Origin of the sequence: Pantoea eucalypti (assembly GCF_009646115.1) — a bacterium.
Taxonomy (GTDB): Bacteria; Pseudomonadota; Gammaproteobacteria; order Enterobacterales; family Enterobacteriaceae; genus Pantoea; species Pantoea eucalypti.
The window spans coordinates 1-57,671 of sequence record NZ_CP045720.1 but is presented as its reverse complement, the minus strand read 5'-3'; the positions used below and the strand labels follow the sequence as shown (position 1 = coordinate 57,671).

At 55.6% G+C, this 57,671-nt stretch carries 51 protein-coding genes (1 of these 51 running past the window's edge); 30 read left to right on the top strand and 21 right to left on the bottom strand.

Annotation, left to right across the window (positions count from 1 at the left end; genetic code table 11):
- The 10 genes from atpD to EE896_RS00210 all read left to right on the top strand — a co-directional run.
- A protein-coding gene (atpD, locus tag EE896_RS00255) for a F0F1 ATP synthase subunit beta (protein ID WP_008926373.1) crosses the window boundary here: on the top strand, window positions 1-1,152 show its 3' portion. It extends 246 nt beyond the left edge of the window; the window shows 1,152 of its 1,398 coding nt (coding positions 247-1,398); its start codon lies off the left edge, out of view; it ends in the stop codon at window positions 1,150-1,152.
- Window positions 1,153-1,176: 24 nt separating this feature from the next.
- Entirely contained in the window at window positions 1,177-1,596 is a 420-nt protein-coding gene (locus tag EE896_RS00250) for a F0F1 ATP synthase subunit epsilon (RefSeq protein WP_008926374.1), read from the top strand.
- Window positions 1,597-1,756: 160 nt separating this feature from the next.
- The gene (gene glmU, locus EE896_RS00245; protein ID WP_003849541.1) at window positions 1,757-3,127 is read left to right on the top strand and encodes a bifunctional UDP-N-acetylglucosamine diphosphorylase/glucosamine-1-phosphate N-acetyltransferase GlmU; all 1,371 of its coding nucleotides are present in this window, start codon (window positions 1,757-1,759) and stop codon (window positions 3,125-3,127) included.
- Between the two features lie 154 nt (window positions 3,128-3,281).
- Window positions 3,282-5,111 carry a glutamine--fructose-6-phosphate transaminase (isomerizing) gene (gene glmS / locus EE896_RS00240; RefSeq protein ID WP_003849542.1) on the top strand — a complete coding sequence of 610 codons (1,830 nt, stop codon included), beginning with the start codon at window positions 3,282-3,284 and terminating at the stop codon, window positions 5,109-5,111.
- Between the two features lie 165 nt (window positions 5,112-5,276).
- Complete coding sequence (gene pstS / locus EE896_RS00235) at window positions 5,277-6,320, top strand: phosphate ABC transporter substrate-binding protein PstS (RefSeq protein WP_003849544.1); 1,044 nt, start codon at window positions 5,277-5,279, stop codon at window positions 6,318-6,320.
- Between the two features lie 86 nt (window positions 6,321-6,406).
- On the top strand, window positions 6,407-7,369 hold the full coding sequence (gene pstC, locus EE896_RS00230) for a phosphate ABC transporter permease PstC (RefSeq protein ID WP_003849546.1): 963 nt from the start codon (window positions 6,407-6,409) through the stop codon (window positions 7,367-7,369).
- The gene (pstA, locus tag EE896_RS00225; RefSeq protein ID WP_003849548.1) at window positions 7,366-8,256 is read left to right on the top strand and encodes a phosphate ABC transporter permease PstA; all 891 of its coding nucleotides are present in this window, start codon (window positions 7,366-7,368) and stop codon (window positions 8,254-8,256) included. Before pstC ends, pstA begins: the two co-directional genes overlap by 4 nt.
- A 44-nt stretch (window positions 8,257-8,300) precedes the next feature.
- Window positions 8,301-9,074 (top strand): phosphate ABC transporter ATP-binding protein PstB, encoded by a 774-nt coding sequence (gene pstB / locus EE896_RS00220; protein ID WP_003849550.1) that lies wholly within the window; start codon window positions 8,301-8,303, stop codon window positions 9,072-9,074.
- Between the two features lie 17 nt (window positions 9,075-9,091).
- Window positions 9,092-9,826 (top strand): phosphate signaling complex protein PhoU, encoded by a 735-nt coding sequence (phoU, locus tag EE896_RS00215; RefSeq protein WP_003849553.1) that lies wholly within the window; start codon window positions 9,092-9,094, stop codon window positions 9,824-9,826.
- 104 nt (window positions 9,827-9,930) lie between these two features.
- A complete protein-coding gene (locus EE896_RS00210; RefSeq protein ID WP_140916041.1) occupies window positions 9,931-11,172 on the top strand; it encodes an MFS transporter in 1,242 nt (413 codons plus the stop codon).
- A gap of 1,216 nt (window positions 11,173-12,388) precedes the next feature.
- On the opposite strand, the gene EE896_RS00205 is transcribed toward EE896_RS00210, so the two are convergent.
- From EE896_RS00205 to xylA, 3 genes are all read right to left on the bottom strand, one after another.
- The gene (locus EE896_RS00205; RefSeq protein ID WP_008926378.1) at window positions 12,389-12,874 is read right to left on the bottom strand and encodes a hypothetical protein; all 486 of its coding nucleotides are present in this window, start codon (window positions 12,872-12,874) and stop codon (window positions 12,389-12,391) included.
- Between the two features lie 539 nt (window positions 12,875-13,413).
- A complete protein-coding gene (xylB, locus tag EE896_RS00200) occupies window positions 13,414-14,856 on the bottom strand; it encodes a xylulokinase (protein WP_003849566.1) in 1,443 nt (480 codons plus the stop codon).
- A 17-nt stretch (window positions 14,857-14,873) separates the two neighbouring features.
- On the bottom strand, window positions 14,874-16,196 hold the full coding sequence (gene xylA / locus EE896_RS00195) for a xylose isomerase (protein ID WP_003849568.1): 1,323 nt from the start codon (window positions 16,194-16,196) through the stop codon (window positions 14,874-14,876).
- A 344-nt stretch (window positions 16,197-16,540) separates the two neighbouring features.
- On the opposite strand from xylA, the gene xylF reads away from it, so the two are divergent.
- The 4 genes from xylF to xylR all read left to right on the top strand — a co-directional run bounded on the left by xylF (window position 16,541) and on the right by xylR (window position 21,531).
- A complete protein-coding gene (gene xylF / locus EE896_RS00190) occupies window positions 16,541-17,533 on the top strand; it encodes a D-xylose ABC transporter substrate-binding protein (RefSeq protein WP_003849571.1) in 993 nt (330 codons plus the stop codon).
- A 28-nt stretch (window positions 17,534-17,561) separates the two neighbouring features.
- Entirely contained in the window at window positions 17,562-19,082 is a 1,521-nt protein-coding gene (locus tag EE896_RS00185) for a xylose ABC transporter ATP-binding protein (protein WP_003849573.1), read from the top strand.
- Window positions 19,075-20,259 (top strand): xylose ABC transporter permease XylH, encoded by a 1,185-nt coding sequence (gene xylH, locus EE896_RS00180; RefSeq protein WP_003849574.1) that lies wholly within the window; start codon window positions 19,075-19,077, stop codon window positions 20,257-20,259. Before EE896_RS00185 ends, xylH begins: the two co-directional genes overlap by 8 nt.
- 93 nt (window positions 20,260-20,352) lie before the next feature.
- On the top strand, window positions 20,353-21,531 hold the full coding sequence (gene xylR, locus EE896_RS00175; RefSeq protein WP_140916043.1) for a D-xylose utilization transcriptional activator XylR: 1,179 nt from the start codon (window positions 20,353-20,355) through the stop codon (window positions 21,529-21,531).
- Window positions 21,532-21,589: 58 nt separating this feature from the next.
- On the opposite strand, the gene EE896_RS00170 is transcribed toward xylR, so the two are convergent.
- From EE896_RS00170 to EE896_RS00150, 5 genes are all read right to left on the bottom strand, one after another.
- Window positions 21,590-22,723 (bottom strand): ROK family protein, encoded by a 1,134-nt coding sequence (locus tag EE896_RS00170; protein ID WP_003849580.1) that lies wholly within the window; start codon window positions 22,721-22,723, stop codon window positions 21,590-21,592.
- 298 nt (window positions 22,724-23,021) lie between these two features.
- Window positions 23,022-23,762 (bottom strand): replicative helicase loader DnaC, encoded by a 741-nt coding sequence (gene dnaC, locus EE896_RS00165; RefSeq protein WP_003849584.1) that lies wholly within the window; start codon window positions 23,760-23,762, stop codon window positions 23,022-23,024.
- Window positions 23,762-24,298 carry a primosomal protein DnaT gene (gene dnaT, locus EE896_RS00160; protein ID WP_008926380.1) on the bottom strand — a complete coding sequence of 179 codons (537 nt, stop codon included), beginning with the start codon at window positions 24,296-24,298 and terminating at the stop codon, window positions 23,762-23,764. The genes dnaC and dnaT overlap by 1 nt, the downstream gene beginning before the upstream one ends.
- A gap of 111 nt (window positions 24,299-24,409) precedes the next feature.
- Window positions 24,410-25,090 (bottom strand): hypothetical protein, encoded by a 681-nt coding sequence (locus tag EE896_RS00155; protein ID WP_033743345.1) that lies wholly within the window; start codon window positions 25,088-25,090, stop codon window positions 24,410-24,412.
- A gap of 74 nt (window positions 25,091-25,164) precedes the next feature.
- Complete coding sequence (locus EE896_RS00150; RefSeq protein ID WP_003849591.1) at window positions 25,165-25,851, bottom strand: hypothetical protein; 687 nt, start codon at window positions 25,849-25,851, stop codon at window positions 25,165-25,167.
- A gap of 155 nt (window positions 25,852-26,006) precedes the next feature.
- On the opposite strand from EE896_RS00150, the gene EE896_RS00145 reads away from it, so the two are divergent.
- From EE896_RS00145 to EE896_RS00105, 9 genes are all read left to right on the top strand, one after another.
- Window positions 26,007-26,573, top strand: coding sequence for a DNA-3-methyladenine glycosylase I (locus EE896_RS00145; RefSeq protein ID WP_003849593.1), 567 nt, complete (start codon window positions 26,007-26,009; stop codon window positions 26,571-26,573).
- 110 nt (window positions 26,574-26,683) lie between these two features.
- Entirely contained in the window at window positions 26,684-27,343 is a 660-nt protein-coding gene (locus tag EE896_RS00140) for an OmpA family lipoprotein (RefSeq protein ID WP_003849594.1), read from the top strand.
- 139 nt (window positions 27,344-27,482) lie between these two features.
- Complete coding sequence (locus EE896_RS00135; RefSeq protein WP_140916044.1) at window positions 27,483-28,463, top strand: LacI family DNA-binding transcriptional regulator; 981 nt, start codon at window positions 27,483-27,485, stop codon at window positions 28,461-28,463.
- Window positions 28,464-28,528: 65 nt separating this feature from the next.
- Window positions 28,529-29,554 carry a LacI family DNA-binding transcriptional regulator gene (locus EE896_RS00130; protein ID WP_003849597.1) on the top strand — a complete coding sequence of 342 codons (1,026 nt, stop codon included), beginning with the start codon at window positions 28,529-28,531 and terminating at the stop codon, window positions 29,552-29,554.
- Window positions 29,555-29,693: 139 nt separating this feature from the next.
- Window positions 29,694-30,443: a sugar phosphate isomerase/epimerase family protein gene (locus EE896_RS00125; protein ID WP_003849598.1), complete on the top strand. Its 750-nt coding sequence runs from the start codon at window positions 29,694-29,696 to the stop codon at window positions 30,441-30,443.
- Window positions 30,444-30,452: 9 nt separating this feature from the next.
- Entirely contained in the window at window positions 30,453-31,412 is a 960-nt protein-coding gene (locus EE896_RS00120) for a sugar kinase (RefSeq protein ID WP_140916046.1), read from the top strand.
- A gap of 32 nt (window positions 31,413-31,444) precedes the next feature.
- Window positions 31,445-32,725 carry an MFS transporter gene (locus tag EE896_RS00115; RefSeq protein WP_003849602.1) on the top strand — a complete coding sequence of 427 codons (1,281 nt, stop codon included), beginning with the start codon at window positions 31,445-31,447 and terminating at the stop codon, window positions 32,723-32,725.
- 74 nt (window positions 32,726-32,799) lie between these two features.
- Window positions 32,800-33,774: a glyoxylate/hydroxypyruvate reductase GhrB gene (ghrB, locus tag EE896_RS00110; protein ID WP_008926385.1), complete on the top strand. Its 975-nt coding sequence runs from the start codon at window positions 32,800-32,802 to the stop codon at window positions 33,772-33,774.
- An 81-nt stretch (window positions 33,775-33,855) separates the two neighbouring features.
- The gene (locus tag EE896_RS00105; protein ID WP_078805074.1) at window positions 33,856-35,106 is read left to right on the top strand and encodes a valine--pyruvate transaminase; all 1,251 of its coding nucleotides are present in this window, start codon (window positions 33,856-33,858) and stop codon (window positions 35,104-35,106) included.
- On the opposite strand, the gene EE896_RS00100 is transcribed toward EE896_RS00105, so the two are convergent.
- Window positions 35,103-36,563: an aminotransferase-like domain-containing protein gene (locus EE896_RS00100; RefSeq protein WP_140916047.1), complete on the bottom strand. Its 1,461-nt coding sequence runs from the start codon at window positions 36,561-36,563 to the stop codon at window positions 35,103-35,105. The genes EE896_RS00105 and EE896_RS00100 overlap by 4 nt on opposite strands.
- A gap of 166 nt (window positions 36,564-36,729) precedes the next feature.
- On the opposite strand from EE896_RS00100, the gene EE896_RS00095 reads away from it, so the two are divergent.
- From EE896_RS00095 to EE896_RS00070, 6 genes are read left to right on the top strand one after another with little or no spacing between them, the layout of a single operon-like run.
- A complete protein-coding gene (locus EE896_RS00095; protein WP_140916048.1) occupies window positions 36,730-38,196 on the top strand; it encodes a hypothetical protein in 1,467 nt (488 codons plus the stop codon).
- A 17-nt stretch (window positions 38,197-38,213) separates the two neighbouring features.
- Window positions 38,214-39,488 carry an ATP-grasp domain-containing protein gene (locus EE896_RS00090; protein WP_008926388.1) on the top strand — a complete coding sequence of 425 codons (1,275 nt, stop codon included), beginning with the start codon at window positions 38,214-38,216 and terminating at the stop codon, window positions 39,486-39,488.
- Entirely contained in the window at window positions 39,476-40,183 is a 708-nt protein-coding gene (locus tag EE896_RS00085) for a class II glutamine amidotransferase (RefSeq protein WP_008926389.1), read from the top strand. The genes EE896_RS00090 and EE896_RS00085 overlap by 13 nt, the downstream gene beginning before the upstream one ends.
- 5 nt (window positions 40,184-40,188) lie before the next feature.
- Window positions 40,189-40,989 (top strand): 2OG-Fe(II)-dependent halogenase WelO5 family protein, encoded by an 801-nt coding sequence (locus EE896_RS00080; protein ID WP_008926390.1) that lies wholly within the window; start codon window positions 40,189-40,191, stop codon window positions 40,987-40,989.
- 42 nt (window positions 40,990-41,031) lie between these two features.
- Entirely contained in the window at window positions 41,032-41,532 is a 501-nt protein-coding gene (locus EE896_RS00075) for a YbaK/EbsC family protein (RefSeq protein WP_003849620.1), read from the top strand.
- 21 nt (window positions 41,533-41,553) lie between these two features.
- The gene (locus EE896_RS00070; RefSeq protein ID WP_003849621.1) at window positions 41,554-42,465 is read left to right on the top strand and encodes an O-acetylserine/cysteine exporter; all 912 of its coding nucleotides are present in this window, start codon (window positions 41,554-41,556) and stop codon (window positions 42,463-42,465) included.
- 431 nt (window positions 42,466-42,896) lie between these two features.
- Here EE896_RS00070 and ibpA read toward each other — a convergent pair whose 3' ends face one another.
- Complete coding sequence (gene ibpA, locus EE896_RS00065) at window positions 42,897-43,313, bottom strand: small heat shock chaperone IbpA (RefSeq protein ID WP_003849623.1); 417 nt, start codon at window positions 43,311-43,313, stop codon at window positions 42,897-42,899.
- A 287-nt stretch (window positions 43,314-43,600) separates the two neighbouring features.
- On the opposite strand from ibpA, the gene EE896_RS00060 reads away from it, so the two are divergent.
- Window positions 43,601-43,969: a YceK/YidQ family lipoprotein gene (locus EE896_RS00060; protein ID WP_283543753.1), complete on the top strand. Its 369-nt coding sequence runs from the start codon at window positions 43,601-43,603 to the stop codon at window positions 43,967-43,969.
- On the opposite strand, the gene EE896_RS00055 is transcribed toward EE896_RS00060, so the two are convergent.
- The 11 genes from EE896_RS00055 to dnaA all read right to left on the bottom strand — a co-directional run bounded on the left by EE896_RS00055 (window position 43,935) and on the right by dnaA (window position 57,671).
- Window positions 43,935-45,203, bottom strand: coding sequence for a YidR family protein (locus tag EE896_RS00055; RefSeq protein WP_140916050.1), 1,269 nt, complete (start codon window positions 45,201-45,203; stop codon window positions 43,935-43,937). The two genes, EE896_RS00060 and EE896_RS00055, sit on opposite strands and share 35 nt — an antisense overlap.
- Window positions 45,204-45,329: 126 nt before the next feature.
- The gene (locus EE896_RS00050; RefSeq protein WP_140916051.1) at window positions 45,330-46,622 is read right to left on the bottom strand and encodes an MFS transporter; all 1,293 of its coding nucleotides are present in this window, start codon (window positions 46,620-46,622) and stop codon (window positions 45,330-45,332) included.
- Between the two features lie 236 nt (window positions 46,623-46,858).
- On the bottom strand, window positions 46,859-48,007 hold the full coding sequence (gene dgoD / locus EE896_RS00045) for a galactonate dehydratase (RefSeq protein ID WP_140916053.1): 1,149 nt from the start codon (window positions 48,005-48,007) through the stop codon (window positions 46,859-46,861).
- On the bottom strand, window positions 48,004-48,621 hold the full coding sequence (locus tag EE896_RS00040) for a 2-dehydro-3-deoxy-6-phosphogalactonate aldolase (protein WP_003849633.1): 618 nt from the start codon (window positions 48,619-48,621) through the stop codon (window positions 48,004-48,006). Before EE896_RS00040 ends, dgoD begins: the two co-directional genes overlap by 4 nt.
- Window positions 48,605-49,486 (bottom strand): 2-dehydro-3-deoxygalactonokinase, encoded by an 882-nt coding sequence (locus EE896_RS00035; RefSeq protein ID WP_140916055.1) that lies wholly within the window; start codon window positions 49,484-49,486, stop codon window positions 48,605-48,607. Before EE896_RS00035 ends, EE896_RS00040 begins: the two co-directional genes overlap by 17 nt.
- Entirely contained in the window at window positions 49,483-50,181 is a 699-nt protein-coding gene (locus tag EE896_RS00030; protein ID WP_003849638.1) for a FadR/GntR family transcriptional regulator, read from the bottom strand. The genes EE896_RS00035 and EE896_RS00030 overlap by 4 nt, the downstream gene beginning before the upstream one ends.
- Window positions 50,182-50,393: 212 nt before the next feature.
- Window positions 50,394-51,203, bottom strand: coding sequence for a sugar-phosphatase (gene yidA, locus EE896_RS00025; RefSeq protein ID WP_039658658.1), 810 nt, complete (start codon window positions 51,201-51,203; stop codon window positions 50,394-50,396).
- A 258-nt stretch (window positions 51,204-51,461) separates the two neighbouring features.
- Window positions 51,462-53,870: a DNA topoisomerase (ATP-hydrolyzing) subunit B gene (gene gyrB, locus EE896_RS00020; RefSeq protein WP_140034180.1), complete on the bottom strand. Its 2,409-nt coding sequence runs from the start codon at window positions 53,868-53,870 to the stop codon at window positions 51,462-51,464.
- 18 nt (window positions 53,871-53,888) lie between these two features.
- A complete protein-coding gene (gene recF / locus EE896_RS00015) occupies window positions 53,889-54,974 on the bottom strand; it encodes a DNA replication/repair protein RecF (RefSeq protein ID WP_003849644.1) in 1,086 nt (361 codons plus the stop codon).
- A gap of 176 nt (window positions 54,975-55,150) precedes the next feature.
- Window positions 55,151-56,251: a DNA polymerase III subunit beta gene (gene dnaN, locus EE896_RS00010; RefSeq protein ID WP_003849646.1), complete on the bottom strand. Its 1,101-nt coding sequence runs from the start codon at window positions 56,249-56,251 to the stop codon at window positions 55,151-55,153.
- A gap of 4 nt (window positions 56,252-56,255) precedes the next feature.
- Window positions 56,256-57,671 carry a chromosomal replication initiator protein DnaA gene (dnaA, locus tag EE896_RS00005; protein ID WP_003849649.1) on the bottom strand — a complete coding sequence of 472 codons (1,416 nt, stop codon included), beginning with the start codon at window positions 57,669-57,671 and terminating at the stop codon, window positions 56,256-56,258.

Sequence of the window (57,671 nt, the reverse complement as noted above, 5' to 3'; positions counted from 1 at the left end):
GCGACTCTGGGCCGTATCATGAACGTTCTCGGCGAGCCAATCGATATGAAAGGCGAGCTGAAAGAAGAAGATGGCAGCGCAGTAGAGATCGCCTCTATTCACCGCGCAGCGCCTTCTTATGAAGATCAGTCTAACTCGCAGGAACTGCTGGAAACCGGCATCAAGGTTATCGACCTGATGTGTCCGTTTGCCAAAGGCGGTAAAGTGGGTCTGTTCGGTGGTGCGGGTGTAGGTAAAACCGTCAACATGATGGAACTGATCCGTAACATCGCAGCTGAACACTCAGGTTACTCAGTGTTTGCTGGTGTGGGTGAGCGTACTCGTGAGGGTAACGACTTCTACCACGAAATGACTGACTCAAACGTTATCGACAAAGTTGCTCTGGTCTATGGCCAGATGAACGAGCCGCCGGGTAACCGTCTGCGCGTAGCCCTGACCGGTCTGACCATGGCGGAAAAATTCCGTGATGAAGGCCGCGACGTTCTGCTGTTCATCGATAACATCTACCGTTATACCCTGGCCGGTACAGAAGTCTCTGCACTGCTGGGTCGTATGCCATCTGCGGTAGGTTACCAGCCAACGCTCGCAGAAGAGATGGGTGTGTTGCAGGAGCGTATTACCTCCACCAAGACCGGTTCAATCACTTCCGTACAGGCCGTTTACGTCCCTGCGGATGACCTGACTGACCCGTCACCAGCAACCACCTTTGCGCACTTAGACTCAACGGTAACGCTGAGCCGTCAGATCGCATCTCTGGGTATCTACCCGGCCGTTGACCCACTGGACTCTACCAGCCGTCAGCTGGATCCGCTGGTTGTTGGTCAGGAACACTATGATGTTGCGCGTGGCGTTCAGTCACTGCTGCAGCGTTATCAGGAACTGAAAGACATCATCGCCATCCTCGGTATGGATGAGCTGTCTGAAGAAGACAAACTGCTGGTGGCACGTGCGCGTAAGATTCAGCGCTTCCTGTCTCAGCCGTTCTTCGTTGCGGAAGTATTCACCGGTTCACCGGGTAAATACGTTACGCTGAAAGACACTATCCGTGGCTTTAAAGGCATCATGGAAGGTGAGTTTGACCACCTGCCAGAGCAGGCCTTCTACATGGTTGGCGCCATCGAAGAAGCCGTGGAAAAAGCGAAGAAACTGTAATAACGGTTTCCCGGGAGGAAGATTATGGCTATGACTTATCACCTGGATGTGGTCAGCGCAGAGGAGCAGTTGTTCTCTGGTCTGGTACAGAAGATTCAGGTGTCAGGTAGCGAAGGTGAACTGGGGATTTTCCCTGGCCATGCGCCGCTGCTGACTGCCATTAAGCCTGGAATGATCCGTATCGTGAAACAGCACGGCGAAGAGGAGTATATCTACCTCTCTGGCGGCGTGCTGGAAGTGCAACCAGGCAGCAGCACCGTTCTGGCCGATACCGCGATTCGCGGTACCGATCTGGACGAAGCGCGCGCGCTGGAAGCAAAACGCAAAGCAGAAGAGCACATGAACAGCAGCCATGGTGACGTGGACTATGCTCAGGCCTCTGCCGAGCTGGCGAAAGCCATTGCTAAACTGCGCGTGATCGAACTGACCAAAAAAGCGATGTAATCCAGCTTTATGCGTCACGAAATGCCAGCCCTCGGGCTGGCATTTTTTTTGCCTGCGGCGCCCGATCTGCCTGTCCGCCTAATTTCGGCCTGAGAAAAATGTAGTAATCTCAACCTCAAACCGTTTTACTTTCACCCGTAAAAATTCACTCAGGATAGTTATGTCTAACAGTGCGATGAGTGTGGTGATCCTTGCAGCTGGCAAGGGCACCCGTATGTATTCCGATCTGCCTAAAGTTCTGCATACGCTGGCAGGCAAACCGATGGTTCAGCACGTCATTGATGCCGCCAAAGGGCTGGGCGCACAGCATGTGCATCTGGTTTATGGTCATGGCGGCGATCGCCTGAAAGCGACCCTCACTGACAGCACGCTTAACTGGGTGCTGCAGGCCGAGCAGCTCGGCACCGGCCATGCCATGCAGCAGGCTGCCCCTGCTTTTGCAGATGATGAAGATATCATGATGCTCTATGGCGACGTGCCGCTGATCACGCAGGCGACATTGCAGCGTCTTCGCGAAGCAAAACCGCAGGGCGGCATCGGCTTACTCACCGTGGTACTGGATGACCCTACCGGCTATGGCCGCATTGTGCGTGAAAACGACACCATCACTAGCATTATCGAACAGAAAGATGCCAGCCCGGCGCAGCTCACTATTAAAGAGATCAACACCGGCATTCTGATCGCCAATGGGGGCGACTTAAAACGCTGGCTGGCGCAGCTGACCAACAACAATGCGCAGGGTGAGTATTACATCACCGATATTATCGCGCTGGCGCATCAGGAAGGCCGGGTGATCAACGCGGTCCATCCGGCACGCATCAGTGAAACGGATGGTGTCAATAACCGGCTGCAGCTGGCGACATTAGAACGCACTTACCAGGCTGAACAGGCGGAAAAACTGCTGCTGGCCGGCGTAATGCTGCGCGATCCGGCCCGTTTTGATCTGCGTGGAACGCTGACCCATGGACGGGATGTTGAAATCGACACCAACGTCATTATTGAAGGCCAGGTCACGCTGGGCTCGCGCGTCAAAATTGGCGCGGGCTGCATTATCAAAAACAGCGTGATTGGCGATGACTGTGAAATCAGCCCCTATACGGTGATCGAGGATGCTAATCTCGCCACCGCCTGTACCGTTGGGCCTTTTGCCCGTCTGCGTCCTGGCAGCGAGCTGGCGCAGGCCGCCCACGTGGGTAACTTCGTCGAAATGAAGAAAGCGCGTCTGGGTAAGGGTTCGAAAGCGGGTCACCTCTCCTACCTGGGTGATGCAGAGATTGGCGACAACGTGAATATCGGTGCAGGCACGATCACCTGTAACTACGATGGCGCGAATAAATTTAAAACTGTGATTGGCGATGACGTGTTTGTCGGCTCGGATACGCAGCTGGTGGCACCAGTCAATGTCGCGCCAGGCACCACCATCGCGGCAGGTACTACCGTTATGAGGGATGTGCCTCAGGCTGGTCTGGTTTACAACCGCAAAGAGCAGAATCACAAAGCGGACTGGCAGCGTCCGGTGAAGAAAAAATAAATTTTTTAACGGCCCGCTTTATGCGGGCCGATGCAGTGCAGTGCCAAAACTATAATCCCCACTCTCTACAAGGCTCGGGGAACCGGCAAAGCCGGATATCAGGTCGCATGACAACAGAAGTGGCGAAAAGCCATGTAGTCAGGAAAACATCATTATGTGTGGAATTGTTGGTGCAGTAGCACAACGCGATATCGCAGAAATTCTGCTGGAAGGTCTGCGTCGTCTTGAATATCGCGGATATGATTCGGCCGGTCTGGCCGTGGTCGATCGTCAGGGGCACGTCACGCGCCTGAGACGTTTAGGGAAAGTGCAGAAGCTGGCAGAAGCCGCTGAACAGCAACCGCTGATTGGTGGCACCGGCATCGCGCACACGCGCTGGGCAACCCATGGCGAGCCGTCGGAAGCGAATGCGCATCCGCACATCTCAGAGCACATTATCATTGTGCACAACGGCATCATTGAAAACCATGAGCCGCTGCGCGCTGAGCTGATCGCGCGCGGCTACGTCTTTGCCTCTGAAACCGACACCGAAGTGGTGGCGCATCTGGTTCACTGGGAGCAGAAGCAGGGCGGTTCACTGCGCGAAGTGGTGCTGCGTGTGATTCCACAGCTGCGCGGTGCCTATGGCATGGTGATCATGGACAGCCGCGATCCCTCACTGCTGGTGGCGGCCCGCTCCGGCAGCCCGCTGGTGATTGGCCGTGGGATGGGTGAAAACTTTATCGCTTCAGATCAGCTGGCCCTGCTGCCAGTGACCCGCCGCTTTATCTATCTGGAAGAGGGTGATATCGCCGAGATCAGTCGTCGTGATGTCACGATTATTGACCGCGAAGGCAACACCGTGACGCGTGCCGAGATCGAATCTAATCTGCAATATGATGCCGGTGACAAAGGTATTTACCGTCACTACATGCAGAAAGAGATCTACGAACAGCCGATGGCGCTGAAAAGCACCCTGAGCGGTCGGTTCAGCCAGGGTCAGGTTGATCTCAGCGAACTGGGCGCGGGCGCAGAAGCGCTGCTGAGCCAGGTAGAGCATATCCAGATTATCGCCTGCGGCACCTCCTACAACTCTGGCATGGTGTCACGCTACTGGTTTGAGTCGCTGGCTAACCTGCCCTGTGATGTGGAGATCGCTTCTGAGTTCCGCTATCGCAAGTCAGCGGTGCGCAAAAACAGCCTGCTGATCACCCTGTCGCAGTCGGGTGAAACGGCAGATACCCTGGCAGCACTGCGTCTCTCTAAAGAGCTGGGCTACCTGGGGTCACTGGCGGTCTGTAACGTAGCCGGTTCGTCACTGGTGCGGGAATCTGACCTGGCGCTGATGACCAAAGCGGGCACCGAAATTGGCGTCGCCTCCACCAAAGCATTCACTACCCAGTTAGCGGTGCTGCTGATGCTGGTGGCGAAACTGGGCCGTCTGAAAGGCATGTCTGCCGAGACTGAGCATGAGATCGTTCATGCACTGCAGGCATTGCCGAACCGGATTGAGCAGATGCTGGCGCAGGATAAGCTGATTGAGAATCTGGCAGAAGGCTTCTCTGACAAGCATCACGCGCTGTTCCTGGGGCGTGGCGATCAATACCCGATTGCCATGGAAGGGGCGCTGAAGCTCAAGGAGATCTCCTACATTCATGCGGAAGCCTACGCGGCAGGCGAGCTGAAACATGGCCCGCTGGCGCTGATTGATGCGGACATGCCGGTGATCGTGGTGGCACCTAACAATGAACTGCTGGAGAAGCTCAAATCCAACATCGAAGAGGTACGCGCTCGCGGCGGCCTGCTCTATGTGTTTGCGGATCAGGATGCGGGCTTCAGCGACAGTGAAGGCATGAAGATTATTCCGTTACCGCACGTTGAAGAGGTGATTGCCCCCATCTTCTACACCGTGCCGTTGCAGTTACTCTCCTATCACGTTGCCCTGATCAAAGGGACCGACGTCGATCAGCCTCGTAACCTGGCAAAATCGGTTACCGTGGAATAACCTGGTGGGCCCCGTCGCGGGCCCACTTCATTCCGGCTCTCTGTCATATAACTGTCATATTTCGTACATTTCACTGTCATCAAACTGTCCTATTTTCCCTCCTGCAGCAATCACAGACTCTTACTAAAACGGCCCCAAGCCTGACTTTTCTCCCCTGGAGGGAACATGACACTGATGCGTAGCACCGTAGCCCGAATCCTCGCCACCACCTTCGCCGTAAGCGCGGTATCTGCTTTTGCGGCCACCGATCTCACTGGCGCAGGCGGGACGTTCCCGGCGCCGGTTTATGCCAAGTGGGCAGCAGAATATCAGCAAGCCACCGGTAGCAAAATTAACTACCAGGGCATCGGTTCATCTGGCGGCGTTAAACAGATCATCGCCAAAACCGTTGATTTCGGTGCGTCCGATGCGCCAATGAAAGATGAAGATCTGCAGAAAAATGGCCTGTTCCAGTTCCCTACCGTGATCGGTGGTGTGGTACTGGCAGTTAACCTGCCCGGTATCAAGTCAGGCCAGCTGACGCTGGATGGCAAGACCGTTGGCGATATTTATCTCGGCACCATCAAAAAGTGGAACGACCCGGCGATCGCCAAACTTAACCCGGGCGTGAAACTGCCGGAAACCAACATCAACGTGGTGCGTCGCGCTGATGGTTCAGGCACCTCATTCGTCTTCACCAGCTATCTGGCGAAAGTGAACCAGGACTGGAACAGCAAAATTGGTAAAGGCAACACCGTTAACTGGCCAGTGGGTCTGGGCGGTAAAGGCAACGACGGCGTCGCCGCGTTTGTTCAGCGTCTGCCGGGTTCAATCGGTTATGTTGAATATGCCTACGCTAAACAGAACAACCTGACCTACACCAAACTGATGGATGCTGATGGTAAAGCGGTGGCACCAAGCGAAACCAGCTTCAGCAATGCCGCGAAAGGCGCAGACTGGAGCAAATCGTTCGCACAGGATCTGACCTTCCAGAAGGGCGCTGATGCCTGGCCAATCTCCTCAACCACCTTCATTCTGATCTACAAAGACCAGGCGAATGCGGCCAAAGGCGCTGAAGTACTGAAGTTCTTCGACTGGGCTTACAAGAAAGGCAGCAAAACCGCCACTGCGCTGGATTATGCTGCGCTGCCAGAGAGCGTGACCGAGCAGATTCGCGCCGCCTGGAAAGCCAACATCAAAGACAGTTCTGGTAAAGCGCTTTATCAGTAATTGACCGACCCTGACCGGGCAGCGGTCCGGTCAGACCCAACGGGCGGCTCATGCCGCCCTGATAACTTCTGAAGACTGAGACTTCTATGGCTGCAACGAAGCCGGCATTCAAAGCCCCGGGTAAACAAGGTGATAAGATTTTTGGCGCGCTGGTCAGACTGGCTGCGCTGATTGTACTGTTACTGATGGGCGGCATTATTGTTTCCCTGATCATCTCCTCGTGGCCCAGCATCCAGAAGTTTGGTTTCGCCTTTTTGTGGACCAAAACCTGGGATGCGCCCAACGAACAATTTGGTGCACTGGTACCGATCTACGGCACCCTTGTAACCTCCATCATTGCCCTGATTATTGCCGTGCCGGTGAGTTTCGGTATCGCGCTGTTCCTGACTGAACTCTCACCCGCCTGGCTGCGTCGCCCGCTGGGCACGGCTATTGAGCTGCTGGCGGCTATCCCGAGTATCGTTTACGGCATGTGGGGCCTGTTTGTTTTCGCGCCGCTGTTCGCCGAATATTTTCAGACGCCGGTTAATGACGTGATGTCGGGCATTCCGATTGTCGGCGAACTCTTCTCCGGCCCCGCTTTTGGTATCGGTATTCTTGCGGCAGGGGTGATTCTGGCAATCATGATCATCCCTTACATCGCTTCGGTGATGCGCGACGTGTTTGAACAGACCCCGGTGATGATGAAAGAGTCTGCTTACGGTATCGGCTGCACCACCTGGGAAGTGATCTGGCGCGTCGTACTGCCCTTTACCAAAAATGGCGTGATTGGTGGTGTGATGCTGGGACTGGGTCGTGCGCTGGGCGAGACCATGGCGGTCACCTTTATTATCGGCAACACCTACCAGCTCGACAGCCCGTCGCTGTTTATGCCGGGTAACAGCATTACCTCAGCACTGGCTAACGAGTTTGCAGAAGCGGAGTCGGGCGTGCATGTTGCCGCGCTGATGGAGCTGGGACTGATCCTGTTTGTGATTACCTTTATCGTGCTGGCGATTTCAAAGCTGATGATTATGCGACTGCAGAAAAGTGAAGGAGCGCGCTCATGACCACGATTGAAATTCAGGCGCGTGCCGAACTGGACGCATCGCGCCGTAAAATGCAGTCCTGGCGCAGTACTAAAAATAAAATTGCGCTGACGCTGTCGCTGCTGACCATGGCATTTGGTCTGTTCTGGCTGGTGTGGATCCTGTTTACCACCGTAACGCGCGGCGTAGATGGGCTTTCCTGGTCCCTTTTCACTGAATCAACGCCACCGCCGAATACCGCGGGCGGCGGTCTGGCGAACGCCCTGGCGGGCAGTGGATTGCTGATTTTCTGGTCTACATTTTTTGGTACGCCGCTGGGCATCATGGCGGGTATTTACCTGGCTGAATATGGTCGCAAATCGGCGCTGTCAGAAGTGATTCGCTTTATTAACGACATTCTGCTTTCAGCACCCTCCATTGTGGTCGGCCTGTTCGTCTACACCCTGGTGGTGGCGAAGATGCAGCACTTCTCCGGCTGGGCCGGGGTGATTGCACTGGCTCTGCTGCAGGTGCCCATTGTGATTCGTACCACTGAAAACATGCTGCGTCTGGTGCCAGACAGCATGCGTGAAGCCGCTTATGCGCTCGGCACGCCCAAGTGGAAGATGATCTCGGCCATCACCCTGAAAGCCTCGGTCTCCGGCATCATTACTGGCGTGCTGCTGGCGATTGCCCGCATCGCAGGTGAAACAGCCCCGCTGCTGTTTACGGCACTGTCGAACCAGTTCTGGAGCACCGACATGATGCAGCCGCTGGCGAACCTGCCGGTCACCATCTTTAAATTCGCCATGAGCCCGTTTGCCGAATGGCAGAGCCTGGCCTGGGCGGGTGTGCTGATCATTACCCTTTGCGTGCTGTTGCTGAACATTGTCGCGCGGGTCATTTTCGCCAAAGGTAAACACGGTTAACTTCCGGCGCGGCCCTGAGCGGCGCCGTATAAGAGAGATGAATTATGAGTATCGCGACAGCATCAGCCGATAAAATTCAGGTCCGTAATCTGAACTTCTATTACGGCAAGTTTCATGCGCTGAAGAACATCAATCTGGATATCGCTAAGAATGAGGTGACCGCGTTTATCGGGCCCTCGGGCTGTGGTAAGTCTACCCTGCTGCGTACCTTCAATAAGATGTACTCACTCTATCCGGAGCAGCGGGCCGAAGGGGACATTCTGCTGGATGGCGAAAATATTCTGGCGACACAGCAGGATATCGCGCTGCTGCGCGCCCGCGTCGGCATGGTGTTTCAGAAGCCGACACCGTTCCCGATGTCGATCTATGACAACATCGCTTTCGGCGTGCGTCTGTTTGAAAAGCTGTCACGTGCCGATATGGATGAGCGCGTACAGTGGGCGCTGACCAAAGCGGCGCTGTGGAATGAAACCAAAGACAAGCTGCATCAGAGCGGTTACAGTCTTTCCGGCGGCCAGCAGCAGCGTCTGTGTATTGCCCGCGGCATCGCGATTCGTCCGGAAGTCCTGCTACTGGATGAACCCTGCTCCGCGCTGGACCCCATCTCCACCGGCCGTATCGAGGAGCTGATCACCGAGCTGAAGCAGGATTACACTGTGGTGATCGTGACGCACAACATGCAGCAGGCAGCACGCTGCTCTGACCATACCGCTTTCATGTACCTGGGCGAACTGATTGAGTTCAGCGACACCGACACGCTGTTCACCAAGCCCGCGCAGAAGCAAACCGAAGACTACATTACTGGCCGCTACGGCTGATCTGACAGGAGAACGACATGGATAATCTGAATCTGAATAAGCACATCTCCGGTCAGTTCAATGCCGAACTGGAGCATATCCGTACCCAGGTGATGATCATGGGCGGCATGGTCGAGCAGCAGCTGACTGATGCTATTACCGCGATGCATAATCTGGATGGCGAACTGGCGCAGCGGGTGATCGACGGCGACCAGAAGGTCAACATGATGGAAGTGGAGATTGATGAAGCCTGCGTGCGCATCATCGCCAAACGTCAGCCAACCGCGATCGATTTGCGTCTGGTGATGGCGATCATCAAAACGATCTCCGAGCTGGAGCGCATTGGCGATGTGGCGGAGAAGATCAGCCGCACGGCGCTGGAGAAGTTTGGTCAACAGCATCTTCCGCTGCTGGTGAGCCTTGAGTCGCTGGGACGTCACACCGTGCAGATGCTGCATGATGTGCTCGACGCCTTTGCACGTATGGATCTCAATGAAGCGATTACCATCTACCGCGAAGATAAGAAGGTGGATAAAGAGTATGAAGGCATTGTTCGTCAGCTGATGACCTACATGATGGAAGATCCGCGCACGATTCCCAGCGTGCTGACGGCACTGTTCTGCGCCCGCGCCATTGAGCGCATCGGTGATCGTTGCCAGAACATCTGCGAAATCATCTTCTATTTCGTCAAAGGTCAGGATTTTCGTCATGTGGGCGGGGATCGGCTCGATGAATTACTGTCGGGTGACGATGGCAGCAACAAACCTTCCTGATACACCTTATCCCTGTGCCAGACAGGCGCAGGGATAAGCCTTTCTGATTGGTCACCTCCTGAACTCTCTTTATAATTGCGGCACTTTACTCTCTGAGGTGCGCAATGATGTCTCCTTCTCCCCAATCAAAACCGGGCGTAACGCCGGGCAAAGCGATGCTGGCTGCGGTCAGCGGTTATGCCATGGATGGATTTGACCTGCTGATACTCGGGTTTATGCTGCCGGCTATCAGTGTTTCGCTGGCGCTCAATCCATCACAGGCAGGATCGCTGGTGACCTGGACGCTGATCGGCGCGGTCATCGGTGGCATCGTCTTTGGTCATCTCAGCGACCGTTATGGTCGCATCCGCATGCTGACCGTCACGATTCTGGTCTTCTCTATCTTTACCGGCCTGTGCGCGGTGGCGCAGGGCTACTGGGATCTGCTCGCCTGGCGAACGCTGGCAGGTGTGGGGCTGGGCGGCGAGTTTGGGATCGGTATGGCGCTGATTGCCGAAGCCTGGCCTGCGGAGAAGCGTAATCGTGCCTCAGCCTGGGTCGGTATCGGCTGGCAGCTGGGCGTGCTGATGGCGGCCTTTATCACGCCACCGCTACTGAATATTATCGGCTGGCGTGGCATGTTCCTGGTTGGTTTGTTGCCTGCGCTGGTCTCGTTCGCCATTCGTCGCGGGATGGGAGAACCTGAGGCGTATCAGCGACAGGTTAAACATGTGCCGTCACTCTCGTTTCCGGCACGCCTGAAGCTGCTGGTCCGCGATCGCGCTACCGCTAAAGCCAGCCTGGGCATTTTTATCCTCTGCTCCGTCCAGAATTTTGGCTACTACGGGCTGATGATCTGGATGCCGAGCTACCTCTCCTCCAGCTTTGGTTTCAGCCTGACAAAATCGGGCCTCTGGACCGCCGTGACCGTCGTCGGCATGACCTTTGGCATCTGGCTGTTTGGCGTGCTGGCCGATCGCTTTACACGCTGGAAAATTTTCCTGCTCTATCAGTTTGGCGCTGTCGTGATGGTGGTGGTCTATGCGCAGCTGCGTGACCCGAACATCATGCTCTTTACCGGCGCCATCATGGGAATGTTTGTTAACGGCATGATTGGCGGCTATGGGGCGCTGATTTCAGATACCTTCCCGCCACAGGTACGTGCCACCGCGCAGAACGTCCTGTTCAACCTTGGGCGTGGCGTAGGCGGTTTTGGTCCGGTCGTGATTGGCCTGCTGGCGAGCCAGTTCTCGTTCACAGCGGCGATTACCCTGCTGGCGCTGATTTATCTGCTGGATATTGTGGCAACGCTGTTCCTGCTGCCGAAGAAACAGAGTCAGGAAGATACGCTGGGGGCCATTGGCTGATGCTCACCTGAAGCAGGAGCTGTGACTGTCATCTCAGCTATTCGGGTTCAGCAACAGGATTCACAATCGTCATCTCAGTAGATGATCAGCAAGATGAGAAAAAAATCCGCACTCTATTTCAGGATAGAGTGCGGTTGATAACATATATCAAGCGGATACAGAGGGATTTATTCAGAGAGCTTACACACTCAATTAATCTCACTGGCAATAAAATTGTCAGATTCCGATGAGATCAATTTTTGATCAGATTAATTTCTTTCTGGGTCTTGTCGCTTTTTTTAACACCAAATTTGCTTCTGACTTAACGGATTTTATATCAGACTTACTGGCACAGAATGGACATGCCATCACACCCGTATAGCTTATCCTGGCTACGCTAAGTGCCTGATTGATAGTATAGCAACTTCCTATAAACGCCCGCCTTGTCTCTGAAGGCAGCTGCGGACAATCCATCCGATGCAGCAGCAATCCTCCGGTTGAATGATCGCTGACGTAGAATTTCATGGCCTTATACATGCCATATCCTTTTGCTGTGTGTAACAAACGAAAATTTAAAAATGCGCTTTTTAAGGTTAGCCATAACCTGTAAAAGCAGCGTCTGAATCCATGTGAAATTAATATGATTGCGGTTTTCACATTAGCTCGTTTGCGTTAAATAAATTTAGCATTTAATTTTAAAGTTAAAAAACATTTTTATTTGGGCTAAATAAATACCTTGTACAGATAAATCTTTTTTTGCTTTAGAATCTAAGAAGGATAGTTCTGCTAAGTTACTGATTTATTGTTTCGTAAACACTAGTCCGTTTCATAAAACATTACGATGAGTAAGAATAAGGGCATAGAAAAAAAGCCATAAGAACCTGAGTTAAAAGAGTTCTTATTTTATACGCACTGAGGTTTGATTCAATAATTGTGATCTTAAATCGAAAATAAGATCAAAATATTTGATCAATATAACTTTGGCTGAGCCTGTAAATGTTACATTAAGGGTATGATTGATAAGCGTTATTATTACCTGTGGCAGTAAATCATTAAACAATTTTATCCAGGTCTTTTTTTTATCGTCAGATGAGCGTGGGTAATATCGTCATGCAGGGTGTGGATGTAATGCGCCGTTACCGCACAGCGTAATACCAAAAAAAAGCCGCAGGCGGAGTAATCTGCTTGCGGCATAAGTCAGCGACTTGCTTCAGGTACTTTATTCTGTTGTCAGGTGCTACTCACTCTGCCAGTGAAAGGGGGAATGTTGCACCGCAACAACCTGCAGGCCATTCTTTATCTTCACCACCCGTTGTGGACCCAATATCTGCTGGGGCTCAGGGTTTTTATTCAGCATCACCCTAGCATGTGTGATGCCAGATCTTTCAGCTAGCTGGCACGTATGGCCTGCTATCGCAGGCCTCTTCTTTGCTTTGGCCGCAGTCCTTTGAACCAGGGTGGTAGCTGGCTTCGTGAAAGATTTGATACTTCCTTCTTCTATTGCGTCAGCCTGACCATTATTGGGTTGTTTCAGGCATACCAGACATCGGCCAACTTCGTGGTGATGCTGTAAAGCTACGGTCATTGCCTGCAGCGCTGTATAAAGGGTGCCAATAAATGTCCGATCGTCGAGAGACTTCGGAATTAAATTACACCCTTCCCGATGTAACAACGTTCCGCTCTCATAATGATTGCTGATGTAGTATTTCATTGCTTTTAACATGCTAATTCCTTAAGCATTACTGGACCTGAATATATCAGGTGAAAGATAATGATATTGATTCTTATTATTATAGTTTCTATTGTCGGGCAGATAATGATTGCATAACTCGCCTGGAACTAAATGCGCGCGCCCAAAAAATCGTTTTAATTTGCGTTAAGGTATTTAACCGGTTTAACCCGCGCAATCTGAATCAACGCTGAATTTCACGTTACGTAAAACAGAAGCATTTTAGTGTAGCAGCGAAATAAGCTGGCAGTTAGCTGAGATACACTTTTCTGGTGTTGACTGATTAAGCGTCAGTGCAAAGAATAGTGGGGCAAGGTGGTAAACAGTATCCGCCTGCTTCGCACACCGGCAGACAACATCGCCAGCCTGGCTTATCGGCATACGCCAGCATTAAACCTTATTATCGACGGGGGCCATTAATTGATACTGCGCCAGGAGACGCGTTAATACGGCAGCGGCTGAACAGTAAGAGGCAGTAGCAATAAGGAAGGATGCCAGGCCAAACGGTTGCTAAACCGGGCATCCTGGACGGATTACTTCATGAGCGGCAGAAGTTGCTGATACAGAATTGAAAAGGTCTCCCGACGTGACTGGTAATGTACCCTTTTGTCCGGATCCGGTTGATGCCGCTGCACCAGAGTCGGCGTCGGGACGGTGACTTCCGGATTCAGCGCCTGCTGCGCCAGCCTTGCGGCGCCCAGAGCCGGACCCACTTCACCTCCGTGGCAATAGTCCAGCGTCTGGCCACTGATATCCGCCAGCATCTGACGCCACAGGGTGCTGCGTGCGCCGCCGCCGATCAACATAATACTCTTTGGCTGCACGCCACACTCATGCAGCACATCCATGCCCTGCGCCAGAGCAAATCCCACCCCTTCCAGCACCGATCGTGCCAGCTCAGGCCGGCCATGCTGGTGGGTAAAGCCAAAGAAGGCGCCCAGTGCATTCGGGTTGTTATGCGGCGTACGCTCACCGGAAAGATAGGGCAAAAACCATAACCCGGGTACGTCATCGCGTGCGCGCTCCGCTTCAGCCAGCAGCTCAGGAACATCTTTGCATCCGGTCAGCGTTGCTGCCCAGTCCAGACAGGAGGCTGCGCTGAGCATCACCGACATCAGATGCCAGCGCTGCGGTAACGCATGGCAGAAGCTGTGTACCGCGCGCGCCGGATTGCTGAGATAGCCGTCGCTTACCACAAAGTAGACGCCCGATGTCCCCAGCGACAGCATTCCCTGACCGGGTTCGGTCATGCCGACACCTATCGCACCTGCAGCATTGTCGCCACCGCCCGCAGCCAGCGGCACCGCGTTCATCTTCCACCGTGTTGCCAGTTCAGCATGCAGAGTGCCCGTCAGGGCATTGCCTTCATAGAGCGTCGGCATCTGCTCCCGGCAGAGATCGCAGGCGTGCAGCATCACATCGCTCCAGTCACGCTGCGCCACATCCAGCCACATTGTCCCTGCGGCATCGGACATATCAGTGGCGAAGTCGCCACTTAATCGCCAGCGCAGATAATCTTTGGGCAACAGCACGTGAGCAATCTGACTGAAGATGGCCGGTTCATGCTGCTGCACCCACAGCAGCTTGGGAGCTGTGAAGCCGGGCATCATCAGGTTGCCGGTGATAGCCCGTGAATCCGGCACCTTCCGTTCCAGCTCACGACACTGCGCCTCGCTGCGTCCGTCATTCCAGAGCATGGCCGGACGTAATACCTGGTTAGCGCTGTCGAGCAGCGTGGCACCATGCATCTGTCCGCTCAGCCCGATGGCCTGCACTGCACGCAGGTCCTGCTTCGCGCTCAGCGCCTGCATAGCCAGCTCCAGCGCCTGCCACCAGCTTTCGGGATCCTGTTCACTCCACAAGGGCTGTGGACGCGAAACCTGCAGGGGCGACGTTTCTGTCGCCACCACGTTGCCCTGTGCATCCATCAGCACCACTTTGACGCCAGAGGTGCCTAAATCGATCCCGATAAACATGCTCTGCTCCTGAAGGGTTAGAAATCAAACAGGTAGTGATTCACCAGATTTTCCAGCTGCTCCTGACGTCCGCTCTGATGCTGCGGATTGAGTTGCTGCTGCTGAGCATGCGCCGCCAGTGCCTCCAGTGAAAACTCACCTTTCAAAATTTGCTGACCGAACTCACCATTCCAGCCGCTGTAGCGCTGTGCCACACGCTTATCAAGTTCACCATCGCTGATCATGCGAGCCGCCACTTTCAGCGCCAGCGCCATGGTATCCATCGCGCCAATATGACCGTAGAAGAGATCATATTTATCGGTGCTCTGACGACGCACTTTGGCATCAAAGTTTAAGCCGCCAGTGGTAAAGCCGCCCGCTTTAAGGATCTCATACATCACCAGTGCATTCTCTTCCACGCTGACCGGGAACTGATCGGTATCCCAGCCGCACTGCGGATCGCCGCGGTTGGCATCGACTGAACCAAAAATACCCAGCGCAATAGCGGTAGCGATTTCATGATGGAAAGAGTGGCCCGCCAGCGTGGCGTGGTTGGCCTCCACGTTAACCTTGATCTCTTTCTCCAGGCCGAACTGTTTCAGGAAGCCATACACCGTCGCGACATCATAATCATACTGATGCTTAGTCGGCTCCTGCGGTTTCGGTTCAATCAGCAGCGTGCCCTGGAAGCCAATTTTATGTTTGTGTTCGACCACCATTTGCATAAAGCGGCCAATCTGCTCGCGCTCCTGGCGCAGATCGGTATTCAGCAGCGTTTCATAGCCTTCCCGTCCGCCCCACAACACATAGTTTTCGCCGCCCAGGGTTTTGGTCGCCTGCATAGCACTGCAGACCTGCGTCGCGGCCCAGGCAAAGACTTCCGGATCGGGATTAGTGGCAGCGCCAGCCCCGTATCGCGGATGGGTAAAGCAGTTGGCCGTGCCCCACAACAGTTTCACGCCAGTCTCTTGCTGTTTCTCCAGCAGTTTATCGGTCATAGCGGCAAAGTTTTCTTTGTAGCTGTGCAGCGAATCACCTTCAGGTGAGACATCAACGTCATGGAAGCAGTACCACGGCACATTCAGTTTATGGAAAAACTCAAAGGCCACATCCGCCTTTAGTTTTGCCTGCTGTAGCGCATCCCCGCTTTTCTGCCATGGGCGATCAAAAGCCCCCACGCCAAACATATCTGCACCATTCCAGCAGAAGGTGTGCCAGTAACAGGCAGCAAAGCGCAGATGCTCCGCCATGGTCTTGCCGAGGATGACCTCATCGGGATTGTAGTGGCGGAAAGCAAGAGGATGCGTCGACTGGGTGCCTTCATAACGAACCCGATCGATCTGATCGAAATAAGCGTGCATGGTGTGCTCCTTAGCATCAGTACCCGAATGGTCTGCGTTGAAGCAATATTCAATAGGGGCTGTGGCTTCAGCTCAATTACGATATTTCATAACGGGCATCAGATAATTATTATTTGTGCGCTGTCTCGCAAAATAATGTTATTAACGGGATGATTTAACCTGTTCACTCTCTTGTCTTAAAAAGATGAAACCTCGATCGCGCTCATAAAAAATGAAATAAACCAAAAAACGTAATAGCCGGATAAAAATCAGTAATTGCTGTAACCGGAGAAGAAGGGCAACAATTCATCCGCCTGGTTTATAGGCCTGAAACGACAATAGCCTCAACCTACAGGATGATCACAATGAAGATGAAACATGCACTGCTCGCCGCCTGCGCGGCGCTGGCGCTGTTCAGCCAGACCAGCGTGGCAAAAGAAGTGAAGATCGGCATGGCGATTGACGATTTGCGCCTTGAGCGCTGGCAGAAAGACCGCAATATTTTCGTTAAACAGGCGGAAACACTGGGTGCTAAGGTGTTTGTTCAGTCAGCCAACGGCAACGAAGAGACACAGATGTCGCAGATTGAAAATATGATCAATCGCGGTGTCGATGTGCTGGTGATTATTCCCTACAACGGTCAGGTATTGAGTAACGTTGTCGCTGAAGCGAAACGGGAAGGCATTAAAGTGCTGGCCTATGACCGAATGATAAATAATGCCGATATCGATTTTTATATCTCTTTCGATAATGAAAAAGTGGGCGAGTTGCAGGCCGAAAGCATTGTGAAACAGGTGCCTAAGGGCAACTATTTTTTAATGGGCGGTTCGCCAGTGGATAATAACGCCCGCCTGTTCCGTGCCGGACAGATGAAAGTGTTAAAACCTTATATTGATAACGGCAGCATTAAAATTGTCGGCGATCAGTGGGTCGATGCCTGGCTGCCGGAAAACGCCCTGAAAATTATGGAAAATGCCCTGACCGCCAACAGTAACCACATTGATGCGGTCGTTGCCTCAAATGATGCCACCGCAGGCGGTGCCATTCAGGCCCTTAGCGCGCAGGGGCTGGCCGGAAAAGTGGCGATCTCCGGACAGGATGCCGATCTGGCCGCGATTAAACGTATCAAAGCGGGTACGCAGACCATGACGGTTTACAAACCGATCACGGAGCTGGCCACCGAAGCGGCGAAAATAGCCGTCGAACTGGGTGAGGGCAAAACACCCGCCAGCAACAGCACGCTGAACAATGGCCTGAAAGATGTGCCGTCACGGCTGCTGAAGCCGATTCCGGTTAACAAAGACAATATCGAAAGCACCGTGGTGAAAGACGGTTTCCACAAACAGAGCGAACTCTGACCGCGCATAGCGTGAGGGAGAACAGTCGATGCTGCTGGAAATGAAAAACATCACCAAACGTTTCGGTGCTGTTAAGGCGCTGAATGATGTCAGCCTGCAACTTGAGGCGGGTGAAGTGATGTCGTTGTGCGGTGAGAATGGATCGGGCAAATCGACGCTGATGAAAATCCTGTGCGGACTCTATCCGCACGGCGATTTTGAGGGACAGATTCACTTCTCTGGCGACGACATTCAGGCACAGACCATTCGCGATACCGAACGTAAAGGCATTGTGATTATCCATCAGGAGCTGGCGCTGGTGCGGCAACTGACGGTGATGGAGAACATCTTCCTCGGCGCCGAACTGAGTCGTTTCGGCATGGTGGATGATGAAACCATGACCCTGCGCTGCCAGCAACTGCTGGCGCGGGTCGGGCTGAACGTCTCGCCTGCAACCCGCGTGGGCGAGTTAGGCCTGGGTCAGCAGCAGCTGGTGGAGATTGCCCGCGCCCTTAACAAACAGGTCCGGCTGCTGATTCTGGATGAGCCGACCTCTTCTCTGACGGAGCAGGAGACGGATGTGCTGCTGAGCATCATTCGTAATCTGCGTGAACACGGTATCGCCTGCATCTACATCTCGCACAAGCTGAACGAGGTCAAGGCGATCTCCGACACCATCTGCGTAATCCGTGACGGCCAGCATATTGCCACCCGTCCTGCGGCAGGCCTGAGCGAAGATGACATCATCACCATGATGGTCGGACGCGAGCTGACCGCGCTCTATCCCCATGCGCCGCATCAGATTGGCGATGTGATACTCAAAGTGGACAATCTCACCGCCTGGCATCCGGTTAACCGCCACATCCGCCGCGTCAACAACGTCTCGTTCACACTCAGACGCGGTGAAATCCTTGGCATTGCCGGGCTGGTCGGCGCAGGCAGGACTGAAACGGTGCAGTGCCTGTTTGGTGTCTGGCCTGGGCGCTGGCAGGGTGATATCTGGATCAACGACAAACAGGTCAACATCACTGATTGCCGTGCCGCGATTGCGCACGGCATTGCGATGGTGCCGGAAGATCGCAAAAAGGATGGCATCGTGCCGCTGATGGCGGTGGGCAAAAATATTACCCTGGCGGCACTGGATCAGTTCAGTCACCGACTCTCGACGCTGGATGAAGCGCAGGAGCAGCAAGCGATCAACGACGCGATCAGTCGGCTGCGCGTAAAAACCTCCTCATCGGAACTGCCGATTGGCCGTTTAAGCGGCGGCAACCAGCAGAAAGCGATTCTGGCGAAGTGCCTGCTGCTCAATCCAAAAATCCTGATCCTGGATGAACCGACACGCGGCATTGATGTGGGTGCCCGTCAGGAGATCTACCTGCTGATCAATGCGCTGGTTCAGCAGGGTATCGCGGTGATTGTGATTTCCTCTGAGCTGCCGGAAGTACTGGGCCTGAGCGATCGGGTTCTGGTGATGCATGAAGGGCAGATCAAAGCCGATTTGATTAACGATAATCTGACTCAGGAGCAGGTGATGGAAGCTGCCCTGCGGAGTGAACATTATGCTTAAAAGTGAAAGTACCCAAAGCCGCCTCTCAGGTACGCCGGGCAAACCGTCACCGGGCAGGTTCACGCTGCCCAACCTGCAGGTTCTGGTGATGCTGGGCGCGATTGTGCTGATTGCGCTGTTCTTTACCTGGACTACCGACGGCTCGTGGCTCAGTGCGCGTAACGTCTCCAACCTGCTGCGACAGACCGCTATCACCGGCATTCTGGCGGTCGGCATGGTGTTCGTGATTATCTCGGCGGAGATCGACCTGTCAGTGGGTTCTATGATGGGTCTGCTGGGCGGCGCGGCGGCAATCTTTGACGTCTGGCTCGGCTGGCCGCTGCCGCTGACCATCGTGGTCACACTGGTGATGGGACTGCTGCTCGGCACCTGGAATGGCTGGTGGGTGGCGTATCGCAAAGTGCCGTCGTTTATTGTGACACTGGCGGGGATGCTGGCGTTCCGCGGTATTCTGGTCGGCATTACCGATGGCACCACCGTTGCGCCGATTACACCGGGCATGTCGCAGATTGGACAGAGTTATCTGCCGGGCGGTGTCGGTTTCGGCTTTGGTGTTGCAGGTCTGGCGCTGTTTACACTCTGGCAATGGCGGCTGCGGCTGCGTCGTCAGCAACTCGGCCTGCCACAGGGCGCAGCAAGCGGCACCGTGGGGCGTCAGGCGATCACGGCTATCTTAGTGCTGGGTGCCATCTGGTTACTCAATGATTATCGTGGCGTACCTACGCCGGTGTTGTTGCTGGCTGTGCTGCTGCTGGCGGGCATGTTTATGGCAACCCGCACCGCATTCGGCCGTCGTATCTACGCTATCGGCGGCAACATAGATGCAGCCCGCCTCTCTGGCATTAACGTGGCGCGCACCAAGCTGGCGGTGTTTGCCATCAACGGTGTGATGGTGGCGATTGCCGGGCTGATCCTCAGCTCGCGGCTGGGTGCAGGCTCACCATCGGCGGGTAATATTGCGGAACTCGACGCGATTGCCGCCTGCGTCATTGGCGGCACCAGCCTGGCGGGCGGCGTGGGGTCGGTTGCGGGCGCGGTCATGGGGGCCTTTATCATGGCCTCGCTGGATAACGGCATGAGCATGATGGATGTGCCGACTTTCTGGCAGTACATCGTCAAAGGCGCGATTCTGCTGCTGGCGGTGTGGATGGATACCGCAACGCGGCGTCGGGTGTAATCGCGCGGGCGATCACATTGTGGCGCAAACAATTTTTTTGCCCCTTTCAGCCGTGTTATGCAATGCGCTAAGGATTTAAGGGAACGCGCCATCATGCATGATAAACGTTATCGCATTACGCTGTTGTTTAACGCCAATAAAGTGTATGACCGTCAGGTGGTTGAGGGCGTCGGTGAGTATTTACAGGCGTCGCAGACAGACTGGGATATCTTCATCGAAGAAGATTTTCGCTGCCGCATCGACAACATCCGTGAGTGGCTGGGTGATGGGGTGATCGCCGATTACGACGATCGCTCTATCGAAGCTCTGCTGTCGAATGTCTCTGTCCCCATTGTCGGCGTGGGTGGCTCTTATCATCGCCAGGAAGATTATCCTCCGGTGCATTACATCGCCACTGACAACGCCGCGCTGGTGGAGAAAGCTTTTCTGCATCTGAAAGAGAAGGGCATCAACCGCTTTGCCTTTTATGGTTTACCGGCCTCCAGTGGCAAGCGCTGGGCGCAGGAGCGGGAACAGGCATTTCGTAAGCTGGTAGGGCGTGAGCGTTACCAGGGCGTGGTCTATCAGGGCATGGAGACCGCGCCGGAAAACTGGCAGCACGCGCAGAACCGGCTCGCCGACTGGCTGCAGACACTGCCGCCGCAAACCGGCATTATCGCCGTGACTGACTCCCGGGCGCGACATCTGCTGCAAGCCTGTGAACACCTGAAAATACCTGTACCGGAAAAGTTAACGGTGATCGGGATTGATAATGAGGAGCTGACCCGCTATCTGTCACGCGTCGCGCTCTCGTCCGTGGCGCAGGGTTCACGGCAGATGGGTTATCAGGCGGCCAAACTGCTGCACCGGTTGCTGGATAATCAGCCTCTGCCCCTTCAGCGCATTCTGGTGCCGCCGGTGAAAGTCATCGCAAGGCGCTCAACCGACTTCCGCTCACTGCGCGATCCGGCGGTGATTCAGGCAATGCACTACATCCGCTTTAACGCCTGTAAGGGCATTAAGGTGGAACAGGTGCTGGATGCGGTCGGGCTGTCGCGATCTAATCTGGAAAAACGCTTTCGTGATGAGACCGGCGACACCATTCATGCCATGATTCATCGCGAAAAACTGGAAAAAGCGCGCGAACTGCTGGCTTCTTCATCGCTCAATATCAATGAGATCTCGCAAATGTGCGGTTACCCTTCGCTGCAATACTTCTATTCAGTGTTCCGCAAAAGCTACGACACCACTCCAAAAGAGTATCGCCAGCATTTTGGTGAGAATGTGTTGTAGCAGGAAAGGGTGAGTCTGGCGGGGATGGATATCGGGTAAAAAAGCACGGACCGGGGCACTAAAACACCCGCTGCTCCCTCTCCTCCAGCACCGCCAGTGCCAGCCCGTTAGCCGGGTCAATCCGGTTCTCCGGGAACTGCAGCTGAGTATGCGCGGCGGTAAAAGCCAGCGCGTTACCGTGTGCGGTATCGCGTACCGCCTTACAGAAGCGCTCACTGGCGTTCCACGGACAATCAATGATGATTGTGGCGGGATTGAGCAGCAGCATAATCTGACTCAGTGCCGCACCCAGATAGCCACCTGCCAGCGCCATCACCTCATCCACCACGCGTGGCGCGCTGTCGCGGTTCTGCCAGCTCAGCCCGGGCTGACGCTGTGCCAGCTGTTGTTTAATCGCAGGCTGACTGACCAGCGCTTCAAGGCAACCCCGACGACCACAACTGCAACGCGGCCCTTCGGGCTGGACAACCAGATGGCCGGCCTCGCCCGCCGTCCAGCTGTGGCCGGTAAAGACTTCGCCATGCTGTACCAGTGCGCCGCCAATCCCCTCTGAAATACGCAGATAAAAATGGCTGCTCTCCACCGATAATCCACGCTGATCAACAGCCAGCAGCGCGGCGGCTTTAACATTGTTCATAATGCGAATCGGCAGACGAACGTGCTTGCGTAGCGCGCTCAGCAGGTCAACATCCTGCCATTCAAGCGGCAATGAAATGTGCATCCAGCCGCGTCGCGGATCAACGATGCCGGGAAAGCCCAGGCCAATGCCGAGCAAATCGGGATAGTGCTCAGTCAGTTCACGGCACAGCATGGCCAGCTCAGCCAGCAGGCGGGTCGGATTACTGGTATCAGTACGTAGTGTCGCTTCAGCCAGTACCTGGGAAAAATAGTCGCAGACCCGCCAGTGGACCACGTTGCGTTCCACCATAATGCCTGCGCTCTTAAGTTTTTCTGGCCTGAGGGTAATCCCGATTTTAGGCCGTCCGGCGGCCGCCACGCTGACCGGGCCCAGCTCTTCGATCAGGCCTTGTTCAAGCAGGTCATCAATGATTAATGAGACGGTATTTTTGCTGAGTGTCAGCACCTCCGCCAGATCCTGACGCGACGTCACGCGCAGCTTACGCAGCTGACTCATCACCCGTTTCTGGTTATTCAGTCTCAGTAGTGCAGGGCCTTTGCCATTCGTTTTCATCACGGGTTCACTCAACAGAGGAGTAACAATTGAGTGTATCAGCCCATGCGGATTCTTCATCCCACACTTTGCGTGCTGTTTCACACAACCCAATCGACGGTGGCGGAGATCGTGATGATGATCGGATTGCCGGATTAACACGGGTGTTCTGTGGTACCGGCGGAGCGGGCGAGACTGCGGGTGCAGCACCGTTGTCTGCGCCGGGTAGGGGAGAAAGACAAAGCAAGGGTGGTGAATGGCAAGGATGCGGAACATCAGGCCCGATTAACGCAGTGACCCGGCACAGCCGGGTCACTGATTAATATTCGTCGCCGCGCACCCGACTGCGATAGCTTTCCCAGTCGAAACGCACCCACAGGCTGTTACCGAGCCGCATACGATCCATGACGCGTTCACCCAGCAGTGCATTCATACCTGCATGGTCGAGGTTAGATAACATGCCGGTCGGTCGTTTCGACGAAGAACGGCGATCAACTATCTGGTTGATGATCACTTTTTCGTAGCGCGATTCGCTCTGCATACCAATTTCATCAATCACCAGCAGATCAACGCTGCTGAGATCCTGAATCAGCCGTTCTTCGGTAATGCCGCTACTGCCGCTGAAGGTGCCCTTCATACTCGACATTAGATCGGCCACCGTCACGATCAGCACGCTTTTACCGCGCAGAATCAGGTCATTGCCAATCGCGGCAGCCAGATGGTTCTTACCGGTGCCGGGACGTCCTGAAAAGACAAAGCTGGCGATGCTGCCATCAAATTCGGCAGCGTACTGACGTGCCAGCTCCAGCGCTTTGCGCTGTCCCTCGTTCTCTACCCGGTAATTATCAAATGAGCAGTTCATGTGCAGCTCACGAATACCGGATCGGCCCATCACGCGCTGCATTTTCATTGCGCGGTTTTCACGCACAATCGCCTCTGAACGCAGGCGACCCTGCTCCTGATTCCACGCCAGCAGCTCTTCACCATTGGCAAATTTCGGCCGGGTGCCCTCAGGCATCATTCTTTTCAGACGGTTAAAGAGATCGTTGGGCGTTTTCATCATTCACCTCGGAAACCATCGGGAATGGTACGGTCAGGATCAGGCAACTGCGTAATATCACGCTTCGGTTGCCCGCCGTTTGCGGCGCGGTTCATCTGAATGCTGCGCGCCAGCTTTTGTTGCCACTGCACATGATGGAACATCCGGCCTTCGGCCTGCCAGTAGGCCACAAAGGCCGCCAGCTCGCTGGGCGTCACCGGTTCACTTAGCGCCACGCCCCAGATGGCGGCCTGACGGGTAAAGTCGGCATCCGGCTGCCAGCCCTGATACATGGCGAACTTGCCTGCCGGCGTATGAATCGCGGCGGGCGCGTCGTCATACAGGCTGTCATCCAGCGCCACATCATTTGGCTGCCGGGCGGCGGTTTCCAGCGCCAGCAGCTCAGCCAGACGCGTCGGTGTGATGGCGTACATCACCGGCGCATAGTTATCTAACACCGCCAGCGTGCCCTTTTCCGCCTGCTGCAGGGCAGTCAGCGGATCCTGTCGGAAGGCATCCAGGCCAATAAGCGTTGAAGTTAAGATTTTAGCTGACATGAAAAGACCTGAGGTTAACGAACACCTTGCGTCGGGAACCCATCACCGACGCAGAAGTGTTTATTGTACCTGTTTTAAGGGTGCGGATCGCTTAAAAAGCAACGCTGCGGATCAGTGTGAGGTGACCGTGGAGGTCGCGTGGCGGGCCGGTGCAGATTCGGTGATTTGTACCCGGACACCCGCAGCAGCCGGACGGGTCTGCCACAAATAGCGCACTGAGGCGAGCCAGCAGAGGCTGTATCCCAGAAGCTCGGTACCCTCTTCGGCCATGTTTTTCACCACGCGGTTGTAATCTCCCAGCATCAGATGCTGCCACAGCGCATGCACACCAAACAGGCGGGAGAAGACCAGCACCACTAAGAAGCCAGAGGCCATCACCGGCCAGCTGCGATGCAGCAGCAGATTCGCCAGCGCATGCACGGTTTTTTTTGGCGTCCGCAGCGCGACAGCCAGCGAACCCGCCGTAACGGCCAGAGCAAACCAGACCCAGCTGCCGTGCTGAAAAGTATCAAAAACAAAGTCGAGTTCGCGGATGAGCATGCAGCTGTAAAAGCCCGCCACTAAGGTCAGCGCCCCGCGCTGAGCGGGACGACGGCGAGCCGCAATAAAGAACAGTGCGGCGATCATCGCCAGCATGCATTCCTGGGTGGTTTCAGTAAAAGAGGTTTCGTGGAGCGCGTCGTTCATCCAGGCCACATCAATGTAGACAGGGACGATAGTCAACGCGAGAACCAGAGCTGCCAGAAGGAAAACCGCTATTTCGCGGCCAATAATTGTCAAATCGTTGCGCATAAGGTTACCGGTATAATGATTAGCGGACTCATTATATTTTAAACGCCCGATTCCCTTTCTCATTTTATGCCCCGCTAGAAGCTGGCACTGAATCCAAAGGTATAAAGTTGCTGCTCCTGATTATTCAGCGCCTCACTTTGTGAAAACGCAGCAAAAGCCGCCAGATTCGCGTTGAGTGGCATTTGTGCACCGATGCTCACATCAATGCCATCGGATTGATCAGAGCCGTTGGTTGCCTCGCGCCGGGGATTCTGCGATGTATCGGCCATCAGATAGTGATAACTCAGCTGCGCCCAGGGCGATATCCATCCCTGTTTCGAATCAATGCGCCAGCCGACGCTGGCGCTCTGCTCACGGCTCTGCTGATCGCTGTAATCGCATTGCAGACAGTTCATCTGCTGCGGATCGACCGCATACTGCGCCACGGGTCCGGTGGTGAGTGACGGGGCAATAGGCAGGTCAACGCCCGCCCGATAGCGTTTTCCCAGCGGCGTAGTGCCTACGCTGCCGGTTTCACTGTGCAGGGCAATGGGGGATGCGGTAGGCGAGTTAATGGCGGCTTCAAACAGGGCGCGGCTTTCATCGCTGAAGGCGAGTGGGTTCAGGGCGATCTTCTCCGCCAGGATCGTGTCGTAGTCGGGAGAGAAGACGGGATGTTGAGGCGCAGAGGTGCCACCGCGGGCAAAAGTCGGTTGCGTTAAGAGTAACAGGCATACAGCACAGCAGGTCCGCAGACCTTTCCAACCGCTTCTCGGCACCATCGCTTCTCCGGGCAAAACTGAAGTTATTATCCGGCGTCTTAATTAAATTTTCGGCCCGTCTCTGTTATTTAACCGGTGGTTGTTTAACTATCAACCGATAAATTCTAAGATCAAGCGGACCGCCAGAATTTTCACGTCATTAAAGGAAAAAAGTGATGCAACGATGTGGTTGGGTAACGCAGGATCCCCTCTATCTGGCCTATCACGACCGTGAATGGGGTGTGGTGCAAAGAGACAAGCGCGCGCTGTTTGAGATGCTTTGTCTGGAAGGGCAGCAGGCGGGATTATCCTGGATCACCGTGCTGAAAAAGCGGGAAAACTATCGGGCGGCCTTTCACCAGTTTGATCCGCAGGCCATAGCATTGATGGATTCCACAGATATTGACGCGCTGATGCTCAACAGCGGCATTATCCGCCACGCGGGTAAAATCGCGGCCATTATCGCTAACGCGCGTGCTTATCTTGAAATGGAGACGAAAGGCGAGGATTTCAGCCACTTCGTCTGGCAATTTGTCGATAACGTGCAAATCGTTCACGATTATCCTGATTACAGCCAGGCACCCACGACGTCAGAGCACGCCATTGCGCTCTCTAAGGCGTTAAAGCAGCGTGGTTTTAAATTCATCGGCCCCACAATTTGCTACTCCTTTATGCAGGCCTGTGGGCTGATAAATGATCATCAGAGCAACTGTTTTTGTCATCCTGACAATCAAAAGACGTGATTCCCGTTAAATCAGGATTTTTCCGCACTACATTCCCTGGCATCAGGCGGCATAATCGTGCCACTTATGGGAAAGGTTTTTCCCTGTGTGTCGAATGTAAGGGAACAAAAATGCAGAAAAAATTAATCGCCATCACTTTGTTATTAAGCGGCACCCTGGCCCTGCCAGGGTGTACGACCAATCCTTACACCGGCGAATCTCAGGCGGGTAAGTCAGGCGTGGGCGCGGGCCTGGGCGCACTCGTGGGTGCCGGTGTCGGCGTGCTCTCCTCGTCGAAAAAAGATCGTCGTAAAGGCGCACTGATTGGTGCCGCTGGCGGTGCTGCACTGGGCGGTGGCGTGGGCTACTACATGGATGTACAGGAAGCGAAACTGCGCGACAAAATGCGCGGCACGGGTGTCAGCGTGACCCGTAATGGCGATAACATCGTTCTGAATATGCCAAATAATGTCACCTTCGACTCTAATAGCAGCAATCTGAAACCGGCCGGTGCAAATACCCTGACCGGTGTTTCAATGGTGCTGAAAGAGTATCCGAAAACAGCGGTAAACGTCGTAGGTTACACCGACAGCACTGGCAGCCGTGCACTGAACATGCGCCTGTCTCAACAGCGTGCTGAAAGTGTTGCCAGCGCGTTGATCGTGCAGGGTGTTGCCAGCGATCGCCTGCGTACGCAGGGTGCAGGCCCGGATAATCCGGTTGCCACCAACAGCACCGAAGCAGGCAAAGCACAAAACCGTCGTGTTGAGATCACGCTCAGCCCACTGTAATAATCGCGCGCGCCCCCGACCTGGGGGCGTCTTTTTTCTGTAAAGCCTTCCGCTAAAAGAACCAGTAATGTTTCGGCGAATAGAGCCAGCAGACGCTTTATGGTAGCCTGATCAAAAATTGATCAGAGAATATTTCCTCATGTCTCTTAAAGCCATCGCTACGGTTTTAGGCCTTTCCGTGACGACGGTCAGTCGTGCCCTTAATGGTTATCAGGACGTTGCTCACGAAACGCGTAAGCGTATCGAAGAGGAAGCGCAGCGGCGCGGCTACCGACCCAATGCAGCGGCGCGGCGTCTGAAAACCGGTCGCGCTAACGCGGTGGGTCTTATCTACCCGATCAGTGCATCTTCTCTGAGTGGCAGCGACTTTAGCGACATGCTGCTGTCGCTGGATCATCACCTTGCCTGTCATGACATTAATCTGCTGTTACTGATGGATAAGCAGCAGAGTCAGTCGACACTGACACATCTGTTGCGCAGTGGGGCCGTGGATGCCCTTATCGTCGGTCACACTACGCCCGATGACAGCCGACTTCATGCGCTGCTTCAGGCTAATTTTCGCTTTCTGGCGCTGGGCCGCAGCGATCTGCCACCCACTTATGCCTGGTTTGATGTGGATCACTTCGCGGGTTCGCAGATGGCGGTGAGCTGGTCGCTGGCGCAGGGACGGCAGCGGATAGCCTGGCTCGGTAGCAACGAACACAGCACGCAGGTGCGTGAGCGTCGTCAGGGATATCTGACCGCGCTGGGCGATGTCGCACCTTATGCGATGGCGGCTGTGTCGCCGTCTCGCCGTGCCGGCTATCAGCAAACCAGGCCGTGGCTGGCAGAGGCGGCGGTACCGGAAGTGATTATCACCGACTGCGCTGTGCTGGCTGAAGGCGCAGCTCTGGCACTGCATCAGGCAGGACGGTCAGCAGGTGAGCGTGCCATTCTGCTGGCAGGCTGGGAGGGATTGCCGCGTGATGCGATTCTCGATCATCCCATTGTCGCTATTCGCCAGGCAACACCGCACCAGGCCGGAGAGCAGGTGGTTGAAATGGTCATCCAGCTGATCAATGGCGCACCACCGGAAACGTTACAGACCCTTTGGCAACCCTGGCTGCAATTACCGGTATAGCACTTTTTGCGGTGAGCTTTGCTTGTGCTAGTCTCTGCCTGGTTTCTCATTTCGCAGGATATCTCATGAAAATCAGGCCGCCTCGTGCCACCATCAGCGATGTTGCTCACGCGGCACGAACGGGCAAAACCAGCGTTTCACGCTATCTCAATGGCGAGCTGCATCTGCTTTCTGACGGTTTAAAAGCGCGGATTGAGCAGGCGATTGCCGATCTCAGCTATCGTCCAAGCCAGATGGCGCGCGGCCTGAAGCGCGGACGTACCCGCCTGATCGGGCTGATTATTGCCGATATCACCAATCCCTATTCCGTTGATGTGATGAGCGGTATTGAAGCCGCCTGCCGCGAGCAGGGTTTTACCCTGCTGATGTGTAACACCAATAATGAAGTGGATCTGGAGCAGCACTATCTGCAACTGCTTAGCAGCTATCAGGTAGAAGGCATCGTGGTTAACGCGGTCGGTATGCGTGAAGAGGTGCTGAATCATCTGCAACAATCCCTGCTGCCAATGGTGCTGATTGACCGAAAAATCCCCGATTTTCCCTGCGATGTAGTGGGACTGAATAACGCCGAAGCGGCTGAAACAGCCACGCGCCATCTGGTCGACAATGGCTATAACGCACTGCTGTTTCTGAGTGAGCCGCTGGGCAGCGTCAACACTCGCCGCGAGCGTCTGCAGGCTTTCCGCCAGCTGCTGGCAACGCATCCTCAGGTTGAGCATGAGAATACTGAAGTGGGGCTGCATCAGCCCGATGCGCTGGACCAGGCGTTGCTGGCCTTCCATCAGCGTCATACCGGCAAACGCTGCGCGGTGATGGTCGCCAACGGGGCGCTGACGCTGCAGGTGGCGCGATCGTTACAACGACTCAATCTGCACTGGGGTCGCGATATCGGCCTGCTCGGTTTTGATGAACTGGAGTGGGCGGCGCTGGCCGGTGTCGGTATCACCACGCTGAAACAACCCACCTGGCAGATTGGCTTCAGTGCACTGGAACGCCTGATTGCCCGTATTGAGGGCAGTGATGTGCCGGTTGGCGAGCAGGTCTTCTCTGGTGAACTGATTGTTCGCGGCTCAAGCCAGCCTCTGGGCTGAATTTCAGATTTAACCTTCCGTTTACGTGCTCGCTTCGTGAGCACGATCATAATTTCACAGTTTGCTCCTTTGCTTTGGAACCGGTTCCATTTAGGGTTTTTCTATTCGTTATGGGCAGAACCCTGCCATGGAGTAGAACATGAAACCTGACATCATCGTGGTGACCGCCGCTTATGGCCACGCGCAGATCGCCGCACTCGGCGGTCAGCGTGCGCTGCTGCCGATTATTCAGCAGGCGGGCGCTGACGGCGTTGAAATCCGCCGCGAACTGCTTGATGACACGGCGCTTACCGATCTGCCCGCGCTGGGCCGGGCGGTGGCGCAGCATCAGCTGCACGCCAGCTATTCGGTGCCCGATACGCTGTTTTGTGACGGCGGCGAAATCAATCCACGCCTGATCCACTACGTTGAAGAAGCACGCCAGTTAAACGCTCAGCGGCTGAAAGTGGCGCTGGGAGACTTTACCGGTGCACTCCCTCGCGAAACGTTGCAGGCGCTGCTGGCGGATCTGCCGTTTCAGCTGACCGTGGAAAATGACCAGACTGAGCATGGTCGACTGGCGCCGTCCGTCGCATTTTTTACGGCGGTCAGGGAAGCCGATCTGCCGATCAGCATGACCTTTGATATGGGTAACTGGTGCTGGACCGGGGAAGATGCCGACCAGGCAGCGCAACAACTGGCCGCGCAGGTGGGTTATGTGCACGTCAAAGCGGCCGTGCCGCACCAGGATAGCTTCCGGGCGATTGCGCTGGATGAGGCGGATGACCACTGGCGCACGCTGCTGCAACAGCTGCCCGCACAGGCACCGCGCGGTATCGAATTTCCGCTGGAAGGCGACGATCTGACTGCGGTGACACGCCACTACGTGTCGCTGCTGCGTAACGTGTAAGGAACAGATATGACGCACATTAATCATCACAACGGTCAGCTTGATGTGGTCACCATCGGTGAAGCGATGGCGATGTTTATCGCCCGCGAGACTGGCGATCTGGCCGCAGCAGAGACCTTTGTTAAACGTGCTGCGGGCGCTGAACTCAATGTGGCGACCGGCCTGGCACGTCTTGGCCTGAAAGTGGGCTGGGTCAGCCGTATCGGCGATGACGCTTTCGGCCGGTTTATCTGCCAGCAGCTGGAAAAAGAGGGTATCGACCACGCCTGTGTGACGGTCGATAAACGCTATCCCACCGGTTTTCAGCTCAAGTCCAAAGTCGATGACGGTTCTGATCCGCTGGTGGAATATTTTCGTAAAGGCTCGGCGGCCAGCCATCTGTCGGTTGAGGATTTTGATGCAGACTATTTCGGCTCGGCGCGTCATCTGCACCTGAGCGGTGTGGCGGCGGCGCTGTCAGAGAGCTCGCTGGCGCTGCTGAAGCACACCGCCAAAGAAATGCGTGCACGCGGTAAAACTATTTCGTTTGACCCTAACCTGCGGCCGGTGTTGTGGCGCAGCGAAGAGGAGATGCGTAAGCAACTCAATCTGCTGGCGGAGTATGCCGACTGGGTGCTGCCGGGCGAAAAAGAGGGGCTGATTCTGACCGGTTATCGTCAGCCGGAAGCGATCGCCGATTTCTATCTCGACAAGGGTGTCAAAGCCGTGGTCATAAAAACCGGTTGTGACGGTGCCTGGTATAAAACGTCGCAGGGCGAAAAGGGTCAGGTTGAGGCGATAAAAGTCGATAACGTGGTGGATACCGTGGGTGCCGGTGACGGTTTTGCCGTTGGCGTTATCAGCGCCCTGCTGGAAGGTCAGTCGCTGCCGCAGGCGATTCGTCGCGGCAACAAAATTGGTTCGATGGCGATTCAGGTCATTGGTGACAGCGAAGGTCTGCCGACGCGTCAGCAACTGGGCGACGTGTAGTTCGCGCCCCTCTACAGTCACAGGAGTTCCCGATGAAAAAGCAGACAATCGCGCCAAAACGCTGGTGGTTCATCATGCCCATCGTGTTTATCACCTACAGCCTGGCGTATCTTGATCGTGCAAATTTTAGCTTCGCTTCTGCTGCCGGGATTAATGACGATCTCGGCATCACCAAAGGCATGTCCTCGCTGCTGGGTGCGCTGTTCTTCCTGGGTTACTTCTTCTTCCAGATCCCGGGTGCGATTTACGCCGAACGCCGCAGCGTCAAAAAACTGATCTTCGTTTGCCTGATTCTGTGGGGCGGCTGCGCCTCGCTGACCGGCGTGGTCAGCAACATTCCGATGCTGGCAGCCATTCGCTTTGTTCTGGGCGTGGTGGAAGCTGCGGTAATGCCTGCGATGCTGATTTATATCAGCAACTGGTTTACCAAATCGGAGCGTTCGCGCGCCAACACCTTCCTGATCCTGGGGAATCCCGTCACGGTGCTGTGGATGTCGGTGGTGTCGGGCTATCTGATCGAATCCTTTGGCTGGCGTGAGATGTTTATCATCGAAGGGATTCCTGCGGTGATCTGGGCGATCGCCTGGTGGTTCCTGGTGCAGGATAAACCCGCACAGGCGCGCTGGATGAGCGATGCCGAGAAAGCGGCGTTGCAGGCTGAACTGCAGAAAGAGCAGGAAAACATCAAAGCGGTGCGCAACTACGGTGAAGCGTTCCGTAACCGCAACGTGATCATTCTCTGTCTGCAATATTTTGCCTGGAGCATCGGCGTGTATGGCTTTGTGCTGTGGCTGCCGTCGATTCTGCGTAACGGCACGCAGATGGGCATGGTCGAAGCGGGCTGGTTGTCAGCGGTGCCTTATCTGGCGGCGACCATTGCGATGGTGATTGTCTCCTGGGCGTCTGACAAAACCCAGAACCGCAAGCTGTTCGTCTGGCCACTGCTGCTGATCGGTGCGCTGGCTTTCCTCGGCTCGTACCTGGTGGGATCTAACCACTTCTGGATGTCCTACACCCTGTTGGTGATTGCCGGTGCCGCGATGTATGCGCCTTACGGACCGTTCTTTGCCATCATCCCTGAAATGCTGCCGCGTAATGTTGCCGGTGGTGCAATGGCGTTGATCAACAGCATGGGTGCGCTGGGATCGTTTATCGGTTCATGGATTGTCGGCTATCTTAATGGAGCAACCGGCAGCCCATCCGCCTCCTACATCTTTATGGGATCGGCCCTGCTGGTTTCGGTGTGGCTGACGCTGATTGTGAAGCCGGCGCAGAATAAAGCGCCACCGCTGCAGGGGGCGAAACCGGCCTGAAAGCGTAAACGTTAGCCTCTATTTCTCCGGGCGGCCTGCAAGCCGCCCGTAACTTATTGACCGGGAGCCACCGAATGAAACCCGCTGTAATTCTTTATAAAAAACTGCCTGACGATCTTTATGCCCGCCTGGCTGAACAGTGTGACGTGACGGAAATCAGCGATCTCTCACCAGAGAGCCAGCAGAAGTATGCTGCGGATTTCCAGCAGGCAGAAGGTCTGCTGGGATCGGGCGGTAAAGTGAATGGCGAGCTGCTGGCGAAAATGCCCAATCTTCGCGTCTGCTCCAGCGTCTCTGTGGGCTACGACAATTTTGATGTAGACGCCCTGAATCAGCGTAATGTGGTGCTGATGCACACGCCGACCGTGCTGACCGAAACCGTGGCAGACACCATGATGGCGCTGGTGCTGAGCACGGCGCGCCGGGTGCCGGAACTGGATGCCTGGGTTAAAGCGGGTAACTGGCAGAAGAGCATCGGACCGGCGCAGTTCGGCATCGACGTACACCATAAAACGCTGGGTATTCTCGGCATGGGACGTATCGGGATGGCGCTTGCGCAGCGGGCGCACTTTGGTTTTGGCATGAAAATCCTCTATAACGCCCGCCGTGAGCATGAGGAGGCACAGTCACGCTTTGGCGCACAGCGCTGTGAACGGGAAGCGCTGCTGAAGCAGAGTGATTTCGTCTGCATTAGCCTGCCGCTGACTGAAGAGACACACCATCTGATTGGGGCCGCCGAGCTGGACCTGATGAAACCGGATGCGGTGCTGATCAACGCCGGGCGCGGACCGGTGGTGGATGAGAAGGCGCTGATCGCTGCCTTGCAGGCAGGCAAACTGCATGCCGCCGGACTGGATGTGTTTGAGCAGGAGCCGGTCTCTGCCGACTCCCCACTGCTGTCATTGCCCAATGTGGTGACGCTGCCGCACATCGGTTCTGCGACACACGAAACCCGTTACGGCATGATGCAGGATGCGGTAGAAAATCTCATCGCCGCACTTGGCGGAAGCGTCGAGAAGAACTGCGTTAACCCGCAGGCACTGAAGTAATCCCCACGCCTTCCCATTGCGCCCGCCGATGGCGGGCGTTATGGTGGACCCCCGATTCGTTATCACAAATATTTAACCGCTATGTCCTTTTCTCAGTTCGGCGACAAATTTACCCAACATTCCGGCATCTCACGTCTGATGGAAGATATGGGCGCGGGCCTCCGCACGCCCGGCACCATCATGCTGGGTGGCGGCAATCCGGCGCAAATTCCGGCCATGAACGACTACTTTCAGCAACTGCTGCAGCAGATGCACGAGGAAGGCAAACTCAGCGAAGCGCTGTGCAATTATGACGGTCCGCGTGGCAAAGCGACGCTGCTGGCGTCACTGGCTGAATTGCTGCGTGAACAGCTTGGCTGGCCGATCACCGCAGAGAATATCGCACTGACCAACGGCAGTCAGAGCGCTTTCTTCTATCTGTTTAACCTGTATGCCGGTCGCCGGGCCGATGGCAGCAAGAAGCGAGTGCTGTTCCCGCTGGCGCCTGAGTATCTTGGCTATGCGGATGCCGGTCTGGAAGAGGCGCTGTTTGTCTCGGCGAAGCCGAACATTGAGCTGCTGCCGGAAGGCCAGTTTAAATATCATGTCGATTTCGAGCATCTGCCGATGAACGATGAGGTCGGGCTGATCTGCGTCTCGCGCCCGACAAATCCTACCGGTAATGTGATCACTGATGATGAGCTGATGCAGCTCGATGCGCTGGCACAGCAGCATGACGTGCCGCTGCTGATCGACAATGCCTATGGTGTGCCGTTCCCCGGCATCATCTTCAGCGAGGTGCGCCCGCTGTGGAACCCCAACATCATTCTCTGCATGAGTCTGTCGAAGCTCGGCCTGCCGGGTGCGCGTTGCGGCATTATTATTGCTGACGAGAAGACGATTACTGCACTGAGCAACATGAACGGCATTATCAGTCTGGCACCAGGCAGTATCGGTCCGGCCATCGCCAATGAGATGATTCGTCGCGGCGATCTGTTGCGGCTCTCCGAAGAGGTGATCAAGCCGTTCTACCAGCAGAAGGTGCAGCAGACCATCGCGATCCTGCGGCGCTATCTGCCGGAAGATCGCTGCCTGATCCACAAGCCGGAAGGGGCCATTTTCCTCTGGCTCTGGTTCCGCGATCTGCCGATCACCACTGAATTGCTTTATCAGCGGCTTAAAGCGCGCGGCGTGCTGATGGTGCCAGGCCACTTCTTCTTCCCGGGGCTGGAGCAGGCGTGGCCACACACCCATCAATGTATGCGGATGAACTACGTGCCGGATGCAGAGAACATCGAGCGGGCAGTGCAGATTCTGGCGGAAGAGGTTGAGATCGCCTGGCGCGACAGCTAATCCTGCTCTTCCTGTGGATCGGTTAACGACAGCTGGCACCACTGTGCCAGCTGTTTAATGGCCTGTTCCACCTCAGCATTCCAGCCGAAACCGGCATTCAGCCGGAAACAGTGATCGTAGCGCTGGTCGGTGGCAAAAATGTGGCCCGGCGCAATGCCGATGCCCGCATTACGCGCTTTCAGAAACAGCTCACGCACGTTCAGCGCCTTTCCCGGCATCTCGACCCACAGCACATAGCCTCCTTCCGGATCGGACACGCGTGTTCCCGCCGGAAATTCCCGCAGCACCGACTGACGCATCTCACGGATTTGCCGCGCCAGCTCGCGACGCAGCTTGCGCAGATGCGCATCATAGCCCCCGCTGCGCAGCAACTCCGCCACCGCCGCCTGTGACAACACCGAGGTGCCCATCGTCGAGGTATATTTCAGCGAGGCGATTTTGCGCATGTAATTGACGCTGTGAACCCAGCCAATGCGAATGCCCGGTGCCACGGTTTTGGAAAAGCCGCTGCAGAGAATGGCGTTGGGGCTGAAGGCGCGCATCGGGAAGGGGCGACGCTCACCAAAGGCGGTATCGCCAAAAATATCATCCTCAATGATCACCACATCGTTTTCATCCGCCTGCCGCGCAATATAGGCTTTATGCTCGTTAGGAATGCTCTTGCCCAGCGGATTATTGACGTTGCACAGGGTGAGAAAAACCCGTACCGCCTTGCGCTGAAATAATCCGGTCAGCTTCGCCACATTCACATACCCTTCCGGCCCGGCTTCCACTTCAATCACCCGTAAATTGAGGTTATGCAGCATCTGCAGCAGCACGAAATAGCAGGGTGACTCTACTGCCACCACATCGCCCGGCTGGGTGGTGGCGCGCAGGGACAGCGAAATCGCCTCTATGCAGCCGTTGGTGATCAGAATGTCGTCGGCGCTGATATTGCAGCCGTAATCGACCGCGCGTCGGGCAATCTCAGTTTTCAGCGGCGCATAGCCGGTACCTTTGACCGTATTGCCGAGCAGCGCCGGTTTGCTGTAGCCCATCTGGCGCATCAGCAGGCCGATGCGCTTGACCGGATAAAGGGCGCTGTCGCCGTTAGCCAGATCGAGACGCACCCGGCAGTCTGAGCCGAGCATCGCCAGATGCAGTTCTGTCTGCTCATCCAGCGGCGCGATGGCGCGCGGCTGTTCGCTGACGGCGGGCAGCCGCTGCGAGGCAGGCCGCTGCGAGGCAACAAAAAAGCCCGATTTTGGACGGGCAACGGCGTAGCGCTCATCTTCCAGCGTGCGCAGTGTTTTCAGGGCGGTGGTGAGGCTGACATTGTACTGTGTTGCCAGCGTCCGCACCGACGGCAGACGGCTGTCGGGTGCCAGTGAACCGCCGTGAATGGCCTGCTTAATCTGTTCTGCGATCTGGCGGTAACGACTGTTCTGACTCTCCTGTTCCCCGATAATATCGGCCATCTGTTCCACCCCATATCGCGCTGATCTGTGCATATTCAACAGAGTACATTCAAAGTAGTTTAGGCTGCATCTCTTAATTATTCATGACGCTAAACGGCCCGACGCCCCGTCAGCCGCCGGCTTCAGGCCATAAAGTGATACTGTTCAACTGAGGGAAACGTGAAAAATGAACAATCTGCCCGCCATGATGAAGGAGATTGAAGCGTATCTGTCGCCCGCCATCATTGAATCGGCTCAGCGCTGCTCTGTTCGCCTGCTGGCGGCGTTGCCGGATCAGCAGATGCTGGAAAATAACCGCGTTCTGCTAGCCTATGGCGGCGGAAAAGACAGTAGCTACATGGTGGCTTACGTGCGTTACCTTCAGGGGCTGATCTGGCTGCAGCAGGGCAGCACGTTTCATCTGCGGGTCAGTACTAACCGTCATGCGGCGATGAATCAGAGCGTGATGGAGAACATCCACCGCGTTTATCAGGCGCTGGCGATGCATGACGATGAACGGACAGAATGCCTGGTGGTAGATGGCCTGCTGATCCGACCGTTTGCCCGCGACCTGACGATTCCTGAGAGCGTACGGCAGCAGAACCGCAATGACGTGCTGATGAATGGCCACCGTTTTCGCGCTGATGCGCGCTCGACCTTCTGCAACGCCTGTAATCTCAGCATGGTGAACTCCTTTGGTCTGGCGGCAGACTACAACGGCGGCGTGGATCTGATTATCACCGGCGACTCGCCGCAGGAGCAGGCCGCCTATGTCGCCTGGGCGAGACACCTTTCCCGGCTGTTTGATGCGCCGGTAGCGGACAAAAGCCGGGGCTTCAGCGGATTTCTCCAGACGCTGGACGGTGTGGCAGAGCGCTACTTCTCTGACGTTTACGGGGCCGAACAGCTGACAGCCGCGCACCGCATCACCCATCAGCTCGCACGTGACCCGCTGTTTTTCAACATTTATCAGGACACCGCCTATGAAGCGGGCGCGCACTGGGCGCTGCTCAGCGAATTTATGCGCTTCCGTTTTGATGAACTGATGTTCAGCTTTTCCGAGTCCGACTGCGGTAATCCAACGCTGATGGCGCATCTGCGCGGACTGCGGGCTGAAACGCTGCTGCAGCGCCACTATGCCGAAGGGATCCGCGAGTATGTGCGCTTCGCGCTGGGGCTGATGGTGAAGAAAGATTTTCCGTCCGCGCTCATTAATGAGATGGCGGCGCGCTATCAGGACGACGACGCCATCCGGCAGCAGCGGCAGCGCGCGGCAGATTTCGCCATGCAGGCGTTTAACCTCAGTGAAGATCAGCTGATCTGCATGATTTACTCACCCTTCCTGGCGCACGGAGAGCAGCTGGGACACTGGCTGTCGCAGCAGCAGATTGCGCTGGAGGAAGCCGCTATTCGCGATCTGATTGAACAACGCAATAACGACGTCGAACTGGCTCAGCAGTTAACACAGCTCTCCGGCCTGACGCTGACGCAGATGCGCCACTGCTGGCAGAGCAGGCCGGTCAGTTCGCTGCTGGAGGGCAAAAGTACCGATCCGCTGTCGCGCGTCCTGCGTTTTGATCCTCACAAAGCGGTGATTCAGGTCAATAACGGTGTGCTCAATGACATCGTGACAGAAATCATTTCCGGGCGTTAACCCGGTAAGGCGAGGCGATGAAAAAGATTTTCCTGCAAATTGGCGCCACCCGCGACGGACAAAATCCTTATTGCGCGGTGGCGAAGCGCGACGGCTATTTTACCGTGCTGGCGGAAATGGGTGATTTTGTCGATTACCAGTCGCTCAGTCTGGCGTTGCCGTTTGATCTGATTATTCGCCTCGACCGTCCTGAGAATCCGTGGGAGCTCATGCAGGCTTATCTGCATGCCGGTTTACTGGCGCATCCGCTGGTGGTGCTGGCAGGCTTTGAAGCTTACAACGCCAGCGCCGGACGGCTGCGTGAGATGCTGGCCGGGCCAGACGCGCCTGCCGCCTTTATTCCCATGGATAAATATGCGCAGCGCATGGCGCTGAAAAAAGCCTGGCCGCGCTTCCCGCAGCCAGAGTTCCGCTTTTTCGCGTCACCGCTCAGCATTCTGGATGCGGAACAGGCGCTGATCTATCCGTGTGTCGTGAAACCAGTGGATGGCGGCGGCGGCCTGGGCATCTTTCTGATTGAACGCGCCGATCAACTGCGCAGTGTGGTGAAACAGCTGGTGCAGACCATGAACTATGGCGGTCGCGGCTTCAGCGGCTTTATTGTGGAAAGTGCGCTGACAGGCACTGAGTTTTCGTTGCAGGGTGTGGTGCATCAGGGGCATCCCCAGGCACTGACCTGCTGCCAGAAGGTGATTGAGCAGCACCGGGATAGCCAGGGATGCGTCAGTTTTTATGAGTCGGGGCATGTAGCAATGGCGGCAGCGGCCTTGCCGGCATCGTTCAGTAGCCTGATGACCTTCTGTTGTGAAACCTTTGGCTATCGTCAGGGCGCGTTTCATATCGATTTTATTGTGGTTAATGGCGTACCGCATTTCCTTGAGATGGGATTCCGGCTTTCCGGCATGGGGGTGGCAATACTGGTGCAGGAGGCAACGGGCATCAACTGGGCGGATGTCACCTTCCGGCTGGAGGCGGGCGATCCACTGCCTGCTTTTGCTTTCACCGGATCCGGTGCGGTTGGACAGCTGCGGTTACGGCAACCGGCGCAGCTGCAGGCTGCCGAAAGCTGGATCGAACAGCATCAGCAGGGTGCGCTGTTGCCACCCCTCAGATTGCCTGCACTGCAGGTTTCGCCACGCTCCTCGCTCTATGCCGATCTGACCCGTCATGCGGGTATCCTCGCCACCTTCAGTCTGACAGATACAGCACGTGAGCCAATCATGACCACGTTTAAGCAGGTGATTGCCGCGCAATCAGTCACCGCCGGGAGAGACAAAGTATGTGCAGGATGATTCTGGCATATGGCCAGTTTGACAGCGCACAGATTCTGGAGGCAGCACGCGCCATGAGCTGCGGCGAAGGCGCCGAACACGATGGCCCGATCAAATCGCATCCCAATGGCTGGGGCTGTCTGTGGCTGGAACAGGGCGAGATTCACACCCTGCATGGCACCGGCCCGTTCGCAGACGCCCTGCCGGGTATTGACGTGGATCGTCTGCGCAGTCGGTTTCTGGCGGTTCATGTGCGTCACGCCACATTGAGCAAAAATCAGGGGATCGAGTTTTCGCATCCGCTGTGGCGCAACAGCGCCGGACATCAGTGGTACATGATGCATAACGGCTTTCTGCCGACCATTTACCGTCAGCTCGGCCTGGCGGAATCACGCTTCGATTCTGAAGAGTATCTGCGCTATTTAGTGGATCAGACCACCCCTGCTGATTTCACCCGGGACTATCTGCGCGCAAAGATGGCGCAGGTTGAGCCAGGCGGCAGCGCAGGCAATGCCATTTTCGTCACCCGCGACAAAGCCTGGGCGTGGCAGTGGTATCCGCACGACACCCCCTGGCCGGACTATTTTACGATGCATTTTCGGCAACAGGACGGTTGCACGCTGATCGCCTCTGAACCCGTGACAATACCAGGCAGCGCCGGCAGCTGGCGGCGAATGAATAATCATGAACTCTATGAAATACCGTTTAGGGAGTGATAAACATGGCAATTTTCAATCAGTTCCGCGTGATTAATCCCAACATGTTTGTGGAATCGACCTGGCTGGATGACATCGTCACTGCACGGGTGCCGCTACTGGTGCTGCGTAACTTTCTGACGCCAGACGTGCGGCAAGCGGTGGTGACTGACCTGCAGAGCTGCCGGGAAAAGATCCGTGTCTCTCACTATCCCAATGGCGCGCTGACCACGCTGGGTCCCTATCTGGCACGCCATACGGCGGCACCTGATAACTATTTCACTGAGCTGCGCGATATCCAGCCGGCGCTGCCGGCATCACTCAACACACTGCGCGAACAGATTTACCGCTGGGTGCAGCACGCGCTGCGGCTGGAGAGCTTAAACATCGCCCACGAACCGGGTTGTGGTGACTACGCCGGTTCTATCGTGCGCTTTCATGCTGATGGCGTCGCGAACCCGCTACATAACGACAATATCGTGCGCGATGCTGCAGGAACCTCCCTGGTTGTGACACAAATATTGCATCAGCTCAGCTGCGTGGTCTGCCTGCAGGAGTGCAGCGCGGGTGGTGCGCTGCGCATCTACAACAAAAAGTGGTCGCCGGAGGATGAGCAGTTCAAAACCGCCGGTGAGCTGGGCTATCGCAGTGGGGTCATTGATCACAGCGAGATCTGCGAATTTTCACCGCGCAGTGGCGATGTCTATCTGTTTAATCCCGCTTTTTATCATGAGATTGATCGGGTCGAAGGCGATACCCGTATCACGATGGGGTTCTTTTTCGGGCTGACCGATAAAAAGATGAAACATGCTATCGCCTGGAGCTAAGCCAGGTTGTGCCATTAAGTTGTGCCAGAAAAGGAGAAGGGAATGACGACGTTTGAAAAGATTACTGCGCTGCTGGATCAGCATCAGGCCAGCTACCGTGTGGTGGAGCATGAGGCGGTAGGGCAAACCGAGCAGATCAGCCAGATACGCGGCAACGCACTGGGTCAGGCGGCCAAAGCGATGGTGCTGGAGGTGAGCATGCCGGATGGTGCGCCCTCGCGACAGCTGCTGGCCATTGTGCCGGGCGACTGCCGGATCAATTTTAAAAATGCGGCGCGCGCGATCGGTGGCAAAAAATCCTCTTTCGCCGCGCCCGAGCTGGCACAGGCACTGACCGACTGTGTCATGGGCGCTGTGCCGCCATTTAGTTTTGATGACCGGCTGGCGCTGCGGGTGGATTCCCGGCTGCAACAGGTCGGCACATTATGGTTTAACGCGGGCGAACTGGAGAAGTCGATCGCGCTGGCTGCAGAGGATTATTTTCGCATCGTGGGGGACGCGTGTTGTGCTGATATCGCCACCCCGATTGCGGTCACCGCCTGACGGCGGCACAAGGAGTTTCTGATGTCGGTAAAAGATATGCTGTTAGCGCTGTGCGTGGTGGTGGCGTGGGGCGTGAATTTTGTGGTGATTAAGCTGGGGCTGCAGGGCATGCCGCCCTTTTTGCTCGCCGGACTGCGTTTCTCTCTGGTCGCCTTTCCCGCCATTTTCTTTGTGCGTCGCCCGCCGATCCCGCTGCGCTGGCTGGTCGTTTACGGCATGACCATCAGTTTTGGTCAGTTCGCGTTTCTGTTCCTGGCGATCAAACTTGGTATGCCAGCCGGTCTGGCCTCGCTGGTGCTGCAGGCGCAGGCCTTCTTTACCCTGTTGCTGGGCGCGCTGCTGCTGGCGGAAAAGCTGCGCTGGAATCATATTGTCGGGATTATCATCGCCACGCTGGGGATGTTTATGCTGGCAACAGCAGGCATGGAAGGGCAGACCAGCGCCGGTATTACGCTGACCACCATGATGCTGACACTCTCGGCGGCGCTGTCATGGGGGCTGGGCAATATCACTAATAAGATCATTATGCGGAACCGCAGTGTGCCGATCATGTCGCTGGTGGTCTGGAGTGCACTGGTACCGGTCATTCCCTTCTTTGCCTGCTCTCTGCTGTTTGATGGCGAGGCCGCCATCGTTAACAGCCTGCTGCATATCGGCCTGCAGACCGTGCTGGCGCTGTTCTATCTGGCGTTTGTCGCCACCATTGTGGGCTATGCCATCTGGGGGAATCTGCTAAGTCGCTATGAAACCTGGCGCGTCGCGCCGCTGTCGCTGCTGGTGCCGGTCGTGGGGATTGTTACCGCTGCACTGGTGCTGGATGAGCATCTCTCCGGGCAGCAGATGCTGGGCGCGGCAGTGATTATTCTGGGGTTGCTGGTCAATGTGTTTGGTGGCGTGCTGGGTCAGCGTTTAGCGATGAGAACGCAGCCGTAAAGTTAAAAAACGCCGCTGCCACGGCGTTAGAGGTTGTTGATAAAATCTGACCCGGTTAGCTGTGAGACCGAGCAAGCGCAGGAAGCACGGTCAGATCGGAAAGACGCAAAAACCGCCCTCCATGGCACGCTCGGCCCGCGCGATTACGCACCTCATCCCTGAGGTGCGCCCGTTGCCGGGCCAACGCTTCGCGTTGTTCAAAAACGCTCCCGACGTTTTTGTCCATGGCGCGGGACGCTTTCCTCTTCTGCCCGTGTTTCCTGCGCGTTGAGTTTACTCGTTGCGGCCAGATTCACCCTGATTTGGGTATGCCAGCAGTCTGAAACGCCGCTGACGCTGCGTATGCTCCCTGAGCCTGCGCTCCCACTGACATCAAAAACGACAAACGCCGCATAAGCGGCGTTTGTTGTGGTTAATTCTGAATCCCAATCTTACTTCAGAATCTCAATACGGCGTGGTTTCGCCTCTTCCGGCACCAGACGTTCAAGGTCGATGCTCAGCAGACCATTTTCGAGACGGGCATCGCGCACCACAATGTGGTCGGCGAGCTGGAATTTACGCTCAAAGTTGCGCTCGGCGATTCCCTGATACAGGTATTTACGCTCGGCCTGCTCTTCAGGATGGGCTCCCCGCACAATCAGCACGTTATCGTGCGCTGTAATATCCAGTTCGCTCTGAGAAAAACCGGCCACCGCAATCGTAATGCGATAGTGATTTTCATCGACCAGTTCTACGTTATAAGGAGGATAGCCGCCATTGCTCTGATTCTGATTAGATTCGAGCAGGTTAAACAGGCGATCAAAACCGATAGCAGAGCGATAAAGTGGGGTGAGATCAAAATTACGCATATTAAGACTCCTGAAGTTCAGCAAGTTTTGGCAACCTTCCACTAGTGGACAGGCTGGATACGGCACCTCACTGTCCCTTGCGGCAACCGTGAGTGCGTCCGTAAAGTAAAAATGGGTGTCAGAAGAGGATTTTCAAGAGGGTAAAATGCAATTTTTTTCGCCAATCTGAGGAAATGACATACACTCAGGACTACTTTTGCCAGACCAGAACGGACTTCGCCCCAGAGTGTTGACGTTGTCTGGCAAGCAAACTCAGCCAGGCTTATGCCATGACTGAAGGGATGATGATGATGAAATTAAAGACCTTACCTCTGGCTGGAATAGTGTGCTGCGCAATGGTGACAACCGGCTGTTCCAGCGTGATGTCTCACACCGGTGCGAGTCAGGGCTACTATCCCGGCACCCGTGCCAGCGCTGACATGCTGGCCGATGGTGATACCAGCTGGGCGCTGAAGCCGCTGGCGTTAATCGATCTTCCTTTCTCTGCCGTGCTGGATACGCTGCTGCTGCCGTGGGACTACTACCGTAGCGACCAGGACAAAACTCTCGACTCCCCACGTGAACGCATCCTGCAGAGCGAAAGACTCGCGCATACCAACGAAAGCCTGGCACAGGCGCAGCCTATGCCTCCTGTGCGGTCGCAGCCGCAACCGTAAAGAGTTGCCGCCAGCCATTCACCTCACGCATATAAGCAATCTGTGTACCGTCCGGTGACCAGACCACCGCGTCACCTGACGGTGCTTCTTCCGTTCTGCCGGTCAGCCGCTGACACGCGCCGCTCTCAATGTCACATCGCATCACGCTGTTATCACAGATAAAGGCAATCGCCTGGCCCTCAGGATGCCAGCTAAAGGCGGACTGAATGCTGTGGCTGAGATGGGTGATCTGACGCGGTTCGCCGCCATTGGGCGACACCATCCAGAGCTGGATCACCTCTCCTGCATCCGCCATCAGAAACGCGATCTGGCTGCCATCCGGTGCAGCACGCAGCCAGTGGCGCGGTTGCAGCGCCACGCCGCGGCTGTGCGTCAGGCGACGCTGCTGCACGCCAGCCGGTGGCGCAGGTAACTGCTGGCTGCTGCCCTCCAGTGGCTTCTCTCCGGCGCGGGCGTACTCCTCCAGCGCGTCAGGCAGATCAACAATAAAAACTTCAGGCCGTTTCTCGCCCTGTGCCGTCACGGTGTCGCCAATAAAAGCGATAGCCCAGCGCTGCCAGCTGCCGTCTGGTTTCTGATAACCGCGCTCACCGACCCAGCACTCCTCATAGGCACGATTGATCTGGTCGCTGCCGGGTTGTGGTTTCGTATGCGTCTGGCTCACCAGCACGCAGAAAAAAGTGCCGTCATATTCACGCGGATGCTGCTTTACAGGCGTGACAGCACACAGCGGCAAGGCGACGCCGACGTTGCGCAGATCCTGACGGCTATCCAGTTCATGCATCACGTGGTCATTGTAGGTAAAACTCAGGCGTGAACCATCAGGACTAAAGACATGCACATGCGAACCGCCACGCAGCGCGCCAGGGGTGAACGGCGGCGTGATATCGCAGGCATCCAGATTCACCGCCGTGCCGTTCTGAACGAGCACACCGCGCCGGTGGTGGAAATCATACTGCCAGCTGGCATCGGGATGTTCCGGGCCATGAATACAGACGTAGCGTGGCGGCAGGTCGGGACTGACCGTGACTACGCCGACGTGGGCTCCGTGTCGGGCCTGATAGAGCACCTCTACCTCTCCGGTCATCACATTGACCCGCTCAATGGTCTGGCTGGTAAACGACGCGCCCGAGGGACGGACGTCAAACGCCAGCCACTGACTGTCGGCAGTCCAGACATTGATATTGGTGAGCTGATGCTGACGGGCAGCAAAGGTGATCTGTTTTTCTGACATGATAAAACCCACGGAGACAGCGTTGCCCGACAAATTACGCGATTCTGTTTTGCGGTGCAGCTTTTTTGCCGGATGCAGGGAGCCGGGCCGCTGCGGCCCGGAGAAGATGACAGTCGTAGCAGACGATTAACCGACGCGTTTCACATCGCCGACCAGCAGGATGTAGGAGAGGGCACCGAGTAGGGCCACAACCGAAATATAGGTCAGCGCCGGGGCAAAACCGTAATCCTGAGCCAGATAGCCCACGACCAACGGCACGGTGATGCCGCCCAGTCCACCGACAAAGTTGAACACTCCACCGGTCAGCCCGATCAGGCGCACCGGTGCCAGTGAAGAGACCAGTGACCAGGTGATCGACGCAAATCCATTCCCAAAGAACGCCAGCCCCATCAGCACCATAATCCACACCGGATCATTAGTGTAGTTGGCACCCATGATGCAGGTTGATATCAGCAGGCCACAGATAATCGGCGTTTTACGGGCAAACCCTAGCGAACGGCCGCTGCGTACCAGACGGTCAGCCACAATGCCAGAGAGGATGACGCCAACAAAGGCAGCCAGGAAGGGCACCGTGGTCATAAAGCCTGCCGTTAGCGCGGCAATGTGCTTCTCCTGGGTGAGATAGTTAGGGAACCAGGTCAGGAAAAACCACAGAGTGGAGGTGACGGCAAACTGACCGAGATAGACGCCGCACAGCTTGCGATGAAACACCAGTTTCCAGTCGGCGGCAGTTAAACGCATCCGATCTTTTTTGGCCACCGGCGCATCGCCTTCCACCATAGCACCACCTTCACGGATATAGCTCAGCTCAGCCTGATTAATGCCTTTGCTTTTATTGGGTGCCTGATAAACTTTGATCCAGATGAATGACCAGACAATACCGACAGCGCCGGTAATGATGAAGACCCAGTGCCAGCTGAGTAGCTCCTGAACCCAAATCAGCAGCGGTGTCAGAAAAGCAAGGCCGACAAACTGACCCGACGTATAAAAGCCGACGGCTGAGGCGCGCTCCTGCTCCGGGAACCAGCTGGTTACCAGCCGGTTATTGGTCGGGAAAGCGGGGGCTTCAAAAATACCGGTAATGGCACGCAGACCGATCAGCGAGAGTAATCCGCTGGCAAAGCCCTGCAGCAATGTCGCCACTGACCAGCCGAAAATGGCAATAAAATAGGTTAATCGTGAACCGACCCGATCCAGAAACCAACCGCCGGGGATCTGGCAAAGCGTATATAACCAGGCAAAGGCAGAAAAGACATAACCCATTTGCGCTTTAGTAATACCAAATTCCTCCTGAATATGCGCAGACGCCACGGTTAAATTAGCGCGGTCCACATAACAGATCACCACAGTAATAAAGATCATTACCAGGGTTAAATAACGGCGGCGAGTCGGTTTTTCCTGTGTTGCTGAGAGATCCATAGTGCTTCTCCGTCTTCACGTAAGGAAAATTACGTGCTTTGTAGGGTATCGGACCGGCGCCAGACTGACTTTTTGGGCAAATCTGGCGCACAGAACACCACAGGCGTCTGCAAGACGCACTGGGGCGGAAGATAAGTTTTTTTATATTCCGGCTGACGCAGGCATGTGCTGACCCCTGCGCCTTATTTACCGGCACATTCTTTACAGATTTTTTTTATTTTATTCCGTCAGATAAATTACCATTCTGCGACCGAACCATCTGCTGATCGCCATAATGGATTACGCCAGTCAGGCGCATTTTTACTGCGTGCTATCACTAACTCTTCATTAATTTCCACACCCAGTCCTGGTTTATTCAGGGGATAGAAATGGCCATCATCCATTTTAAAATCATCTTTATTCAGTACATAATCGAGCAGCTCTGCGCCCTGATTGTAGTGAATGCCCATGCTCTGCTCCTGGAACACCGCATTACGTGACACAAAGTCGATGTGCAGACAGGCGGCCAGTGCAATCGGGCCCAGTGGGCAGTGCGGGGCCAGGGCCACATCATAGGATTCCGCCATTGCGGCAATTTTGTAGCATTCGGTAATGCCGCCTGCATGAGAGAGGTCAGGTTGCAGAATCGCCAGCCCGCCCGCTTCCAGCACACGCTTGAACTCAAAGCGTGAGAACATGCGCTCGCCCGCGGCAATCGGAATGTGAGTCTGTGCGGCAAGGCGCGGATAATATTCCGCCTGCTCAGCCAGTACCGGCTCTTCGATGAAGAGTGGGCGATAGGGTTCCAGCTCTTTGATCAGGACTTTTGCCATTGGTGCGCTGACGCGCCCGTGGAAATCCAGGCCAAATTCGATCTCTTTCCCAAAAGCTTCGCGGATTTGCGCCACGGTATTGACTGCGGCATCTACTTTCAGTGCGCTGTCGATAATGCCCATCTCTTCGCAGCCATTAAGCTTGAAAGTGTCAAAACCGATGGTCCGCAGTTTTGTGATGCCTTCAATCACATCAGTCGGACGATCGCCGCCTACCCAGCTGTAGGCTTTAATACGGTCACGCACCAGACCGCCCAGTAACTGATAAACCGGTACCCCCAGTGCTTTGCCTTTGATGTCCCACAGAGCCTGATCGATACCGGCAATGGCGCTCATCAGAATCGGGCCACCCCGGTAGAAGCCGCCGCGATACATTACCTGCCATAAATCGTTGATGCGCGAGGGATCCTGGCCAATCAGGTACTCTGATAGTTCATGAACGGCGGCTTCCACGCTTCGCGCCCGGCCTTCAATAACCGGCTCGCCCCAGCCAACGATGCCTTCATCGGTTTCTATCTTCAGGAACATCCAGCGCGGCGGTAAGCGGTAAGTGGTCAGTCTGGTAATTTTCATCGTACAGCGTCCTTATATGCAGTAACAAAAGCCTGAGCCTTTTCTATCGTGCGTGACAGCGGCTGACCGGCGCGATAGAGATCGCTGCCTAATCCTGCGCCGACGCAGCCCGCAGCCAGAAATTCCTGCAGGTTTTCAGGTGTCACACCGCCCACGGCAAACACCGGAATGTCGGGTGGCAGCACCGCTTTCAGCGCTTTGATGTAACCGGGACCAAATGCCGAAGAGGGGAAAATTTTCAGCGCCTGCGCACCCGCCTGTAAGGCGGTAAAGGCTTCGCTGGCGGTAGCACAACCTGCCGCGACCGTCATGCCGTGAGAGACGGCCTGACGGATAACCGCCGGATCGGTATTGGGCGTGACCACCAGTTTGCTGTTGAGCTCTGCCAGCTGGTCAACCTGCTCAGGTGTCAGCACAGTACCTGCGCCAACCAGAGCCTGGTCACCAAAGGTTTTTACCATGGCGGCAATGCTGGTGGCCCAGTCTGGTGAGTTTAGCGGGATCTCGATAGCGTCAAATCCGGCCTCGATCAACGCACCAACGTGCGCCTCGGCTTCCGCCGGGGTAATGCCACGCAGAATGGCGATCAGCGGTAAGTTAGTTTGCCAGGACATTGGCGATACTCCTTATTCCATGCTGAAAGGCTCGATCGCCCTCCAGGGTGACAGATTCCAGACCGATAAACTGCAACGCCTGCTGATATCGACAGGCCAGTGCATCACCGGCAATGATAACAAGGGGCTGACGGGTGTATGTTGTGCTCTGTTTCGTCATCAGCGCAACCTCATGTCCAATCAGGAGTCCGGAGAGAAACTCGCTAACGTGGCGGCGATCGCGTGTGCCCAGAACATGGGCCGCGCGCACTTCAAATAGGCGCGACAGGATCGAAGCATCCTGAGCACCGCGTTCAATACCTTCCTGAAACGCCACGTTGTTCTCCTGCTGCTCCGGCAGGCCGGCTCCAATCAGAGAATGATTCAGCAGCAGATGATGCAGTTCGCCGGTCATCACGGTTCGGAAATCGCGCACCTCCAATCCCTCAACATCGACCCATTTTGCATGGGTGCCCGGCATGACATAAAGCGATGCTGCGTGCAGCGTGGTGGCACCTAACAGCTGTGTCTCTTCGCCGCGCATAACGTTATCGTTGTCGTCTCGTTCGATGCTCAGTCCCGGCACGATCCACGCTTTATCCGCGACGTGTGTGAGGTGGCTGGCAAGCTGGTCCAGCGCCATCGGACAGCCAAGATAGGGCACCGGTTGCCAGCCCGCGTTACTTCCCACCATGCCCGCCATGATTACCGGTACGCGGTCAACGGGCCAGCCAGCGGTGACATCGTCAAATACCTCAGCCGCAGTACGTCCGGCCAGACGCGTCACCCCCGCTTCAGACCGACGCTGGTCGACACATTCACCCTTATCGTAGTGCCAGGCACGCAGGTTGGTGGATCCCCAGTCGATGGCGATATAGCTGCTCACAAAATCTCCTTGAGTCGTGCGGTTGAACTGGCGATCATCGCTTTCGCTGCCTCTCCGGCGGCATCAGCATTCTGATGGCGAATCGCGTCAAATAATGCTTTATGCTCGGCCAGCGTACGCGGCATGTTCTCCTGATCCGGCATATAGGTGCGGGAGAAGACCGCTTTTTGCAGCTGACTGATCGCGACGTTAAGCTGCTGAAGCACCGGGTTGTGCACCGATGCCAGCACCGCTTCGTGATAGCGGATATCCGCCTCGTTAAACAGTTCGCGATCGGCATGATGTGTCACCATGTCGTTATAAGCCTGTTCGATGGCCGCCAGATCGTTGGAGGTGGCGCGCTCGGCTGACCAGCGGGCAATTTGCGGTTCAACCAGCACACGGACTTCATTCATCGCAGCGATCAGACGCGGATCCTGATCGTGCGACAGCGCCCATTGCAGCACGTCACTGTCGAGATAATTCCACTGGTTGCGGGCGGTGACGAATGCCCCCCGGTAGCGTTTCACCTCAATCAGCCTTTTTGCCATTAGCGCCCGAAAGACTTCGCGAATGATATTGCGTGAAGTAGAGAAGCGATCGCAGAGGTCGGATTCCGCCGGAAGTGCGGCGCCTGGCGCAAAGTGGCCGGCGACAATCTCCTCGCCCAGCGTCAGGATGATACGCTCCGTTTTGCTGATGTGCTGTTGCGTCATGATGATCCATTCAGTGAGAAAGCATGAGCTATCAGATTACTGCCTTCCGCTTTTCAGGCCTACAGATTGTCTTAACCTCTGCACATATTGTAGTACTTGATATTAATCTTGTACTACAATCAAGATCACAAAAACAACAATCCGCCCTTGCAGGTGGGTGGCGTTAAATCAATGGGAAAGGCGGATGGCAGGACGCCATCCGGGAAAGGCAATTAAAGCACTAACTCTTCAATGGCATGCGCCACACCATCTTCCATATTGGTTTTGGTGATAAACTGCGCGATTTTCTTAACAGAATCAATGGCATTACCCATTGCGACGCCGGTTCCGGCGTATTCAATCATCGCCAGGTCATTCTCCTGGTCGCCAATCGCCATCACCTCTTCCTGCTTAAGACCGAGCTTGTCAGCCAGCATTTTGACGCCCTGGCCTTTATTCACCCGACAATCGAGAATTTCCAGGTAGTAAGGCGCGCTCTTCAGGATGGTATAAGTCTGGTGAGCATGTTCGGGCAGACGGGCAATCGCCGCGTCGAGCAGGTCCGGGCGGTCAATCATCATCAGTTTCGGGAAGCGCATGGCGCGATCCATCTCTTCCACGGCGCGATAGCGCACCGGAATGCCGGTCAGGCTCGCTTCATGGATGGTGTATTCACTGATGTCTTTATTGGGTGTGTAGAGATGGGATTTGTCGAACGCCTGGAAATGCACGCCAAGCTCACGTGCCAGATTCTCGATGTAGAGGTAGTCGTCAAAGGTCAGCGTCACTTCCGCCACGCACTCACCATCTTCGGCCTGATGAACCAGCGCACCGTTGTTGCTTATCGCATACTGGCCGGGCGTCTGCATATCCAGCTCCATCAGATAGCGCTGGATACCCACAAATGGCCGGCCGGTGGTCAGCACAATCGACACACCTTTCTGGCGGGCGCGATCCAGGGCAGATTTCACCCCTGGTGTGATCTCATGTTGCGGGTTGAGCAGGGTGCCATCCATGTCGATAGCGATCAATTTAATAGCCATACAATCCTCGTAGCGTCTGGGTTTTATTCAATGCTAGCGCGATTCAGCGCACATTGACCAGCTTCATGGCAGGCAGGAACGGGCAGCAAACCGCTGGGTGCAGGCGATAAGGAGATCGCGGTGGATTTAAATCACGGCTTTTCGGATAGTTGCGGGTTCGCCTGGCGAACAGCAGGGGTGCGGCCTGATGGATTTCCGCCCGTACGGTACAAAAAAAAGGCCATCACCTGAGTGATGGCCTTTTACGTCCGCTGCCGGTTAGATATCGATATTGGCGGCTTTCAGCGCATTCTCTTCGATGAAGGCGCGACGCGGTTCCACCGCATCGCCCATCAACGTAGTGAACAGCTGGTCAGCGCCAATCGCATCTTTAATGGTGACGCGCAGCATACGACGGCTGTCTGGATCCATGGTGGTTTCCCACAGCTGATCCGGGTTCATCTCACCCAGACCTTTGTAGCGCTGGACGGAGAGGCCGCGACGCGACTCTTTCACCAGCCACTCAATCGCCTGTTCGAAACTTGCCACTGGCTGACGACGTTCGCCACGCTCAATGTAAGCATCTTCTTCCAGCAGACCACGCAGCTGGCTACCCAGCGCGCAGATTTTGCGATACTCAGGCCCCTGAATGAAATCCGCTTCCAGCGGATAGTCGGTATCCACACCGTGGGTACGGACGCGCAGCACCGGCTCGAACAGGTTCGTTTCGCGGTTTTCACGCACCTGTGCCAGATAGGTGCTGCCGTGCGCTTCGCGTTCGGTCAGATAGCTCACCAGACCGTTCAGCCAGGTGGTGACCTCTGCTTCGTTGCTCAGATCGCTCAGCGTGTCGTGATAAATCATCGCACGCAGCATCGCCATCGGATAACGGCGTTCCATACGCTTGATCATCTTCTGGGTACTGTTGAAGTCAGAGACCAGTGTCTCCAGCGGCTCACCGCCCAGCGCGGGTGCGCTGGCATTGGTGTGCAGCGTCGCACCATCAAGCGCGATAGCGATCTGGTATTGATCCATCGCCTCGTCATCTTTGATGTACTGCTCCTGCTTACCTTTCTTCACTTTGTAGAGTGGCGGCTGGGCGATATAAACATGGCCGCGTTCAATGATTTCAGGCATCTGACGATAGAAGAAGGTCAGCAGCAGGGTACGGATGTGGGAACCATCGACGTCGGCATCGGTCATGATGATGATGCTGTGATAACGCAGCTTGTCCGGGTTGTACTCATCGCGACCAATACCACAGCCCAGCGCGGTGATCAGCGTGGCAACTTCCTGGGAAGCAAGCATCTTGTCGAAACGCGCTTTCTCAACGTTAAGGATTTTACCTTTCAGCGGCAGAATCGCCTGGTTCTTACGGTTACGGCCCTGTTTAGCCGAGCCGCCTGCGGAGTCACCCTCCACCAGGTAGATTTCGGACAACGCCGGGTCGCGCTCCTGGCAATCCGCCAGTTTGCCTGGCAGACCTGCCAGATCCAGCGCGCCTTTACGGCGGGTCATTTCACGGGCGCGGCGGGCCGCTTCACGGGCACGGGCTGCGTCGATGATTTTGCCGACGACGATTTTGGCGTCTGATGGATTTTCCAGCAGGTATTCTGCCAGCAGCTCATTCATCTGCTGCTCAACCGCCGATTTCACCTCGGAGGAGACCAGTTTATCTTTGGTCTGCGAGGAGAATTTTGGATCCGGCACTTTCACCGACACTACGGCGATCAAACCTTCACGGGCATCATCACCGGTGGCGCTGACTTTGGCTTTCTTGCTGTAACCCTCTTTGTCCATGTAGGCATTCAGGGTACGGGTCATCGCCGCACGGAAACCGGCGAGGTGTGTACCACCGTCACGCTGCGGGATATTGTTGGTAAAGCAGTAGATGTTTTCCTGGAAACCGTCGTTCCACTGCAGTGCCACTTCCACACCGATGCCATCTTTCTCAGTAGAGAAATAGAACACGGTAGGGTGAATAGGGGTTTTGTTTTTGTTCAGGTACTCAACAAACGCCCGGATGCCGCCTTCGTAATGGAAGTGATCGTTTTTGCCATCGCGCTTATCTTCCAGACGAATAGACACGCCCGAGTTGAGGAATGAGAGTTCACGCAGGCGTTTCGCCAGAATGTCATACTCAAAATCGCGCACGTTGGTAAAGGTTTCGTGGCTCGGCCAGAAACGCACGCGGGTCCCGGTAATGTCGGTTTCACCCGTTACCGCCAGCGGTGCCTGCGGTACGCCATGGACGTAAACCTGCTGATGCACTTTGCCTTCGCGACGAATGGTCAGCTCCAGCTTCTGCGACAGGGCGTTAACCACGGAGACGCCCACGCCATGCAGGCCGCCGGAGACTTTATAGGAGTTATCATCGAACTTACCGCCAGCATGCAGCACGGTCATGATCACTTCAGCGGCAGAGATGCCCTCTTCTTCGTGAATACCGGTTGGAATGCCGCGTCCATCATCCTGCACCGAAACGGAGTTATCCGCGTGGATGGTGACCACAATGTCACTACAGTGACCAGCGAGCGCTTCGTCGATTGCGTTATCCACGACCTCGAATACCATGTGATGCAGACCGGTACCGTCATCGGTATCGCCGATATACATGCCCGGGCGTTTGCGTACCGCATCAAGTCCTTTCAGGACTTTAATACTTGAGGAGTCATAAGAATTCGACATCAACGTTTCTCGCTCATTTTAATCTTCAGGTTGAACCGCTATTTTACCCTGTTCCACGCGGAACATCTTGCCCTTTTCGTCAGTCATGTCGATTACATGCCCGGCAGAAATAGCGCTGACAAACACCTGCGCCTGAGTGGCTTTTAACCGGTCCGCCAGCAGGCGTCGTCGGCTCTCATCCAGCTCAGAAGCAAAGTCATCAATGAGGTAAATACAGCGGCGTCCGCTCTGGCTTGTCAGGAACTCGCCCTGTGCCAGACGCAATGCACACATCAGCAGTTTTAACTGCCCGCGTGAGAGTAAATCTTCCACCGGCGTCCCTTCAGCCCGAATACGAAAATCGGCTTTATGGGGGCCGCTGGCGGTATAAGTCAGCGCACGATCGCGCTCGAAGTTACGTTCCAGCAGTTCGCCGTAATCACTCTCTTTGTCCCAGCCACGCTGGAAGGAGAAGCGCAGTTCAAACTCTGGCAGAAACTGGCTACAGGTGGCGGTGATCTCTGCAGATATTGCCGCACTGTATTCCGCCCGCCACTGGCTAATCTGTTCAGCCAGCGGAACCAGCTCCTGATCCCAGGGACGAATCTGGCTGTAACGTGAGACCTGGCGAAGCGCCGCATTCCGCTGTTTAAGCAGGCGACGCATGTTGTTCCATGCGTTGAAAAAGCCGGGCGTGTTATGGAAACAGCCCCAGTCGACATAGGCCCGGCGGTATTTGGGACCGCCATTCAGCAGACTAAAACCTTCAGGCGTGATTAACTGCATCGGCAGCAGCTGCGCCAGCTCTGCGACTTTATGACCATCGCTGCCATCAATACGCACTTTGCTGTCACCGGCCCGGTTTTTGGTCAGCCCGACAGAAATTTCCCGCTCTGCGTTTTCCAGACGCCCGTGCAACACGAACGCCGCCTCGTCGTGACGAATGACGCGACCCGCCTGCAAACTGCGAAACGATCGACCATGCCCCAGCGTATGAATCGCCTCTAAAACGCTGGTTTTCCCACTGCCATTGGCACCCACCAGGAAATTAAATCCGGGGGCCAGTTGCAGGTCGGCCTGCTCGATATTACGAAAATCTTTGATAAGAAGGCGGGTTAAAGCCATGAATCAATCCAGCGTGAAGGGCAATAAAGTTTTTGGACCTGGCGATCAAGGTCGTCGGCGTCGCCGCTACGTTGCGCCTCGCCAGCGCACAGCCACCGGAGCGTACTGAAGTACGTGAGGATGGCGAGCACTGCCGGGGCACAACATAGCAAGTAAGCCAGGCCGATATATCACACCTACAAGCGCATGGGCATGACGACGTAAGCTGCTGCAGGACTCGCCACATCTTCGATCTGCACGCTCGACACTGAATCCGTCAGCAGCAGGCGGACGTTTTCGCACTTCAGCGCGTTCAGCACATCCAGCACGTAACTGACGTTAAAACCGATCTCCAGTTCCGTGCCGTTATAGCTGACATCCAGCATCTCTTCCGCTTCTTCCTGTTCAGGGTTATTGGCGGTAATTTTTAGCTGATTTTCGGTGATATAGAGGCGAACACCGCGGAACTTCTCGTTAGAAAGGATGGCAGCACGGGCAAAGGCCTGTTTGAGCAGATCGCAGCCCGCTTCCAGCACTTTATCGGGATTCTTCGGCAATACGCGGCGATAGTCAGGGAAGCGACCATCAACCAGCTTAGAGGTAAAGATATAGTCGCCGACGTGCGCGCGGATATTGCTGCCGCCAATCCGGACCTGCAGAGGCGTATCGCCGCCATCCAGCAGACGCAGCAGCTCAATGACGCCTTTACGTGGCACAATCACGGAATGACTCGGCAGTGCCTGGCCAATCGGCATGGAGCAAACGGCCAGACGGTGACCATCAGTGGCTACAGTGCGCAGCTCTTCCCCTTCGGTTTCAAACATCATGCCGTTGAGGTAGTAACGCACATCCTGATGGGCCATCGAGAACTGAGTCGCTTCGATCAGCCGTTTCAGGGTCGCCTGCGGCAGGGTGAATTCAACTTCACTCTGCCAGTCGTCGAGATTCGGGAAGTCACTGGCGGGCAGGGTCGACAGCGAAAAACGGCTGCGGCCAGAGCGAACCAGCATACGATCGCCTTCCAGCGCCAGCGTGATTTCTGCACCATCCGGCAATCCGCGACAGATATCCAAAAATTTTCGCGCCGGAACGGTGGTGGAGCCAGGCTCATGCGCCTGCGTCAGCGCCACACGTGCGACCATCTCCATTTCCAGATCGGTACCGGTCAGCAGCAGCGAACCTTCTGTAACCTGCAGCAGCAGGTTTCCGAGAATCGGCAGCGTCGGACGACCACCCAGTGGGCCACTAACTTGTTGCAGCGGCTTCAGCAGCTGCTCACGTTCAACAATAAATTTCATAGCGTCAGGAAGATAATGTTCTGATGAGATTAGAGAAATCTTCTTTGATATCGTGGCTCTCTTCACGCAGCTGCTCAATCTTGCGGCAGGCATGAAGCACCGTTGTGTGGTCGCGACCCCCAAAAGCGTCGCCAATTTCTGGCAAGCTGTGGTTCGTCAACTCTTTCGCCATCGCCATCGCCATCTGGCGCGGACGCGCTACCGAGCGCGAACGGCGTTTGGAAAGCAGATCTGCCACCTTAATCTTGTAGTACTCAGCCACGGTCTTCTGAATATTATCGATGGTGACCAGCTTTTCCTGCAGCGCCAGCAGATCGCGCAGCGCTTCACGCACGAAGTCGATGGTGATCGCCCGACCGGTAAAGTTAGCATTGGCGATGACGCGGTTCAGTGCACCTTCCAGTTCACGCACGTTAGAGCGCAAACGCTTGGCAATAAAGAAGGCAACTTCACCCGGCAGACGGATGTCGTTCTCATCCGCTTTTTTCATCAGGATCGCCACACGCGTTTCCAGCTCAGGCGGCTCGATCGCCACCGTTAAACCCCAGCCGAAGCGCGATTTAAGACGATCCTCTACACCGTTAATCTCTTTGGGATAGCGATCCGAGGTGAGGATGATCTGCTGATTGCCTTCTAATAAGGCATTAAAGGTATGGAAGAACTCTTCCTGTGAGCGCTCTTTATTCGCAAAGAACTGAATGTCATCGATCAATAGCGCATCCACAGAACGGTAGTAGCGTTTGAACTCTTCAATTGCATTGTTCTGCAGCGCTTTAACCATATCCTGTACAAAACGCTCGGAGTGCATGTAAACCACTTTTGCATTGGGTTTGCGGGCAATAATGCCGTTGCCCACCGCATGCAACAGGTGCGTTTTACCGAGACCCGTGCCGCCATACAGAAAAAGTGGGTTATAAGCGCCGCCTGGATTATCCGCCACCTGACGTGCCGCCGCGCGCGCCAGCTGGTTGGATTTACCTTCAACGAAGTTATCGAAGTTATGACGGTTATTCACATTCGAGCGGTAAGTGACGTCGGCCGGAGCCGGGACATTATCCCAGCTGGGACGCATGATCTGCGCCGGGGCCGGACGAATATGGCTCTGTACGGGCATCACGGGCGCGCTGACGCTGGCCATGACGGGCTGGCTGACCGCTGCCGCTTGCTGCTGAACCGGGCGCGTACCTACTTCAAAACGCAGTGCAGGCACGTTTGGACCACAAAATTCATTTAGCAGTGCGTTGATGCTATTAAGGTATTTGTCCCGAACCCAGTCGAGTACGAAGCGATTTGGAGCATACAAGGCAAGCGTATTGTCGTTTAACTCAGCCTGGAGTGGACGGATCCACATGCTGAATTCGGTGGCAGGAAGCTCATCCTGCAAACGGGCAAGACACTGTTGCCAAAGCGTAAGTGACAC

What these genes read in the sequence shown, in the direction of transcription:
- EE896_RS00250 (WP_008926374.1), top strand. Translation starts at nt 1,177, where the DNA reads ATGGCTATGACTTATCACCTGGATGTGGTCAGCGCAGAGGAGCAGTTG.
- glmU (WP_003849541.1), top strand. Translation starts at nt 1,757, where the DNA reads ATGTCTAACAGTGCGATGAGTGTGGTGATCCTTGCAGCTGGCAAGGGC.
- glmS (WP_003849542.1), top strand. Translation starts at nt 3,282, where the DNA reads ATGTGTGGAATTGTTGGTGCAGTAGCACAACGCGATATCGCAGAAATT.
- pstS (WP_003849544.1), top strand. Translation starts at nt 5,277, where the DNA reads ATGACACTGATGCGTAGCACCGTAGCCCGAATCCTCGCCACCACCTTC.
- pstC (WP_003849546.1), top strand. Translation starts at nt 6,407, where the DNA reads ATGGCTGCAACGAAGCCGGCATTCAAAGCCCCGGGTAAACAAGGTGAT.
- pstA (WP_003849548.1), top strand. Translation starts at nt 7,366, where the DNA reads ATGACCACGATTGAAATTCAGGCGCGTGCCGAACTGGACGCATCGCGC.
- pstB (WP_003849550.1), top strand. Translation starts at nt 8,301, where the DNA reads ATGAGTATCGCGACAGCATCAGCCGATAAAATTCAGGTCCGTAATCTG.
- phoU (WP_003849553.1), top strand. Translation starts at nt 9,092, where the DNA reads ATGGATAATCTGAATCTGAATAAGCACATCTCCGGTCAGTTCAATGCC.
- EE896_RS00210 (WP_140916041.1), top strand. Translation starts at nt 9,931, where the DNA reads ATGATGTCTCCTTCTCCCCAATCAAAACCGGGCGTAACGCCGGGCAAA.
- EE896_RS00205 (WP_008926378.1), bottom strand. Translation starts at nt 12,874, where the DNA reads ATGTTAAAAGCAATGAAATACTACATCAGCAATCATTATGAGAGCGGA.
- xylB (WP_003849566.1), bottom strand. Translation starts at nt 14,856, where the DNA reads ATGTTTATCGGGATCGATTTAGGCACCTCTGGCGTCAAAGTGGTGCTG.
- xylA (WP_003849568.1), bottom strand. Translation starts at nt 16,196, where the DNA reads ATGCACGCTTATTTCGATCAGATCGATCGGGTTCGTTATGAAGGCACC.
- xylF (WP_003849571.1), top strand. Translation starts at nt 16,541, where the DNA reads ATGAAGATGAAACATGCACTGCTCGCCGCCTGCGCGGCGCTGGCGCTG.
- EE896_RS00185 (WP_003849573.1), top strand. Translation starts at nt 17,562, where the DNA reads ATGCTGCTGGAAATGAAAAACATCACCAAACGTTTCGGTGCTGTTAAG.
- xylH (WP_003849574.1), top strand. Translation starts at nt 19,075, where the DNA reads ATGCTTAAAAGTGAAAGTACCCAAAGCCGCCTCTCAGGTACGCCGGGC.
- xylR (WP_140916043.1), top strand. Translation starts at nt 20,353, where the DNA reads ATGCATGATAAACGTTATCGCATTACGCTGTTGTTTAACGCCAATAAA.
- EE896_RS00170 (WP_003849580.1), bottom strand. Translation starts at nt 22,723, where the DNA reads ATGAAAACGAATGGCAAAGGCCCTGCACTACTGAGACTGAATAACCAG.
- dnaC (WP_003849584.1), bottom strand. Translation starts at nt 23,762, where the DNA reads ATGAAAACGCCCAACGATCTCTTTAACCGTCTGAAAAGAATGATGCCT.
- dnaT (WP_008926380.1), bottom strand. Translation starts at nt 24,298, where the DNA reads ATGTCAGCTAAAATCTTAACTTCAACGCTTATTGGCCTGGATGCCTTC.
- EE896_RS00155 (WP_033743345.1), bottom strand. Translation starts at nt 25,090, where the DNA reads ATGCGCAACGATTTGACAATTATTGGCCGCGAAATAGCGGTTTTCCTT.
- EE896_RS00150 (WP_003849591.1), bottom strand. Translation starts at nt 25,851, where the DNA reads ATGGTGCCGAGAAGCGGTTGGAAAGGTCTGCGGACCTGCTGTGCTGTA.
- EE896_RS00145 (WP_003849593.1), top strand. Translation starts at nt 26,007, where the DNA reads ATGCAACGATGTGGTTGGGTAACGCAGGATCCCCTCTATCTGGCCTAT.
- EE896_RS00140 (WP_003849594.1), top strand. Translation starts at nt 26,684, where the DNA reads ATGCAGAAAAAATTAATCGCCATCACTTTGTTATTAAGCGGCACCCTG.
- EE896_RS00135 (WP_140916044.1), top strand. Translation starts at nt 27,483, where the DNA reads ATGTCTCTTAAAGCCATCGCTACGGTTTTAGGCCTTTCCGTGACGACG.
- EE896_RS00130 (WP_003849597.1), top strand. Translation starts at nt 28,529, where the DNA reads ATGAAAATCAGGCCGCCTCGTGCCACCATCAGCGATGTTGCTCACGCG.
- EE896_RS00125 (WP_003849598.1), top strand. Translation starts at nt 29,694, where the DNA reads ATGAAACCTGACATCATCGTGGTGACCGCCGCTTATGGCCACGCGCAG.
- EE896_RS00120 (WP_140916046.1), top strand. Translation starts at nt 30,453, where the DNA reads ATGACGCACATTAATCATCACAACGGTCAGCTTGATGTGGTCACCATC.
- EE896_RS00115 (WP_003849602.1), top strand. Translation starts at nt 31,445, where the DNA reads ATGAAAAAGCAGACAATCGCGCCAAAACGCTGGTGGTTCATCATGCCC.
- ghrB (WP_008926385.1), top strand. Translation starts at nt 32,800, where the DNA reads ATGAAACCCGCTGTAATTCTTTATAAAAAACTGCCTGACGATCTTTAT.
- EE896_RS00105 (WP_078805074.1), top strand. Translation starts at nt 33,856, where the DNA reads ATGTCCTTTTCTCAGTTCGGCGACAAATTTACCCAACATTCCGGCATC.
- EE896_RS00100 (WP_140916047.1), bottom strand. Translation starts at nt 36,563, where the DNA reads ATGGCCGATATTATCGGGGAACAGGAGAGTCAGAACAGTCGTTACCGC.
- EE896_RS00095 (WP_140916048.1), top strand. Translation starts at nt 36,730, where the DNA reads ATGAACAATCTGCCCGCCATGATGAAGGAGATTGAAGCGTATCTGTCG.
- EE896_RS00090 (WP_008926388.1), top strand. Translation starts at nt 38,214, where the DNA reads ATGAAAAAGATTTTCCTGCAAATTGGCGCCACCCGCGACGGACAAAAT.
- EE896_RS00085 (WP_008926389.1), top strand. Translation starts at nt 39,476, where the DNA reads ATGTGCAGGATGATTCTGGCATATGGCCAGTTTGACAGCGCACAGATT.
- EE896_RS00080 (WP_008926390.1), top strand. Translation starts at nt 40,189, where the DNA reads ATGGCAATTTTCAATCAGTTCCGCGTGATTAATCCCAACATGTTTGTG.
- EE896_RS00075 (WP_003849620.1), top strand. Translation starts at nt 41,032, where the DNA reads ATGACGACGTTTGAAAAGATTACTGCGCTGCTGGATCAGCATCAGGCC.
- EE896_RS00070 (WP_003849621.1), top strand. Translation starts at nt 41,554, where the DNA reads ATGTCGGTAAAAGATATGCTGTTAGCGCTGTGCGTGGTGGTGGCGTGG.
- ibpA (WP_003849623.1), bottom strand. Translation starts at nt 43,313, where the DNA reads ATGCGTAATTTTGATCTCACCCCACTTTATCGCTCTGCTATCGGTTTT.
- EE896_RS00060 (WP_283543753.1), top strand. Translation starts at nt 43,601, where the DNA reads ATGATGAAATTAAAGACCTTACCTCTGGCTGGAATAGTGTGCTGCGCA.
- EE896_RS00055 (WP_140916050.1), bottom strand. Translation starts at nt 45,203, where the DNA reads ATGTCAGAAAAACAGATCACCTTTGCTGCCCGTCAGCATCAGCTCACC.
- EE896_RS00050 (WP_140916051.1), bottom strand. Translation starts at nt 46,622, where the DNA reads ATGGATCTCTCAGCAACACAGGAAAAACCGACTCGCCGCCGTTATTTA.
- dgoD (WP_140916053.1), bottom strand. Translation starts at nt 48,007, where the DNA reads ATGAAAATTACCAGACTGACCACTTACCGCTTACCGCCGCGCTGGATG.
- EE896_RS00040 (WP_003849633.1), bottom strand. Translation starts at nt 48,621, where the DNA reads ATGTCCTGGCAAACTAACTTACCGCTGATCGCCATTCTGCGTGGCATT.
- EE896_RS00030 (WP_003849638.1), bottom strand. Translation starts at nt 50,181, where the DNA reads ATGACGCAACAGCACATCAGCAAAACGGAGCGTATCATCCTGACGCTG.
- yidA (WP_039658658.1), bottom strand. Translation starts at nt 51,203, where the DNA reads ATGGCTATTAAATTGATCGCTATCGACATGGATGGCACCCTGCTCAAC.
- gyrB (WP_140034180.1), bottom strand. Translation starts at nt 53,870, where the DNA reads ATGTCGAATTCTTATGACTCCTCAAGTATTAAAGTCCTGAAAGGACTT.
- recF (WP_003849644.1), bottom strand. Translation starts at nt 54,974, where the DNA reads ATGGCTTTAACCCGCCTTCTTATCAAAGATTTTCGTAATATCGAGCAG.
- dnaN (WP_003849646.1), bottom strand. Translation starts at nt 56,251, where the DNA reads ATGAAATTTATTGTTGAACGTGAGCAGCTGCTGAAGCCGCTGCAACAA.